The 57,671-nt window shown below is 44.5% G+C and carries 51 protein-coding genes and 1 pseudogene (1 of these 52 running past the window's edge); 14 read left to right on the forward strand and 38 right to left on the reverse strand.

The window, feature by feature from the left end; translation table 11 throughout:
• Window positions 1-22 precede the first annotated feature (22 nt).
• The 10 genes and pseudogenes from K4039_RS14845 to K4039_RS14890 form a co-directional block, all read right to left on the reverse strand.
• Window positions 23-1,132 carry a transposase gene (locus K4039_RS14845; protein ID WP_265236051.1) on the reverse strand — a complete coding sequence of 370 codons (1,110 nt, stop codon included), beginning with the start codon at window positions 1,130-1,132 and terminating at the stop codon, window positions 23-25.
• Window positions 1,133-1,239: 107 nt separating this feature from the next.
• Window positions 1,240-1,554: an ASCH domain-containing protein gene (locus K4039_RS14850; protein WP_321161614.1), complete on the reverse strand. Its 315-nt coding sequence runs from the start codon at window positions 1,552-1,554 to the stop codon at window positions 1,240-1,242.
• The gene (locus tag K4039_RS14855) at window positions 1,482-1,961 is read right to left on the reverse strand and encodes a hypothetical protein (protein ID WP_265236199.1); all 480 of its coding nucleotides are present in this window, start codon (window positions 1,959-1,961) and stop codon (window positions 1,482-1,484) included. The genes K4039_RS14850 and K4039_RS14855 overlap by 73 nt, the downstream gene beginning before the upstream one ends.
• Window positions 1,921-3,779: pseudogene (gene ltrA / locus K4039_RS14860) on the reverse strand (group II intron reverse transcriptase/maturase). The gene K4039_RS14855 and the pseudogene ltrA overlap by 41 nt, the downstream one beginning before the upstream one ends.
• A 607-nt stretch (window positions 3,780-4,386) precedes the next feature.
• Entirely contained in the window at window positions 4,387-5,649 is a 1,263-nt protein-coding gene (locus tag K4039_RS14865) for a transposase (protein ID WP_265236053.1), read from the reverse strand.
• Window positions 5,649-6,266: an IS607 family transposase gene (locus tag K4039_RS14870; protein WP_265236197.1), complete on the reverse strand. Its 618-nt coding sequence runs from the start codon at window positions 6,264-6,266 to the stop codon at window positions 5,649-5,651. Before K4039_RS14870 ends, K4039_RS14865 begins: the two co-directional genes overlap by 1 nt.
• Before the next feature lie 102 nt (window positions 6,267-6,368).
• Window positions 6,369-7,163 (reverse strand): hypothetical protein, encoded by a 795-nt coding sequence (locus K4039_RS14875; RefSeq protein WP_265236055.1) that lies wholly within the window; start codon window positions 7,161-7,163, stop codon window positions 6,369-6,371.
• 295 nt (window positions 7,164-7,458) lie between these two features.
• Entirely contained in the window at window positions 7,459-7,659 is a 201-nt protein-coding gene (locus K4039_RS14880) for a hypothetical protein (RefSeq protein WP_265236057.1), read from the reverse strand.
• A 175-nt stretch (window positions 7,660-7,834) separates the two neighbouring features.
• Window positions 7,835-8,479, reverse strand: coding sequence for a Uma2 family endonuclease (locus K4039_RS14885; protein WP_265236059.1), 645 nt, complete (start codon window positions 8,477-8,479; stop codon window positions 7,835-7,837).
• A 42-nt stretch (window positions 8,480-8,521) separates the two neighbouring features.
• Window positions 8,522-8,695, reverse strand: a complete 174-nt coding sequence (locus tag K4039_RS14890) for a hypothetical protein (RefSeq protein ID WP_265236061.1) — start codon at window positions 8,693-8,695, stop codon at window positions 8,522-8,524.
• 274 nt (window positions 8,696-8,969) lie between these two features.
• Between K4039_RS14890 and K4039_RS14895 the strand changes: the two genes are divergently transcribed.
• Together K4039_RS14895 and K4039_RS14900 are read left to right on the forward strand one after the other, a co-directional pair.
• A complete protein-coding gene (locus tag K4039_RS14895) occupies window positions 8,970-9,299 on the forward strand; it encodes a hypothetical protein (protein WP_265236063.1) in 330 nt (109 codons plus the stop codon).
• 174 nt (window positions 9,300-9,473) lie between these two features.
• Window positions 9,474-10,091: a hypothetical protein gene (locus tag K4039_RS14900; protein ID WP_265236065.1), complete on the forward strand. Its 618-nt coding sequence runs from the start codon at window positions 9,474-9,476 to the stop codon at window positions 10,089-10,091.
• 190 nt (window positions 10,092-10,281) lie between these two features.
• Here K4039_RS14900 and K4039_RS14905 read toward each other — a convergent pair whose 3' ends face one another.
• Window positions 10,282-10,746: a cupin domain-containing protein gene (locus tag K4039_RS14905; RefSeq protein ID WP_265236067.1), complete on the reverse strand. Its 465-nt coding sequence runs from the start codon at window positions 10,744-10,746 to the stop codon at window positions 10,282-10,284.
• A gap of 93 nt (window positions 10,747-10,839) precedes the next feature.
• Here K4039_RS14905 and K4039_RS14910 point away from each other — a divergent pair, with 93 nt between their 5' ends.
• Window positions 10,840-11,544, forward strand: a complete 705-nt coding sequence (locus tag K4039_RS14910) for a 3'-5' exonuclease (RefSeq protein WP_265236068.1) — start codon at window positions 10,840-10,842, stop codon at window positions 11,542-11,544.
• Between the two features lie 301 nt (window positions 11,545-11,845).
• Here K4039_RS14910 and K4039_RS14915 read toward each other — a convergent pair whose 3' ends face one another.
• The 6 genes from K4039_RS14915 to K4039_RS14940 all read right to left on the reverse strand — a co-directional run bounded on the left by K4039_RS14915 (window position 11,846) and on the right by K4039_RS14940 (window position 17,061).
• Entirely contained in the window at window positions 11,846-12,658 is an 813-nt protein-coding gene (locus K4039_RS14915; RefSeq protein WP_265236069.1) for a peroxiredoxin-like family protein, read from the reverse strand.
• A gap of 482 nt (window positions 12,659-13,140) precedes the next feature.
• Window positions 13,141-13,989, reverse strand: coding sequence for a hypothetical protein (locus K4039_RS14920; RefSeq protein WP_265236071.1), 849 nt, complete (start codon window positions 13,987-13,989; stop codon window positions 13,141-13,143).
• A gap of 79 nt (window positions 13,990-14,068) precedes the next feature.
• Complete coding sequence (locus tag K4039_RS14925; RefSeq protein WP_265236073.1) at window positions 14,069-14,212, reverse strand: hypothetical protein; 144 nt, start codon at window positions 14,210-14,212, stop codon at window positions 14,069-14,071.
• 276 nt (window positions 14,213-14,488) lie between these two features.
• Window positions 14,489-15,079 carry a class I SAM-dependent methyltransferase gene (locus K4039_RS14930; RefSeq protein WP_265236074.1) on the reverse strand — a complete coding sequence of 197 codons (591 nt, stop codon included), beginning with the start codon at window positions 15,077-15,079 and terminating at the stop codon, window positions 14,489-14,491.
• A gap of 1,048 nt (window positions 15,080-16,127) precedes the next feature.
• A complete protein-coding gene (locus K4039_RS14935; RefSeq protein ID WP_265236076.1) occupies window positions 16,128-16,832 on the reverse strand; it encodes a GIY-YIG nuclease family protein in 705 nt (234 codons plus the stop codon).
• A 10-nt stretch (window positions 16,833-16,842) separates the two neighbouring features.
• Entirely contained in the window at window positions 16,843-17,061 is a 219-nt protein-coding gene (locus tag K4039_RS14940) for a hypothetical protein (protein WP_265236078.1), read from the reverse strand.
• A gap of 463 nt (window positions 17,062-17,524) precedes the next feature.
• Here K4039_RS14940 and K4039_RS14945 point away from each other — a divergent pair, with 463 nt between their 5' ends.
• Window positions 17,525-24,088, forward strand: a complete 6,564-nt coding sequence (locus tag K4039_RS14945) for a S8 family serine peptidase (RefSeq protein ID WP_265236080.1) — start codon at window positions 17,525-17,527, stop codon at window positions 24,086-24,088.
• Here K4039_RS14945 and K4039_RS14950 read toward each other — a convergent pair whose 3' ends face one another.
• Complete coding sequence (locus tag K4039_RS14950) at window positions 24,089-24,307, reverse strand: hypothetical protein (protein WP_265236082.1); 219 nt, start codon at window positions 24,305-24,307, stop codon at window positions 24,089-24,091.
• Window positions 24,308-24,346: 39 nt separating this feature from the next.
• On the opposite strand from K4039_RS14950, the gene K4039_RS14955 reads away from it, so the two are divergent.
• Together K4039_RS14955 and K4039_RS14960 are read left to right on the forward strand one after the other, a co-directional pair.
• Complete coding sequence (locus K4039_RS14955) at window positions 24,347-24,604, forward strand: type II toxin-antitoxin system ParD family antitoxin (RefSeq protein ID WP_265236084.1); 258 nt, start codon at window positions 24,347-24,349, stop codon at window positions 24,602-24,604.
• A gap of 3 nt (window positions 24,605-24,607) precedes the next feature.
• Window positions 24,608-24,916, forward strand: coding sequence for a type II toxin-antitoxin system RelE/ParE family toxin (locus K4039_RS14960; RefSeq protein ID WP_265236087.1), 309 nt, complete (start codon window positions 24,608-24,610; stop codon window positions 24,914-24,916).
• 159 nt (window positions 24,917-25,075) lie between these two features.
• Here the strand turns inward: K4039_RS14960 and K4039_RS14965 are convergent, their stop codons facing one another.
• The 4 genes from K4039_RS14965 to K4039_RS14980 form a co-directional block, all read right to left on the reverse strand.
• A complete protein-coding gene (locus K4039_RS14965) occupies window positions 25,076-25,381 on the reverse strand; it encodes a type II toxin-antitoxin system RelE/ParE family toxin (RefSeq protein ID WP_265236089.1) in 306 nt (101 codons plus the stop codon).
• A gap of 3 nt (window positions 25,382-25,384) precedes the next feature.
• On the reverse strand, window positions 25,385-25,645 hold the full coding sequence (locus K4039_RS14970; RefSeq protein ID WP_265236091.1) for a type II toxin-antitoxin system ParD family antitoxin: 261 nt from the start codon (window positions 25,643-25,645) through the stop codon (window positions 25,385-25,387).
• 228 nt (window positions 25,646-25,873) lie between these two features.
• Window positions 25,874-26,092 carry a type II toxin-antitoxin system HicB family antitoxin gene (locus tag K4039_RS14975; protein WP_265236093.1) on the reverse strand — a complete coding sequence of 73 codons (219 nt, stop codon included), beginning with the start codon at window positions 26,090-26,092 and terminating at the stop codon, window positions 25,874-25,876.
• Window positions 26,089-26,310, reverse strand: coding sequence for a type II toxin-antitoxin system HicA family toxin (locus K4039_RS14980; RefSeq protein ID WP_265236095.1), 222 nt, complete (start codon window positions 26,308-26,310; stop codon window positions 26,089-26,091). Before K4039_RS14980 ends, K4039_RS14975 begins: the two co-directional genes overlap by 4 nt.
• Before the next feature lie 99 nt (window positions 26,311-26,409).
• Between K4039_RS14980 and K4039_RS14985 the strand changes: the two genes are divergently transcribed.
• Window positions 26,410-26,601, forward strand: coding sequence for a hypothetical protein (locus tag K4039_RS14985; protein ID WP_265236096.1), 192 nt, complete (start codon window positions 26,410-26,412; stop codon window positions 26,599-26,601).
• Here K4039_RS14985 and K4039_RS14990 read toward each other — a convergent pair.
• The 4 genes from K4039_RS14990 to K4039_RS15005 form a co-directional block, all read right to left on the reverse strand.
• Window positions 26,594-26,905, reverse strand: a complete 312-nt coding sequence (locus K4039_RS14990) for a DUF5615 family PIN-like protein (protein WP_265236097.1) — start codon at window positions 26,903-26,905, stop codon at window positions 26,594-26,596. The two genes, K4039_RS14985 and K4039_RS14990, sit on opposite strands and share 8 nt — an antisense overlap.
• Window positions 26,898-27,233 carry a DUF433 domain-containing protein gene (locus K4039_RS14995; protein ID WP_265236099.1) on the reverse strand — a complete coding sequence of 112 codons (336 nt, stop codon included), beginning with the start codon at window positions 27,231-27,233 and terminating at the stop codon, window positions 26,898-26,900. The genes K4039_RS14990 and K4039_RS14995 overlap by 8 nt, the downstream gene beginning before the upstream one ends.
• Before the next feature lie 208 nt (window positions 27,234-27,441).
• Window positions 27,442-27,792 carry a type II toxin-antitoxin system PemK/MazF family toxin gene (locus K4039_RS15000; protein ID WP_265236100.1) on the reverse strand — a complete coding sequence of 117 codons (351 nt, stop codon included), beginning with the start codon at window positions 27,790-27,792 and terminating at the stop codon, window positions 27,442-27,444.
• A complete protein-coding gene (locus K4039_RS15005; RefSeq protein ID WP_265236102.1) occupies window positions 27,792-28,085 on the reverse strand; it encodes a hypothetical protein in 294 nt (97 codons plus the stop codon). Before K4039_RS15005 ends, K4039_RS15000 begins: the two co-directional genes overlap by 1 nt.
• A 46-nt stretch (window positions 28,086-28,131) precedes the next feature.
• Between K4039_RS15005 and K4039_RS15010 the strand changes: the two genes are divergently transcribed.
• Window positions 28,132-28,320, forward strand: a complete 189-nt coding sequence (locus K4039_RS15010; RefSeq protein WP_265236104.1) for a hypothetical protein — start codon at window positions 28,132-28,134, stop codon at window positions 28,318-28,320.
• A 122-nt stretch (window positions 28,321-28,442) separates the two neighbouring features.
• Here the strand turns inward: K4039_RS15010 and K4039_RS15015 are convergent, their stop codons facing one another.
• Together K4039_RS15015 and K4039_RS15020 are read right to left on the reverse strand one after the other, a co-directional pair.
• Window positions 28,443-28,739: a DUF2442 domain-containing protein gene (locus K4039_RS15015; protein WP_265236107.1), complete on the reverse strand. Its 297-nt coding sequence runs from the start codon at window positions 28,737-28,739 to the stop codon at window positions 28,443-28,445.
• Between the two features lie 13 nt (window positions 28,740-28,752).
• Complete coding sequence (locus tag K4039_RS15020; RefSeq protein WP_265236109.1) at window positions 28,753-29,001, reverse strand: DUF4160 domain-containing protein; 249 nt, start codon at window positions 28,999-29,001, stop codon at window positions 28,753-28,755.
• A 478-nt stretch (window positions 29,002-29,479) separates the two neighbouring features.
• Between K4039_RS15020 and K4039_RS15025 the strand changes: the two genes are divergently transcribed.
• The 5 genes from K4039_RS15025 (at window position 29,480) to K4039_RS15045 (ending at window position 45,686) form a co-directional block, all read left to right on the forward strand.
• The gene (locus K4039_RS15025; protein ID WP_265236111.1) at window positions 29,480-29,815 is read left to right on the forward strand and encodes a hypothetical protein; all 336 of its coding nucleotides are present in this window, start codon (window positions 29,480-29,482) and stop codon (window positions 29,813-29,815) included.
• A gap of 426 nt (window positions 29,816-30,241) precedes the next feature.
• Entirely contained in the window at window positions 30,242-37,543 is a 7,302-nt protein-coding gene (locus K4039_RS15030; RefSeq protein ID WP_265236113.1) for a S8 family serine peptidase, read from the forward strand.
• Between the two features lie 259 nt (window positions 37,544-37,802).
• A complete protein-coding gene (locus K4039_RS15035) occupies window positions 37,803-40,766 on the forward strand; it encodes a filamentous hemagglutinin N-terminal domain-containing protein (RefSeq protein ID WP_265236115.1) in 2,964 nt (987 codons plus the stop codon).
• Window positions 40,756-42,723, forward strand: coding sequence for a ShlB/FhaC/HecB family hemolysin secretion/activation protein (locus K4039_RS15040; protein ID WP_265236117.1), 1,968 nt, complete (start codon window positions 40,756-40,758; stop codon window positions 42,721-42,723). Before K4039_RS15035 ends, K4039_RS15040 begins: the two co-directional genes overlap by 11 nt.
• A gap of 14 nt (window positions 42,724-42,737) precedes the next feature.
• Complete coding sequence (locus K4039_RS15045) at window positions 42,738-45,686, forward strand: CHAT domain-containing protein (protein ID WP_265236120.1); 2,949 nt, start codon at window positions 42,738-42,740, stop codon at window positions 45,684-45,686.
• Between the two features lie 90 nt (window positions 45,687-45,776).
• Here K4039_RS15045 and K4039_RS15050 read toward each other — a convergent pair whose 3' ends face one another.
• From K4039_RS15050 to K4039_RS15070, 5 genes are all read right to left on the reverse strand, one after another.
• A complete protein-coding gene (locus K4039_RS15050) occupies window positions 45,777-46,523 on the reverse strand; it encodes a DUF928 domain-containing protein (protein WP_265236122.1) in 747 nt (248 codons plus the stop codon).
• Window positions 46,524-46,557: 34 nt separating this feature from the next.
• Entirely contained in the window at window positions 46,558-48,921 is a 2,364-nt protein-coding gene (locus K4039_RS15055) for a CHASE2 domain-containing protein (RefSeq protein WP_265236124.1), read from the reverse strand.
• 31 nt (window positions 48,922-48,952) lie between these two features.
• The gene (locus tag K4039_RS15060; protein WP_265236126.1) at window positions 48,953-50,398 is read right to left on the reverse strand and encodes a DUF1822 family protein; all 1,446 of its coding nucleotides are present in this window, start codon (window positions 50,396-50,398) and stop codon (window positions 48,953-48,955) included.
• 4 nt (window positions 50,399-50,402) lie between these two features.
• Window positions 50,403-52,055 (reverse strand): sigma-70 family RNA polymerase sigma factor, encoded by a 1,653-nt coding sequence (locus K4039_RS15065; RefSeq protein WP_265236128.1) that lies wholly within the window; start codon window positions 52,053-52,055, stop codon window positions 50,403-50,405.
• A gap of 315 nt (window positions 52,056-52,370) precedes the next feature.
• Complete coding sequence (locus K4039_RS15070) at window positions 52,371-52,562, reverse strand: hypothetical protein (protein ID WP_265236130.1); 192 nt, start codon at window positions 52,560-52,562, stop codon at window positions 52,371-52,373.
• A 25-nt stretch (window positions 52,563-52,587) separates the two neighbouring features.
• Here K4039_RS15070 and K4039_RS29955 point away from each other — a divergent pair, with 25 nt between their 5' ends.
• A complete protein-coding gene (locus K4039_RS29955; RefSeq protein WP_375339808.1) occupies window positions 52,588-52,743 on the forward strand; it encodes a tetratricopeptide repeat protein in 156 nt (51 codons plus the stop codon).
• 1,242 nt (window positions 52,744-53,985) lie between these two features.
• Here the strand turns inward: K4039_RS29955 and K4039_RS15075 are convergent.
• The 5 genes from K4039_RS15075 to K4039_RS15100 all read right to left on the reverse strand — a co-directional run.
• Window positions 53,986-54,114 (reverse strand): Hsp20/alpha crystallin family protein, encoded by a 129-nt coding sequence (locus tag K4039_RS15075; protein ID WP_265236132.1) that lies wholly within the window; start codon window positions 54,112-54,114, stop codon window positions 53,986-53,988.
• A 702-nt stretch (window positions 54,115-54,816) separates the two neighbouring features.
• Window positions 54,817-55,245: a GIY-YIG nuclease family protein gene (locus tag K4039_RS15080; RefSeq protein WP_265236134.1), complete on the reverse strand. Its 429-nt coding sequence runs from the start codon at window positions 55,243-55,245 to the stop codon at window positions 54,817-54,819.
• Window positions 55,199-55,732: a hypothetical protein gene (locus K4039_RS15085; protein ID WP_265236135.1), complete on the reverse strand. Its 534-nt coding sequence runs from the start codon at window positions 55,730-55,732 to the stop codon at window positions 55,199-55,201. Before K4039_RS15085 ends, K4039_RS15080 begins: the two co-directional genes overlap by 47 nt.
• Window positions 55,733-55,879: 147 nt before the next feature.
• Window positions 55,880-56,146, reverse strand: coding sequence for a hypothetical protein (locus K4039_RS15090; protein WP_265236137.1), 267 nt, complete (start codon window positions 56,144-56,146; stop codon window positions 55,880-55,882).
• 558 nt (window positions 56,147-56,704) lie between these two features.
• Window positions 56,705-57,671, reverse strand: partial view of a transposase gene (locus tag K4039_RS15100; protein WP_265236139.1) — the 3' portion only. It continues 416 nt past the right edge of the window; only the last 967 of its 1,383 coding nucleotides appear in the window; its start codon lies beyond the right edge, outside the window — the gene reads right to left on this strand; its stop codon occupies window positions 56,705-56,707.

Consider the following 57,671-nt stretch of genomic DNA (forward strand, 5'->3'; position numbering starts at 1 on the left):
TGGATTACCCTGTAGAAGCCAGTCATCCCCCGATTTCTCGGTTTCGACTGAACGAATCGCACTTGATTGCCGCATTTTTATCTCGGTCGTGAACAGCTCCGCAAAATAAGCAAGTCCATTCGCGAACCGAGAGTTCTTTTTTACCGCCAATTTGTCCGCAGCAAGAACATCGTTGGCTGGTTGGTTCCCAGCGACTGATTACTATGAAATCTCTTCTATATATGGACGATTTAGCTTCCAGCATTGTCCGAAAACTTCGCCAACCCAAATCAGAAATAGCACGAGATAATTTGCGGTTTTTCATCATACCGGAGACGTTAAGGTCTTCCAAAACTATCGTTTGGTTTTCACGAATAATTCTGGTACTCAACTTGTGTAGGAAATCTTTTCGGGTGTCGGAGATTTTGGCATGAATCTTTGCCACTCTCCGGCGTGCTAATTCCCTCCGCTTGCTTCCCTTCTTTTTTCTAGATAGCTTGCGCTGTGATGAGCGAAGCTTCCTCAGATGCTTCTTGAGTGGCTTGGGAGATTTTACTTTTTCGCCTGTACTCAAAGTAGCGAAGTCGGTAATACCTAAATCTATACCAACAGATTGTCCGTTGTCGGGCAAGACTGCCGGATTAACTTCAACCACAAAGCTAGCAAAGTATCGATTCGCAGCGTCTTTGATTATTGTGACTGAGCTTGGCGCAGACGGTAGATACCTTGACCAGACAACCTTGATTCGCTCAATCCTAGCAAGGTAGACTTTCCCGTGTTTGATAGAAAAACCCCCTATCCTGAACCGTGCAGACTGTTTGCCGTTACGCTTCTTGAATTTGGGGCGCTGTACTTTCAGACCTTTTCTTTTGCCTTTAAGTGAATCAAAGTAGTTTTTCCAAGCTACTCCTAAATCAGCAATCGATTGTTGTAGTGGAATGTTTGACACTTCCGCTAGCCATTCTCGCTGTTCTAGTTTTTTAGCTTGGGTAATGAAGGTTTTTTGTAAATCCCCATTACTGGGTAGCTTGTCTGATGAGTTACAGAATGCTAGTGAATCGTTCCATACAACCCGACAGCAACCAAACAATTTAGCAAGGCTACGAACTTGCCCAGAAGTTGGATATATGCGGTATTGATATCGTTGTTTCATGTAACTATTTTAGCAGTAAAACAACCATTGAAAAATGTACATATGTTAAAATTCCGGCTAACTCAAAAATGAAGGCGGTTGAAACCGCTGCCGACTTTTCCCCGTGTCTAAAGCCAGGGGCTTGCGTCTCGTTTTCCGGTCATCTGGATGCAATCAACCACATCGGCATAGGCGACGATCGCGCCCAGAGGTAAGTCTGTGGGATTGAGATTGAAAACCTCGCAGACTTCCTTATGCAGCTTCATACCAGCATGAATCGCGATCGGGCCCCGGTGCTTTGTCGGCCACGTCCGAGTCTCAAACCGCTTGACTTTGAGCGCGATTAAGCTGGCATACGGCTGATGCAGAGTTACGGCTTTTTTGGTAGTTCCTCCGAGGCTGGCCGTGCGATCGGCTCTGGCATTAATTGAGAGGCGGGGAATTCACTAAAAGCGTTGCCTCGCACTCGCTTATCGAGTTTCACCCGGCATATTTGCTCACCATGCTCGTCATCGAAAGTAACTACAATCCCACCAACCGCACCCCTGTATGCTTTGTTATCGGGGGCCTCAACGATAACCCGCCCGCCTACCTTAAATTCCCTTCTTTTTTTTACGGCGGAGACTGTCGGCGGGGCGATCGATTCCGGCGTAGCTTCAACTGTCGGCGCGATCGACTCTGGCACGGGCTGCTGTTCAGGTGGCGCGATCGACTCTGGCGACGCGATCGGTTTCAACAACGCTTTAAAAGTAGATCGCTCATCCCCCGAAAGTATGGCCCAGATTTTGTCTCTACTCGCCACGCCGCTATCACATATCCGTTCTATTAAACTCAACGAGGTTGTCACCAACCCCGTTGGTCTTCAAAACCGTGCGTGAGACTTTCACCTCACACGGCTCCTCAATGCTTTGACCCTTATCATGGGTACTTCTTACCACGTGAATGTGCCGTCCGTTTCAAGTCCTGTGAAGGTACTTGATTTGAGACTTCCATCCTTTGTAGTCTTTACATCGTGGCAGTGTCTGTGTAACAGTTGTAGATTCTTGTATTCATCCTTTCCGCCTAATGACTTGGGAATGATGTGATCTACTTCTAGGACATCAGATTCTCTAAAATATAGTTCGCAATGAGTGCATTTACCTTTTTGTGCTTTTAGGAGTGTTAAGACTCTTTTTGGCATTTGGGGGTTCCTACCCATTCTTGAACTCCAATAAACCAGGTTTTCGTCGTAGGGAGACGATTCGCCTTTAACTTTTACATGACGCACTATAGGAGTGTCAGCATGGATTAGTAACCGAGAGGCGATTTTGCCCGACTCTTTGGTTGCGAATACCCAGTTTCTATCGTCATCGGTCTGCCAGTATTTACTGGTGATTTCATGACCATTTTTTCCGGTTGGATGGCGATGTTTTGCCCAAGCTCTTAGTTTTGAGTACAAGAGAGCATCTTGTTCAGAGAATGTCTCTTTACTTACAACCGTTGAGAAGTAGTTTGACCATCCCCGTATTATGGGATTGAGTCGGCTGATTAGCGCCTCTTGAGGAGCAGCCTTGTGTCTATCTACTATCTCTGAGATTCTATCGTAGTGTACTTTTTGACTCTTTTTACTTGGGGTGATGAGTGTTTTAAAGCCTTGTTTTGATTGGTATTTCCCTACTTCATATTGTCGAACGTTGAACCCAAGAAAGTCGAATCCGGGTTTTTCGCCTTCATATTTGTGTAGTGTGTGCGCCAATCTGGTCTTACTTGGCTTTAATTCCAAACCCATGTCATTCAACCATTCAGAGATTATTTCTCTGCATCTTTGAACTACGGTAATGTCTTTGTGGAGAATCACAAAATCGTCAGCGTATCGAATCAAGGACAGGCTATGCCTGTTTGCTCTCTTATGACCTTTCCAGGTTTCAGCGTATTGCATGATTCTCTCTTCCATACCGTGGAGGGCAATGTTGGCTAGTAGAGGAGAGATGACCCCTCCCTGTGGCGTACCCTCAGATGTTGCAAACAACTCTTCACCATCCATCACTCCCGATTTTAACCAGGCTTTTATTTGTCGCCTCATGGTTGGGAATGTGTTTATTTTTTTGAGCAGTTGTTCATGGTTGATTTTATCGAAGCATTTGGCGATATCTGTGTCCAATACAAACTTGGGCATCTGATTAATCGCTATATATATTGCCCCGATAGCATCATGACATGAGCGTCCTGGTCTGAACCCGTATGAGTTAGGTTCAAATCGAGCTTCCCATTCAGGTTCTAGTGCCTGTTTGGCAAGCGCTTGCAAGGCTCGGTCGTTCATTGTAGGTATTCCAAGAGGTCGTTTCTCATTGCTTCCAGGTTTTGGTATCCATACTCGCCGGGTTGCTTGACTCTTACCACTCAGTTTTAATTGTGATGCTAGTTTAATACGTGCTACTGGGGTTAGCGATTTAACGCCATCCACTCCAGCCGTATTTTTACCAGTGTTATCTTGAGTAACCTTTCTGACCGATAATGCTCTTGCTGACCAAGACTTCATCAGTGTTTTTTGGAGTTTACGAACTACTTTCAAATCACCACGAAGTGAAGCTCTGTATATTCTCTTTTGAAGCTTTAGAACCGCTTTCTCTAGCTTGCGCCAGTTTATTTGATTCCATTCCACCGTCAGATTGTTCTGCGTTTTAGACATTTTACTTCTACAGGAAACTACACAATTCAAGACATCGTGAATCTGTCAGCATATACGGGTCGTTACAACTCGTCATTCGCTTCTGATTCAATCTCACCGCCTTGTAGCATCTGGTTAGCACCTACTCAGATATTCGACCATCTGAGAGCATTACAAGAGGTTACTTCGTTCCGATTAATGATTCTGCGTGTCTTTAGAGTGGTACTATTCACCGGGTTTGTTGGAAGTGCAATTGGTCAATTTTACTCTTGCCAATTCCTTATCCTTTGCCTTTTGGCTCCAGTGTTCTCAGTTACCTGAGATAGCCTTATTCCACTGGTTGGGTATTACGATGACTCAGACGTACCTTCACGCTTTTGCATTACTCATGGACACTTTGCTCGATAGATTACCAGCTTAGGCTGCCAGTATTCCTATCTTTCATTCCCGCTTCACCGATTGATGGCTAATCGCTACAGTGGGGAAAGTGCTTTCAACCCTGCACCTGGGTGGTAAGATTCTCACCTACATCATCAATCAGTTGTCATAGGTCTCTTTTGACCTAAGCGGCTAATCCTTTGTAACCCTCACGGGTTATGATTTCTAGCCAACGAATCGCACATTAAACTTACCCATAGCTACCCAAGTCTAGACTTAACTGGACATGGGTGATTTTGGTATTAACTTCCTGTTTCACAGTAGCGACAGCATGACTGCTATCGGGTTTATCTACTCCGCAGGCTGGCGCGGTGGAACTCACCGCCAATTCCGAACGCTCTGGTACAAAAATACCTTCAAACCAACGTTCTATGTTTTTAGCTGCATTCAAGTCTCTGTCCTCAGCGTGTCCGCACTCAGGACAATGATAGACTCGGTTCTTAAGTGGCATTTTGTGTCGATGATTGCAGCAACTTGAGCAGATTTGACTGCTAGGGAAAAATCTGTCTACAAGCGTCAATTTAGAGTTAAATTTTTGAGTTTTGTATTCAAGCTGACGCTTAAATTCATACATTCCGCAGTCGGCAATCGCACCCGCTAGTTTGTGATTTTTCAAGAATGCCTTGATATGTAAGTCTTCAATCTTGACCTCGCTGTGGTTTTTGGCGAGATAGGTTGTCAACTTGTGAATGGCGTCTGAGCGGATGTTCGACACTTTCAAGTGCAATTTAGCTAGCTTTGAGACTGCCTTCTTTCGGTTACTAGACCCCTTGACTCGCGCACAGACACGCCGTTGTAGGCGTTTCATTTTGCGACTCATCCGACGATAGGCTTTGGGGTTAGTAAAAACTTGACCGTTAGAACAAACGGCTAATTCTTTGATACCAATATCAACTCCGACGACAGGACGGTCAGATGGAGTTACGAGCTTTTCTGTTTCGTACTTAAAAGCAATGAACCATCTGTCGGCTTTGCGACTGATTACACAGTTGTGAAATGCTGTGATCGGCAATGACTCATGCAACCTGATCCAACCAATCTTGGGTAACTTAACACGCTTACCATCATTGTTAATCCCTGGTTTTACCTTGGTTCCTTGTTCTAGGTAGAAAGAGTCACCTGATACACCTTTCTTCTTGAATCTAGGTTGTTTGGAAACCTTTTTAAAACATCTGTCCCAAGCTGTCCTTAGTTCGGTTAAAGCCTGCTGTGGTGCTGTTTTAGCCGATTCATAATACCAGGGGTATAGGGGCTTAACTTCTGCGACTAATCGCTTATGAAGATCGATCGCAGAAGGAATTTTAACGGTTTTGTCGGTTTCCCTGATTGTCAAGATTTCAAGAATAATCGCGTTAGCCCAGTTGTAAGCGTGTCTCGCTACTCCGCAATGTTGACGAAACTTAGACACCTGTTTATTATTTGGTTTTAGTTCCGTCTTAAAGCTTAATAGCATTATTTTGAAGCCTCTACAGCAAGTGAGATATTTTCAATTAATTTCTTGTTTTTGTGACTTCTAGCGCCATACATTCGGGCGCTCATCACGGTTACAAGTTCAATCATATCCGTAACCAATTCTTGCTCAAAAGTCAGTTCTTCGGATGATTTATTGACTATTACAACCTCGGTATCGAATTCTTCACACATTGCGAAAACTAACTCAGCACCAAACCTCAAAAGCCGATCCTTGTGAGTTATTACAAGCCTTCCAACCTCGCCAGAAAGTATTCGTTTTAAAAGTTTTTTCAATCCTTTTTTTTGGTAATTTAGCCCCGATCCTAAATCTTGAATCGTTTCAAATTGCCAACCTTTAGATGCTGAAAATGCTTCTAGGACTTGAGCCTGTCTAATCAAATCGGCTTTTTGATCGTGGCTTGATACTCTGGCGTAATTTATCGTAATTCGAGCATCTACCTGATCTATGTCTCTAGGAATTATTCGCTTAATATCCGAAAGGTAGAAGCGACGCTGGTTAGTAGGCGATCTCTCAAACTTGATTTTTCCGTCATCTGCCCACCGCCTTAAGGTTTTGGTGGAAACTCCTAACTCTTTTGATGCTTCGCTAATTGAAATAGTTGTTTTTGATTTAACCTCCAAAGCTGCTTACCTCTATAACTACAGCTCAATTGTTACCCATGCCGGAAAGGTTGTCAAGAGGTGTCCAACAAATTTATTTCAGTTCAATGCCCTTGATACTTTCGCGAGACAAGCCTCTAAAGGGATGCTAGCGGGGACGGGCAAAGTGATGTCCTCATAAGTCTCTGGGATGTCCTCATAAGTCTCTGGGAGGTCGCTTGCTGATGTCTCGTTTTGACTTTGGGGCTTGGCCTGAAAAAGTGTCGGTTCCAGTTTCACTGGTACAGGGACGATCGCCCGCAAATCTTCATAGCTGTATCGCTTGCCGGAGTTGCTGATAATTAGGGATTGCTTACCGCTTGAGTGCCATGCACCGGCAAGTCGCATTACTCGGCTGGGATTCTTTAAAGCTTGATCGCCATCCGCAAACTCTAGCAAGTCGGTTTGGAGCGATCGCCATTTTTCAACCTCAACAAACTCATCAAATACCCAGTACGAGTGGATTGACTTGCCCCCGGTGTCAATTTGCAGTGTCGGTTCTGGCAATCCCAAGCCTTTCCACAGTTCGAGCTGAGTTGCTTGATCTAAATTATCGTGTTCGTAGAATATGGCTCTCGTTTGCTGGACATCTTTATCTGTGTGTCCGCCGCCCTTGACTACGAAGTAGGTTCCCCGCCCTTCGGTTTGAAACTGACCGGCAATCTCGACCAATTCGTGAATGTTGGTAGCTTCTGCTTTCCTGCCCTTATCCTTGGACTTGCGGGGGTCGGAACTGGGGAAAAATGCCCGAAGGTAAACCTTGAAGCCCTCTTGATACCCCAATGCTGCTAGTTGTTGCTGTACTTGCGATGGGTCAATGGGTTTGGCTGTATTTGAAAATTGCTGTAAGTTCATAGATGCCTCTCGCTACTCATAGCGCTGCGTGCTGGTTTTCTTTACAAAAACCCGCTATATGTAGAAGAGACGGCTCTGCCCGGTAACTACCGTTGAATTACAAAGGTGTAAATTTTGCGGTAATGGCAAATATGAACTATGATGAATTTAAACTTTTTGAAATTTGTTTGTCTGCCGTCTCTTCTAAAGACTGCGGACTCTTTTTTTTGTGTGTCTGGTCTGGTCTCGGGCTGCGAGGCTCTTCGGTAGTTTTGAAGAGCTGCTTCAACTTCATGGTTCGATAGATCCTCCAATTCTAAACCTGAACGTATTGCTTAGATTGCTCGCTGGCAAGGAATTTCTGATAAGCTTCCCGATCGCCGCCGCATGAATCAACGGAAACCTTGCTGACAATCTCGTAAGTCATTGCCTCAGCTTGCTCTGCTGTCAGAGGCTGGCGATCGCAGTAAGCAATTTGCACGTCCCGAAATTCTGGTAAGTCATCAACTTCTGACAAATCAGCCTCGTAGCGAAATACCTTAACTACTACCCAATCGGAGGGCGTGACAAGGTAAGTCTGCCACGGGCTCTCTTTTTTGACGTGGTAGGCGAGTCGCTCGCCAAGTTTTACCTTGCGCTTGAGGAGAGGGCGAGAATCCTGAGACAGTTCGAGCAGCCGGGATTGAAAGCCTTTATCTCAGAGCGCTTGGAGGCAACCCAGCTCGAAAAATTACCTCAGCAGTCAAGATCAACTCTGGAAACGCCAGCGACTCTACCTGGTCATCGCCCCGAAACTGCTTAACCTGGTACTCCCCATCTATTAACTGGCAAACCGAAAGGGTCGGTTGTTTGGGATTGCCGATAAATTTGCGACCGCCCAAACCGAGATAGTCCACAATCCAGTATTCGGGGATGCCCATCTCTTCATAGTCGGAAGCTTTGAAAAAATAATCATCCCGCCAGTTGGTGCTGACGACTTCTACAGCCAGCCGCACCGAGGAGCCCATCGTGATGATAGATTCCCTATCCCAGCGCGGTTCGCCCGCTATAGCCGCTTGGTCTAAGACAATCACATCGGGCTGATAACCAGCCTCATCACGAGTGGGTTTAAGCAGGCAGTCACCGGGGATAAAGCAAGGCAATTTCAGTCGCCTGATTTCTGCGCTAATTTCGTCGCGGGTAAAACCCGTAACAACGGAATGGCGACCTGTTCCTAAAGGCATTTCGACAATTACTCCGTTGTGTAGTTCGTAGCGTTTGACCGAGTTCTCTGGATACCAGACTGCGAACTCGTCAAACGTGACTGGTTTGGTTCTGGTTTCGGTTTGGGTTTGCATGATTTCTCCTGTGTTTGGTTGCCTTGTCCCGGCTTGAGCAACTTACCGCGCCCCTGGAAGTCCCCACTGGTCGCGTTCCATCCTAATCTCATCCTTCACCGAAAACGCCTCGCTAATATCGCGTTGGCTGAGCAGTTGGTTGCGATCAAGTTCGGTGCGTGATGCCAAAAGCTTCATCAAACCGCCGCTCCAAGGTTTCAGAGCGGGAGATGGCAAGAGTCTCAGCTAGGAGTGTCGATCGCCTTTATCGCGGTAGGAGTCACAAAAATGGTGTAGCGCTATGAGTTTTCGCCCCAAACACTGCTCCATTTTACTAATTGCTGCTTTGGACTTCCCACTATCGGCGATCGTGGTGCATCGGGAGTGTTAAAAGTGCTGTGTTAGCGGACAACACAGAGTTTTGACGGTAGATTCAATGATATCATCGTGTAAATCCAAACGATTATATCTCCCTAGTTTACCATAATATATAAGGTAAGCGAGGGAGTTTATGTTTGCAGCTAAAAGATGTTATATCGAGAAATTGGTAAAGCCTGTGAAAGCCCGTGAATTCTGTAGACTTTGGTTCGATGCCGATGCCCAGATGGAGTCTGCGAGGGGCTATAGGGCAGAATGCGTTCGTTTGTTGAGTCGCATTTTGTCGGTTCAAACGGAAACTATCTCTAGCAAATGGGGAAGCGGCATTGATTTCGAGAAAATGCCAGAACACTACGAGCGGACTCTCGCTTATGCTAATTCGCTCCGTTCCATCCTCGATGCCGCCGGTAACAATGAAGAGCTTGCCAGCATCGTGACAGAACGCCTCAAACAATCGCGTTAAATTAATACCATATACTTTACGGTATAATCCTTGACCTGCAACAGTGCAGGTTTTATTGTGGCAATTAAGCCTAGCTGTAATCGCTGGCTGTAAAACCAAAACCAAACCCCGCCCCCTATGACTCGCAATCTCAAAGGGCGGGGTCTGGCACATCAACAAGGATGTTCCCCAATCATGACACAGCCACAGATACCGATACCCATAGAAGCGGCTGCAACTTTCTCGATCGCACCTGCACCCGCACCTGCATCAGAACCGGGTACACCAACAACTACCACTTTGTACCGTCAGTTGTTGACATCCGTTAACGCGATGCCCAACTCGGAACTAAGCGCCTTGATGGAAGCCGCCGTTTATTCATTCCGTCAAAGCGACACCCTCACCCGCGCTATCAAAGAATGCGGAACTATCGAATTGTTCGGTGATAAGTGGCCCCTGACTTTCGACTTCTTGCCAAGCACCGCTGAAGCCTTGGGTTTGGTGCGAGCGATCGCCGACCAGTTCTCATGCCGTCAACTCCATCCCTGTTGGCAACAACTCCTAAGCAGCAGCACCGACACTCAGAAGAAAGCGCTCGTTGAAATTATCGCCTACTCGCAGCGTTACTCCTGCACTGTGTTGGAGGCTTTGGGAGAGTGCGAAGTTTTAGATTTGTTCCCAACATCTGAACATTTAAATGTTTGGATAACTGAGACTGAAGCGCTGCACATGATTCACTCGCTCTCCGGTTCTCTGTTAGCCCAAAGTTCAGAAACGTTGCCCAATGCCGGTGATGGGAGGGACGACAGATGAGAACACACTCGTAACCATCAAATTGAATAGAGCGTCAGCGTAACCCGCAAATACAGCACGAACGGCTGCAATGAGGTACGCAAACAGTATCGAAAGTTAGGACAGGAAAGGGATGAATAAAACTGTGCTTCATCAGAGCCGTTCGTGCTGTATTGGGTCACTTTTACTCTTCACAATTGCAGAGATGGGATTAGGCGATCGATGGAGTTTCTTCAAATTGCACGATGACCAAAACGGCGGGTTCATTGCCAACCGTTCCTGAAAGATGCCCTTTATGTCCCTGTGCGTCTTCCTTCGTATTCTGATCGGCGCCAAACGAAATTTCACCCGCACCCATTTCTACCCGTTGCCCATCCATCGTTTCTACAAACCAGCGTCCCGACAAAGGAATAATCCACTGGGGCTTTGGGTTTTCATGCCAAGTTCCAATCCAGCCGACAGGCATCACGGTAAAGCTGAAAGTGCCACCTTCCTGCTTTACCTGCCCTAACCACTGAGGAGATGCTGGCGGTGCAATACTTTTGAGTTGAAAATCCTGAATTTGACGACGGGATTGATGGCTGACTCCATCTTGATCCGTCCAAACGTGCCAATAGTCAATAGTAGGCGATGACTCATCTTGAGAAGAGTGTTGTTTTGATGTCAGATCGTTCATGATTTAGTTGGCCTTTACGAAGATATTACGGATAATAAAACTTGAAATTCCTGCTATACAAGAAGCTTTGAGCTAATTTATTGAGCAAAAAACATGGTAACAAAGTACAGTTGGTGGGGCAACCCCAACGAGCCACCCGAACACCTGAAAACTAAAAAGCAGTTGGGTGAATTGGGTTTATCGCCTCTGAAACCGATCAGCATTATCGAAACGCGAAAATATGACGTACTGCTTTACGACCCCAACAATCCTGAATGCTGCCGACCCAAAAGAAAAAGCACTCCCAAACAATTGGAAACCCTAGCCGCCAACCGTCTCAAAGCTAAGATTAAGCGGGATTACCGAGAATGGTATCGCGAAGTTGGATTTATCGAACGAGATAGAATAGATGCGGTTTTGTGGGCTAGAGAACAATTAAGCCTGGATGATTGGGTGCTTCTTGATACCGAAACAACGGGGCTGTACGATGCGGAGATTGTAGAAATTGCGATCGTCAATAACAAGGGTGAACCGCTCTTAGATACGCTCATCAAACCCTCAATTCCGATTCCTGCCGAAGTAACCGAAATACACGGCATCACCGATGAAATGGTGGCTGATGCTCCCCCGTTTCCCGAAGTCTATCCCCGCATCGCCCAAGTGCTTCAGGATAAACGAATATTGATTTACAATGCCCAATTTGATATCAAAATATTGAACTATTGCTGCGAACTCCACAAGCTGCCAATTTTAATGCTGAAAAAGCGCTCTGATTGTTTGATGGAATGGGCGGCACAGTGGGGTGGTCAATGGAGCTAAGCTGTTCCACATTTAAACTGCATTATTTTTGGTCTATACCCCATACTGTAAGGGGTTCAGGCAAGAAATTTAAATGACTAACAGCTTACTATGGAAATCCAAGCAAGTGTCGGCTGTCGGGCCCGTGGGATGGACGGCACAGATTAAGTGAGGGTTGTGGGCGTAGAGTTGACAGCGATGGCTCCGCCCCGGCTTACGCCTACGCATTCGGGGATTTTCGGCATGGCGTGGCGGTTGGGGATTTGGTTTGGTTTTAGTTTTCCCTAGAACTGAAGTGAGCGTATCCTTTTGAATGTGGTAGTCACTGCATATCGCCATGCTTTAGCGAGTCTCCATCAGCCATCATTTCTGATGATAGAAATGTCAGAGGATTGCTCATATCATCCGCGAAACCAAGGATGGCCCGATCTCGATGCTCGTAGACTAAATCTTTCTGAGCATTAAACAAGAAGGTTGCGCCTCGTTGAGTGAGATAAGCAGCATTTGGAACATACGTTTTCCAATTACTCAGCACTTCTGTCATATTCCGCAGCCGCAAAGTTGCCAATTCAAATGGACGTTGGAAACCCTTGCCACCAGCCCACTGGAATGTGGAGCCTTTGAGGGGTGGAAGAGGAAAAGCCTGGATAATTTCATCATCACCAATTAATTGAGGTGCTCTTGCGTCGCCTCGATACCCTCTCCATACTTCTGCCAAAGTGCCAGGGCTACCAATTCCCGCGCACATGAACAATAGATTCAGATAAGCATTGGTAGCAGCCGATAAACCGGGTAGTTTTAAGGATAAACCTGGATATAGGTCAAGTTTTTGGTGCAGTTGACCAATGGGATCTACAAACAAACAGTCACTAGGAAATCCAGTATAACCACAGAATCGCTGACCGGATGAGCGTGAGCCAATTCCCACAGCGCGGATTGTTATCCCTTGTGCTTCAAGCCGTTGAGCATCCCGTCGGAGCCACCAAACATATTCAAGGCTGTCGAAATCTCCCAATTGTGGCAAGAGCAGCACCAATTGTTTCGTAGAGGATTCGCAACCGTTCAAGATGGGTAAAACGGCTCCATCACTCACCCGTTGGCGTTCGGTTTGGCTCAAGAGGGTACGAATATTCATGGGCTAATTATCTATTGAGGAATTGGGAAAGTAGAAAATTATCAGTTGTTGGACAGATGCTTTACTCACATCAATTCGGACGGCTACTTTCCGAATTGACATATCACCTAGTTGGGAGGCTTTAACTATTTTTTCACAAAATTCGAGCGAATCAGGGCAGCACCAGGTTGAATTTGCCGCATCGGAATCAAGACACCTCCATTGTCTAACCACCCGGTGTCACCTGCTTGACAATGCCTAGTAAAATGTTATGCAGAAACAGAAAGTAATAGATACCGAAAGCAGCCAAGCCCCCTAAAAACATTCCTGGATCTCGCAGAAGCTTGGCTATACCCATGAAAGCACCAAGGAAAATTGACACAATGATAGCGGTTTGAGGGTCGAACATGAGGAAAAAGACTCCTTTCTCTGAATGTGTTGCAATCCAGCATAGGTTGTCTGCCAAAACGTCAGAGGCAATGCGATCCAGATTTGAAGTTTTGTTAAGCTCTGCGGTAAATGCCGCCTGCCTTATCCGTGCAAAGCAATTCCCCATTCTGCCATGCCCAACCGGGCAATTTGCGGCTAGCTGTCACTCCTAAACTCAGTGCTTCCTGTAGTGAGTCGTTGTAAGCGAGTAATTTCTTCCTGAGCAATGGGTCATTTTTTGCCTCAATTTGGCACGTCCACAGAACCATTCCAATCCAAGAAAAACCAACTTTGTCCCAAACCAAGTTGGTTTTTAATTTCTGCTCTTCTGCCTTCTTAAGTTGTGGGTAAGTACCATTCTCGGCTTGCTCCAGAAGTTCAGTGTACTGCTTACCTACTTTCCTCCACTTTTTCATCGGAACTGCATAGTAGGGTTCCAGACAAACAGAGAAAGAACCGTCCGCATCTTCTTTTAAAGTCTCTGCAAATAAATCATAGGCTGATTGAAATGGATATTGTCTCAGGCTAGCTTGGTGAACAAATTTGTACGAAGAATGGGCGGATGCCCCGGCAAAATGCTCCACAGGAATCGTGTTTTGAAGTTCGGTGTGGAGTCTTTTGACATATTTTTCGGCAACTTGGCAAAGCTCCCACCGGACTTTGTACTCATTAACGCAGCAGTACATTAACTCAGCTTTTCGTTGAGAAATCTCTTGCCGTTTTACAGCTTCCTCAACTGGGTAATAGTCCTTAACAAGCCACTTTGATTTCCAGCACTCAGCCAAAAGAATCTGGGTTTGTCTTGCTTTGTGCCCTTCCTCTATCTGAGCTGATGTTTTAGCTTGCTGTAGGAGGCGATCGCTGGGCAAATTAGCTATAAATTGGGCAATTTGCTCATCTATGCTAAGCGTTTTTTGGTTCATTGGTAACTCGGGTTGAAGTAGAGGAATTCGGACGGCGCAGATTAAGTGGGGTTGCGGGCGTAGAGCAGGCAGCGATCGCTCATATCAGGATAAAGCCTACGCATTCGGAGAGTTTGGGCATGGCAGGCGGGTTGGGTTGGGGTTGGGTTTGAGTCTCTGCTAGAATTGAGGTGTTAGTGGCGATCGCACTCGCGTCAATCCACCGCTGTTTTACCGCTGTCAAGGATACCTCGCCAAAATTGGGCTAGCTCGGCAAAGTGTTCTGGGTAATTAGATTTCAAACTGCGAATCTAGCAGTCACACTTCGCTCTCCCAGCATTGGTCGTACCTGCAATTCTCGTGAAGTTCCAATTAGAATCTCCAACGATTAGCCTTTATTGGATTACAACCGATATCTTATTTCGCATACATACATAGCGATCTAACGTTCGTGGTCAGCGGTTGCCGAGAACTTTGCATCCAACCCAAGTGGCTTCAGTCAATCCGCTGCACCAGAAAGTTATATTTCTTTTGATGCGATCGCCTGAACTACGGCACCAATACCAGTGTGATAAATACCTTCTACTACATCACGCTCAAGCTCAATTAGATGCTTAAACTTTAAGCCAGCCAACTCAAGGCTTAAAGATTCTTTAGATTGCATCACATCTACTGAATTTCCGCCGCCAGTACCATACTTCAACTGAGTGGGTGTATAAGCCTCAAGCAGAAAAACACCGTTTCGCTTTAACGCTGCTTCAACTTTTTTATGAAGTTTTTTTCTGATTGAAGAGGGCAATGGACAAAATATAGATACAATTCCATCCCATTGATTTTCGCCTAAATCATACTCTGCTAAATCAGTATGAATAAACTCAACAATCACCCCATTCTCTTCGGCTAACTTTCTGGCCTTATTCAAACCAACTAAAGATGAATCTACAGCGGTTACAGAATAACCCTGTTTCGCAAGGAAAACGGCATTCCGCCCTTCTCCTTCGGCCAAGCTCAGAACTTTACCTTTTGGAATACTGCTGACGTTTGCTTCCAAAAAAATGTTTGGGTTTGTACCATATACGTACTCTTCGGCACTGTATCTTTCATCCCACATCTATTTTCACCAATTGTTGCTGTTGGCACATTTGATGCCAAAAAAATATAACTATGTATTTAACCGCAGATGTGCTGGATAACAGAATACCACCCCCTACATCAGTCTTATCCAGTATTAACCTAATATCGTAACCTACCGTTCCTATGCAGCGAGAGTTGTTCGCGGGCGATCTAAGTGATCAGGACATAACGAGGGGTTTAACCCCACAATCTGCCCTGATCACTAAACTTCTCACGCATTTTTTACGGTTTGAGTCTAGCAATAAAACAATCTGCCGATCATGGTGATCAGGGCATAACGAGGGGTTTAACCCCACAATCTGCTGATCATGGTGATCGGGGCATAACGAGGGGTCATACCCCACAATCTGCCCTGATCACTAAATTTTTAACGAAAAATCAAGGGTTTGAGTATGTCGTTTCAACGATCAGGGTGATCAGGGCATAACGAGGGGTCTGACCATACATTATGCCCTGATCACTTCAAACACAACGAAAAATCAAGGGTTTGAGGGGGGTGATCAGGGCGATCAGGGCGATCAGGGTACTACTCCCCCAAAAAATGAAGGGGGGGGTGGTTCCTTGGCAATAAACCACCCCCCCTAAAAAAGAGAGGAGTAGTTAAATCTACCCTGATCGCCCTGATCGCTTTTCTCAAACCTATATAGCGCAAGGAATACAAAAGGTGATCAGGGCATAGTATGGGGTCTAACCCCTCGTTTTGCCCTGATCACTTAGATCGCTTCTCTCAAACCCATATAGGACAAGGAAAAGAAAAGGTGATCAGGGCATAGTATGGGGTCTAACCCCTCGTTTTGCCCTGATCACCTTATAGATTCGGAAAGATTGCATGGATTTGGTGGGACAAGCAGCTCGAAAAATGGCTTAACTCAATCGGATAGGTTTGCGTAGCGAAGCGGGGCGAAGCCATCGCCCGTGCGTAGCAAAGCGGAACAAAGCGTAGCAAAGCGGAACAAAGCGTAGCGAAGCGGGGCGTTCGCCTCGATTTAAAGCTATCCCCTGGGTTGATTAATTAATTTGCAGCTTCATGTTTGGCGCTCGTAATTGAGTACATCAAGCTCAACATCACCGAGCAGTTTTGATTCCATCTCATACAAATCATTCAGAATGAGTTTGACATTGGGAAAGCAAAAATACTCGGTCAGCTTGCCAATCCGGTAATTAAAAGGTTGGTATCGGTGTTTAAAATACAGTTCCACATTCCCCCGGTGTTCCCACAATCCCAACAAATTAACAACCACATCCGAGAAATGCGCCCTCACATCCCGCTGCACCTCGCCGATGCGCTGCTCAATCGAGCGAGTAGTAATTCCAATTTTGTAGAAAATGTTGCCCGAAGCTTTTACCTCAAGAAAGTACAGCGAATTAATCAGAATCCGCCGAAGCTGCGATCGATAAATTTGCAAGTCAGCCAATCTCTCGCCCGCACAGGAAAGTCCGGCAGCGACCGCCACCGCCGCAGAGTTCTCCAACCTACTCAACTCCGACCGCAGCAAAGGTTCCTGCACCCGATTGAACAACGCCAACGAAAGCGCACCCACCAGGATTTTTCCGAGATGAGTGAACTGATAAGTGCGTAGGAACGGGGCGTAGCCATCGCCCTCTGATTCCAACAATCCTTTCAACTGCCACCGAAAACTTACCAAGTCTTTGGGAATCGATCGCTTTTGGGCTCCGTACTCTTTCCACAGCACCTTCAACTGTTCCAATTCCTCACCCTTGAGTTGCACATGAAAGTTGTCATAGAGCGGCAGTGTCGGGAAATACTTTGGTTTTAATCCGCTGCGAAACAGGTTTGCAAGTTTCCTGTGTGTGAGAAAAGTGGTGTTCTTTCACCGAACCTTTTTTCGCTGTAAGTCCACCGCCGCAGTAAAGACACGCGAGGTTAGTTTTTCCGCGCGCAACATCATCGATGCCCGCCAGTTCTCCGCCGGGAGCCACACCAAATTTTAGCCACATCGCTCTTATTTTCCTTTTAGCAGGTTTTTGTAGGTGCACCCGCGTTGAAGAATTGTAACAACTTGCAGAAGTTGATGTCTCTGCCTTGGGGGGAAACTAAGCTTAAAAGCCAAAAACGAGCGAACCAGAGTCTTTTTTCGCAGTCAACCGCCTATATCCGGGTACTTTTTGACTACAATGACTCGTCAGATGCTTACTTTTCACGGTATCTCTTGCTCCCGTGAAAACTACTGACAGCCTATATTCCACAAGCCTGATTTCACCGTTGGTTTATCAGCATCAAGTAGAAATTATTGACAAAAACCTTGAAGATGAAACCCTTGCCTGATAAGGCTTTCAGAGATACCGTGAAAAGTAAGGGCGATCTACCCCACAGTTCTTTGATGCACGACCGCATAAAAACCTCACGGTGTTCCCAATAGATAGTTGAGGGCGTATTCAACCAACTATTTCCCGGGGTAACATGACTGAACTTAACATCGGGGCATTGACTGACAGCACAAACTACACAGGTAGTGTTGATACTACAAATATCTTTGACCTTTACAAATTTAACATCAACAGTCCGGGCAGTTTCAAATTCGCGATCGACAGTTTGAACGGAAATGCGGACGTATTTCAGTTAAACTCTAGCGGCGCAACACTTTACAGTTCAACCAACGCGGGAACCAGTGCAGAAATAATTAGCGCTGACAGCTTAGTAGCCGGAGACTCTACACTCAAATTGCAAATCAGCGGCGACATCAAACACACGCTGAATTTAGCACCAACGAGCACTCAAAAATCATCCGACGCAGACACCCTCATCGGTGCAAAATCAGATTCTCCACTTCCCTCAAACAGCGCCGCAACTTCGGAAAAACCGACTGTAAATAAAGATGTAATTACAGGAACTCCAGTTGATGACAAGACTGTGGCCGCAGAAACAACATCACTAACTACCGATAAACCAGTCACTACAGACTCAACTCTCATATCTGAACCGGAAAAACCTGTAGCAACGACTGAATCTGCGGTTGAAACAACATCAACAACTACCGACAAATCAGTCGCTACAGACTCAACTCTCACATCTGAACTGGAAAAACCTATAGCAGCGACTGAATCTGCGATTGAAAAAACATCAGCAACTACCGACAAATCAGACAAACCAGTTGCTACAGCCTCCGAAACCACTCTCACATCTGAACCGGAAAAACCTGTAGCAACGACTGAATCTGCGATTGAAAAAACATCAGCAACTACCGACAAATCAGACAAACCAGTTGCTACAGCCTCCGAAACCACTCTCACGTCTGAACCCAAAAAACCTGTAGCAACGACTGAATCTGCGCTTGAAATAACATCAGCAACTACTGAAGAATCAGATAAACCAGTTGTTACAGCCTCCGAAACCACTCTCACATCTGAACTGGAAAAACCTATAGCAGCGAGTGAATCTGCGGTTGAAACAACATCAGTAACTACCGAGAAATCAGATAAACCAGTTGCTACAGCCTCCGAAACCACTCTCACATCTGAACTGGAAAAACCTGTAGCAGCGACTGAATTTGCGGTTGAAACAACATCAGCAACTACCGACGAATCAGACAAACCAGTTGCTACAGCCTCCGAAAAAACTCTCACATCTGAACCCGAAAAACCTGTCGCAGCGAGTGAATCGGCAAATGAAAAACTGCCGAGTGAAGAGACTATATCAGCCGGGGAAATCGCACCCGAAAAACCAACTGATTCGGCAACTTCAACCGCAGAAAAATCCAGCGAAACTGTTGCCACAAACAATCCAAATAGCACAGCCGCCGCCAAAACAGATGCAGTTGGAGGCGAAACAGTTGCCACTCAAGAACCAAAAATAGGTGAGACTTTAGTTACTACTTCCCCAGATGCCAGCAAGCCAAGGGACGAAACAAATACTGATACCAGCAACGGGGAAGAAACAAAAAAAGATAATTCAACTACTACCGTAGCAACAACTGAAACCAAAAAAGAACCAGAACCGACTACAGACAAAAAGTTAATTTCTCCCTTTACATCCGGGGTTTTTACTACGAATGAAACTGGTCGCATTAGTGTAGACTACACATTTGATGGTGGAATGTTCCAAGGCGAGTTAGCAATTTTTAGTTTAGAGGATTTAGATAAATTTGAACCCGGTTCGGAAGCATTCATTAAAGAAGTAGCTGCGCGTTCTTTAAGTAACTCTGTGAAAGGTCATGTAGTCATTAATGATGCTACAGAAGGTGCGCGGTTTTCCGGTGTGTTAGGAGAGAGTAATGCCAACGAAGGAGTCTACTTAGGAGTCAAGAGTTTTGCTGTAACTGCAGGGGGTAAATATGGGGTGATGTTGGTACCCAACGGTAGTGTAAAGTCTGTGTTTGATAATCCGACTGTTGGGGGCTATCAACGTCCTTTATTTTCTATGGCAATGGCGAATCCTGTTGAGGGATTTCACTTTGGTCAAATTGCCGATGTCACGGGGGAAGGCAATACCTTTGTGATGGAGGATATGCGGTTAGATGCAGGGAGTGACAGGGATTACAACGATATCATTTTCCAAGTGCGCGGTGCGACGGCAACAACTGCTTTGCTCGATACTGTGATTAACCCGGATAAAGAGTGGCGGAAAACTGATTTGGGTCAGGCACTTATTGCTTATGCAAAACCTTACATTACCCCTGAACCAAAACAAAATGTAGATGCTGAATTATCGAATTTATTTGATGATTTAGAAACGGAAATTCTGAACCCATCAACTTCAGATCAAGAGACTCCAAAAACTCCAGCGTCTGCCACTAATACTGACAAAGATACTACTGATGTAACCCAAGTTGAAACAACCGACAATGTAGATACAAAACCTACTAATCCAGCGGTGACGACTGAGGATGAAGTTAAAAATATTGCGAATAATTCTGGTGATTCGACTCAGGTTGAAACAACTGACAATGTAGATACAAAGCCTACTAATCCAGCGGTGACGACTGAGGAAGAAGTCAAAAATATTGCGAATAATTCTGGTGATTCGACTCAGGTTGGAACAACTGACAATGTAGATACAAACCCGACCAAAGGTGCGACAACTACACCAACTGCTGACAAGGATGCTGTGGCGGATTCGACTGAAAAATTACCAGTTGAAAAAACGCCTGTTGCCGCACCGACAACTGAGGTAAAAGACGAAATTACCGAAGCACCAGGAACGGCAACTGTGCCCGCCCAATCTACTACTGAGACGGAAGTTGCTGCGACGACACCAACGGAGAACGTAGAGACTAAACCGGAAGTTTTGCCAGCGGAAACTCAGACGAAGGTAGAGACTAAACCGGAAGTTTTGCCAGCGGAAACTCAGACGAAGGTAGAGACTAAACCGGAAGTTTTGCCAGCGGAAAGTAAGGCTAAAGAGGAATCGAAGCCGGCTTTAGTAACTGAGGTAGAAAAAACTGAATCTACTCAAGTTGTTGTAGTCGTAAATCCTGTAGAGTCGGTGAAGGAAAGTCAGCCAACGACGGCGGTTGAGGGTAAAGAAACTCCAGCGGTTGTGCCACCGCTAGCAGCGCAGACTATGCCAGTTGTAGGTACGAATATTGCTGTAGATTCGCAGAAAAAGGAGATAGTTACTCAGACTGAGACTGGGGATGTTAATGATGCTGCACCAAAAGAGTCATTGCCAATTTATCCAACAGTTGAAAAACCAACTGAGGATAATTCGACGGTGACGGTGACAAAATCGGCTAAGGAGGAGTTAGCACAAAAATATCAGGATGTCAATGCTGATTGGATAGCCCGATTGGAAAGCATTAAACAACGTTTGAGTAATTTGGGTAGTGCTGATGTTGTTGCTGAAACTGCGATCGATCGCACTTTGATTGCTCGTTTGGAAACCATGACTGAGAAGTTGAGGGAGCAAACTCGATCGACTCCTATCTCGGATAACACAGGGGCGTTGATTGCGCGGCTGGAAGATATGGTGGTGAAAGTCACACCTAAACCAGTGGAACCCCTTCAACCAGTACAGTTTGAGTTTCCTGTAGCAAATCAGCCGTTAGTGGGTGTAATTGATACGGGTTTCAGCGGCAATAATCCTGATATTGACTATTCACGGATTATTTTAGGGCGCGATCGCGTTTCTAATGATGCTAACCCTTTACTGGCGACAGGTGAAGGCAGCGAACACGGTACGCACATTTTAGGGATTATTGGCGCAACTCAAAACAATGGTGTGGGCATTGATGGGGTGAACGATCGAGCGCCTTTGTGGGTGGGGCGGGCGATCGGTTCTGGACAGTGGGCGGAATCTTTGGTTGAATTTGTCAATGCTGCGATCGAGTCGAATCAACCGAATGCTGTTGTCAACCTGAGTTTAGATTTAACTCAAGTCAATCCTGACGGTAGCGTTACTACTCGCTACGAATTTACGCCGGAGGAAAGAAGTGCGATCGAATATGCGCGTCAGCATAACGTATTGCTGGTAGTTGCGGCTGGTAATGATGGCGGTGTGATGTCAGTTTTGGGTCAAGCTTCGCAGGAATTTGACAACATTATTACTGTGGGTGCGGCCCAACGAGTTAATGATGAAATTGCGCTTTCTAAGGCTTACGATCGATCGGACTATTCCAGCTACGGTGCGGGTTTGGATATTCTCGCCGACGGGGGGACAGTGAAAAATCCAGTGTTGTCCACTACTGGCGATGGCGTTGGTGAGATGGCGGGGACTTCGGTAGCGACTGCGAAAGTCACGGGTGCAGTATCTCAAGTTTGGGCGGCGAATCCTAGTTTGAGTTATCGCCAAGTAATTCAGATTATCAAGGATACTGCGACTGATTTGAAGACTCCCAATTGGGATGATGAAACGGGTGGTGGATTGCTGAATTTGGAATCTGCTGTGGCTTTGGCTCTAGCTACGGTACCGCAAGAGTATGATGTGGCAGCTACCATGATTCCTGATACTTGGAGTGGCGAAGGGAAGGTAACGCCCACAGAGCGTGCCAGCCAGACAAGTGAAAGCTTCCAGTTGCGTGTTTGGCCGGATGATGGCGTGAATCTGCGGAACAGTCCAAACTTTGATGATCGCGGCCCAGTTTCTCTTCCCAAAAACACTTGGCTTAACTTTGACGCTTGGACGTGGGGTAATGTAAATATCGATCCAGTCACTGGAGGACAGGATGCACTGTATTACCGGACTTGGTACAACGGTCAAGCTTACTGGGTTCCTAGTATTTGGATTGATGGTTATCCGCCTAGTCGTCCATCTTTACTTCCACCTACACCAACTCCTACACCCACACCCACGCCCACGCCCACTCCTACACCAACTCCTACACCTACACCCATCCCTCAAGTTCCGATTAACTCCAACTCACCGAATTATCGGAGTGGCCCAGTCAATCCCTTTGCTTACCAATGGCAGGGGCAATGCACCTGGTATGCTTACGGACGGATGCTGGAAACTGGCTTGCTACCTGCCGCTATCAAGAATAATGCTTTGTTTCGGGGTCATGCTGGGACGTGGAAGAATGATGCTTTGAAGGTAGGTTTGCCGGTTACTTCTACACCAACTGCTGGGGCGCGGGGACTCGTAGTTTGGCCGCCTAATACTAAAGGGGCTGGAAGTGTGGGTCACGTTGCCTTTTTGGAAGAAGTTTATCCTGATGGTCGCGTCCGCATTACTGAGTCGAACTGGCCGACTGGTAACGGGATTAAGGAACGAATTTTGACTCCAGCGCAATATGCTGGATTGTCCTTTGTCCAACTGGAAAATGCTCAGACGAATTCCTATAATGCGCCTCCGGCAACACCAGGACAGCAGCGGCAGTACATTGTGCGTTCTGGTGATACTTTGTCAGGCATTGCACAACGCGAACTGGGTAATGCTAATCGTTGGCGTGAAATCCAGAAACCAGGCGGCGGGACTTTTACGGATGCGGAAGCCCGTAATTTGCAGGTAGGACAGTCAGTTTATTTGCCTGTGAGTTATCAGAGTGGTTCTGGTGTTCCCGTTACTCAGCAACCATCCTCTACGCCGGGAGTGAATGGCAATATTCAGTGGGTCAATTTCAGCGGTACGGTAGGGCCGTCGATTGGGGTAAATTTGCGGAATAGCACTCGGTTTAGCGATCGCAGTTCTCGCAATGAACCAAATGGCAAACGTTTGGAGTTTGATGCTTGGACTTACGGCGAAGTTGGTACCGATATGTGGAATGGAAACCAGGATGCTCGCTGGTTTAAGGTTAAGGGGACAAATTTGTGGGTTCCTAGTGCTTACATTAATGGTAATCCGCCAAATTCGACACCGATGCCGAGTGGTTCCAAGTTAACTCTAATTCGGACTGGTGGTGGTACTCCTTTAGATCAGATCAAACAGAAAATTCAGGATCTTCAGAAGGAAATCAACGAGATTCAGAATAAAATTACAGCTAAAGAAACAGAAGCAAAGAAAAAAGAAGATGACGCAAAGAGCAAAGAATGGTGGACTTTTCTTCCTTGGATTAAAGCTGAATACGATACCTTAACAAAGGACGCTACTAAAATACGAGGCGAAATATCTACACTTGAAACGGATAAAAAAAGTAAGCAAAAAGAGCTTGACCAAGCCCGTTCTGATCTACAACAGATTGAAAAACAAACTGAACAAGATGTTGATGCTCTAGCACGAACGATGTGGGGAGAAGCGCGGAGCGAAAGTTATTCAGGTAAGACGGCTGTAGCATGGGTCATACAAAATCGAGCTTCTCGTTCACCAAGCTATAACTGGCCTTCTAAAATTAGCGATGTGTGCAAACAACCGTTGCAATTTAGCTGCTGGAATCAAAACGATCCAAATTATCAAAAGCTTCTAACAATCAATGATCAAGATGCAGCATTTCGTGAATGTCTTGAAATTTCAAGGAAAGTTCTTAATGGAGAATTACAAGACCCTAGCAATGGAGCAGACCACTATTACGCAAACTACATCACTGCACCCAATTGGGCCGTAGGGAAAATTCCTGTAGCAACGATTGGCACACACCGGTTCTATAGATTAGTCTAGTTAGACATCTCTGAAATGGCGATCGCTCTTTCCCTGACAAAAAGAGCGATCGCCCTCTCCCCAAACAAAAGAAACCGGGTTTTTCAGATAACTTTTGCCTCTTAACCGAATATCTTGTACAAAAACCCGGTTTCTAAACTTCAGGCGATCGCTTTTTCTGCCACAGATGCGATCGCCTTTCTTTTTTTCACCAAAGGGCGATGGGTTTTTGTGGCACAAATGTCATACTTGAGTAAAAACCTATTGTGAGGTGTACCCATGCAGATTGTCTTAAAGCCAGAAGAAGCAACCTTTGTGCAAGCCCAACTAGCAAATGGCAAATATCAAACCGCTGAGGAGGTAATGAGTCAAGCCTTAGCATTGCTTCAACGGCAACAAGATTACGAACAGTGGCTCATTGAGACACGCCAAAAAGTGGAAGCCGGAGTTGCTGCTTTAGAACGCGGGGAAGCGGTTGATGGTGATGTCGCGATCGCCCAATTGCGCGATCGTCTCCACAACAGAGCCTCGCACTAGCTTATGAGACGTTACATTATTTCAGCACCAGCCCTTCAAGACCTGCAAGATATCATTGATTATTTTGCGGTGACAAATGTTGAAACAGGAGATCGGTTTCTATCTAAATTTAATGCCAGGTGTCAAAAATTACGTTCATTTCCCGCGATCGGTAAACGCTATGATGGTTTATCCCTTGGCTTAAGGGGTGTATTGATTGACGAATACATTATGTTTTACAAAGCAACTGACGATCTAGTTGAAATTGTCAGAATCGTGCATGGCAAACGCGATTTATTCGCTTTATTTCAGCCAAATAATTTAGAATCGTAGCAATGGTGTTCTCCTGGTCAAGCAGCGATCGCCCTCTCCCCAAACCAAAGAAACCGGGTTTTTCAGATAACCTTTGCCTATACACCGATATATGAGCGCAAAAACCCGGTTTCTGAACCCCCAAGAGATCGCCTTTGTAGGATACAAAGAGCAATCGCTTTAACTTTCCCCATTTTCTGAAAAAATATCCTCAAAGTCCCTATAACCACTCAACACTCGTTCAATTTGGATACCATTTTTAATCAGGCGGTAAAAAATTACATACTTATCCACAGGTAAACTGCGTAGCAACGGTGCCAATTCCTCACGACTTCGCCCTATTTCTGGAAAATCTGCTAATAAACGGCTTTTTTCCTCAAAAATATCCAGAAAATTGTTAGCTGCACTGACACTCAACTTTAACAAATAGTTAGTTAAATCCTTTAAATCTTTCTTAGCGAGGGCACTCAAAACGTATCGACTCATTCTTTACTCCCCCTCTGCTTGCTGAATTTCCTCACGCAGTTCTCTTAACACTTCTTCACCATCAAAAACCTCTCCGCGATCGGAAGCTTCAATTCCCATCATTATTTCCTTGCGGAGTTCCTCTAAACGCACCAAGCGTTCCATTTCCCGTTCTTCTAGCAATCGTAACGCAGCCCTGACAACTTCAGAAGCAGAGGAGTATCTACCGCTTTTGACTGTTGAGTGAACAAACTGCTCTAATTCAGATGTCAATGATATGTTCATTACGTTGAGTCACTTGTTTGAACCAACACTATTACTATACTCCCCAATAACAAAGATTGTCAATTTTTGTTATCCAACTTCCTTGGTGATGGGTAACGGGGCGATCGCTTTTTCGGGGATGGGCGACGATCTCACTTCTTTCCCTTCCCGAAATAACGTGCGATCGCCTTCGAGTATAGTTCTCAAGAGCGATCGCTTTTTGGGGTGAGAAGGGCGATCGCCTTTTATTTAAGCTGCAACGGTCATCAGACTTGGAGGCACTAAACCTTCTTCTTCGCAATAGTCAAGGTAGCTGGCGATCGCTTCTTGAGCATTGGCGATCGCTTCTTCATAAGTTTTCCCATAAGTGCAAGGCTGCATCGCCAGTTTAGCAAACTCTGGTAGTGTTACCAAATACAGTTGATCCTCTTGTGACCATTGAATTAATAAACTATAGCGGTAGTTCATTCTTCTGATTCCTCTGCTGCAATTGTTTTTAACTCTTGAATCGCTTGTTTTAACAATTTCTCCAAATATAACGGTGTATCTTCACCGTCTTTGAAGGCAATAGTAATTAACAGTTGTAGTTGCGAATGCTTCCAGTTCTGATGACTCCCCTTCCCACGCCGCTGCACAAACCCTAATCTAATCAATGCAGCCTTATAGTCCCGAATTTTCCTTGGCATATAGGCCCTTACTTCATTTACATAACTCTCAATTGAGTTCCCCGACTTCCTAGTTTAGCATTAATATCGCTTTTCTGGGATGGGAGGGCGATCGCTTTTTTGGGATGGGAGGGCGATCGCCCTTTACTGCTTTTTCATCGGCGACGGGCGATCGCTCTTTTTGGCATCGAAAGGGCGATCGCCCTTTACTGCTTTTTCACTCTTAGACGGGCGATCGCTCTTTTGGGTATCGAAATGTCGATCGCTTGTTATTTATGTTTCTCAAAAAAGAGCGATCTTTTGTTCAAATAAACTCTATATGATTCTGCATATCCGACGGTTCCAGTACCTCCCAAATCAAAATCAATCCTCGCACAATTTCACCGATTGACCGACTGTTTTGGTGACAGTAAACAAGACCATAGTGTTCTACACCACGCTGATGAAATGCTAAAAAATCGTCATCACGAGTAAATATTACTCGCTGTTGAGAAATTGCGAAAGCTAATTGTTCTTCATCAACTGCACCTAAAAGTCCTGCTTCTGGTGTAGTAGTGAGATTAATACCACGCCTTCTCAAAGCTTCCGCGATCGCCCGATCGACTTGCTCATCCATGTGAAATCAGATTTCTTCCAAGATTCTGTCCTCTTAATTTTTGTTGCACCTTGGAAGGAATTTTTGCTTGCAATTCTTGTACAAAAGCGTCACTTTCGCGCATTTGTTGACGAATTTCTTCAAGATGGTCGTGGTAATAAGTCAAAGCTGCGTACACATCCGCTAAAGTTATCGTAGGATACCGCGACACAATTTCATCAGGAGACATTCCCATTTGTTCGTGCCAAACGACCACATCTTGAACTCGGATGCGATGTCCGGCTATGCGCGGTTTCCCCCCGCACACTCCGGGAGTAATTTCAATATGTTCGGAAATAACTGCGGTCATAAAACTTCCTGAAAATTCAAATTAACACCTATATTTAGTTTATCCCAAATTATCTCTATTCGACAATTACCGCAAGTGCTTTAGTAAATGTAGGGAAGTGCGATCACACTTTTTGGTATCGTGCCGGTCGATCGCCCTTTACGACTTTTTCACGGGCGAATGGCGATCGCTCTTTTTGTATTGAAAGGTCGCTCGCTAGCAACTCAATCTATTCTTCTCCAGGCTCATCCATGTGTAATGTGTACTGCAATGCCACCTTTAATTTTGATAAATAATCTGCTGAAATATTGCCCAATTTTTTGATTAATCGCTGCCTATCCAGGGCTACCACTTGATAGCAAAGCACCACAGAATCTTGTGTTAAACCGCCTTCACCCGCAGGTAAAATCATTGTCCCCGGTATCTTGGCACGCCGCAGATTACTGGTTACGGGAACTACCACTACTGTTGTAGTAAAGCGGTCTAACGTATCTCGCTGTACGGTAATGACTGGTCTAATTCCTGCTTGTTCCGAACCTCTAGTTGGATTAAGATCTGCTAAATAAACTTCTCCCAACATCAAATTTTATCCTGTTGCTGAAGTTGAGGAAGATAATCTGTTAAAGCTGTTTCCGCAAAAGCTAAATCTTCAGCGGTAAACTCAGCTTTCAATGCCGCTGCTTCTTCATCAGAAATGGCATCCCACTGTCTAAATAATTGTTGCTGATTAGGATTTTTGGGGAATTTACCCTGTTGACTGATTAGCTGTTTGTCAGCAAGATATTTTTGGATAGCGCGATCGAGTTCTTGTAATTCTAAACAATCTAGCATTTCAAGCCGATCGAAAATTTGGTTGAGGATTGCCTGTGACATAGGTTTTTACTTTCTGTTAAGGCTGGTTTGTCTATTATACAATCAAATGTCAGGATTTTCGAGGGTTTATACGATCGCCCTTTTAGCATCTTGCAATAGTCGATCGCCCTTAACTACTTTTTCACTCTTAGGCGGGCGATCCTCTTCTGCAAGCTTCGCTAACGCACTTTTTGGTATCGTGCCGATCGATCACCCTTTACGACTTTTTCTCAGGTTCGGGCGATCGCTCTTTTAGTATCCAAAGGTCGATCGCCCTTTACGACTTTTTCTCAGGTTCGGGCGATCCTCTTCGAGGGCTTCGCTAACGCTCTTTTAGTATCCAAAGGTCGATCGCCCAGCAGTATCAGGCATTGTTTCTCAGTGAGCAACATGATGTATAGATCCAATGTATCGCTCAATTTCCTCATCCGTCAAACTGATTCCATTCTGCCAAAGTTCATACTCACTAATATCGATATCCTCATTCCAAACCAGTCCATAACCACCCGGTTCAACTTTAAAACTCCTGAAAACCCCAGGATTGCGTAAGGCCGCAAACATCGGATTGTCTAATAATTTTGAAATGTCGTATTTTTTAATTTCAAGATTGGTAAACTTAACCATCAAGGTTTTATCATCAATAGCGTTAGCTGAAACAATGCGCTCAGGTTTCATAAAAAAATCACATTTATTTTAACGGTGGAAGTTTACTAAATTCTTGGCTATTCCACATATCCAGCAGTTCTTTCTGGTACAACGCAGCCCATTCTAATACCAGCTTTTGGGCCCGATTCGGTAAATCTCCTTCGATAATCTCTAAAGATTCAATCCCGATCAAAGCATTGTACTCACCGTAAACTGCGTGAAAATGAGGAGGTGGGTGATCCCCAAAGAAAATTTTGATGATAATTCCGTAAAATCGTGTAACTTCTGGCATAAAGCTTCTCTAGACGACGATATGAGGATTATTGTAGCCGAGCTAAAGGCACAATGACATTTTAGAGCGGATTTCCAGCGATCGCTCTTTTTGCATCGTGCCGGTGGATCGCCCTTTACTGCTTTTTCACTCTTAGACGGGCGATCACGCTCTTTCGATCGCTCCCTCCCAAGACTACCTACATCATTTTGTAAAGTTTTATTAAGATCAAGCCGCGTTTTGCATAAAACTAGCGCTTCCCTCCAGATAGATAAGTGACGGTTAGTTTCAGAAGTGCGATCGGCTGCGAAGGTAACGCTTACGGGCGATCGACATTTAAAACTCGCCAACTGTAGTCCTGGGCGCATAAATACCAAAGAAACCGGGTTTTTTCCCCAGTTCAATTGCTGTAACCCAGTATTTTCGCAAAAAAACCCGGTTTCTGACCACCCGTGCGTCCAGGAATGTCAACTTTTAATCCTTCACAAAAATTATTCTCATGTCTGCATCTACCTTTGCCAACAAATTCTACCCGTTCAGCTTGGGTTTAAGTCTGTTAAGTGCGATCGTCCTTTCTCTACCCCAATCCGTTCAGGCCAGCCCTCAAGACGGAATTTATCTCGATCGCCGCACAATCCCAACATCTGAATTGCCAGCAGAAGTTGCCAACAGCGTTTTGGAAAATGCCTCAACAACTTCTGGTTTACCAGTTTCCAGCAAATTGCCAGCGTTCGCCAAGTCACATGGACAGATGGTTGCATGGGACGGAGAGAACCAAAGAGAATGTGTATCCCCTTTGCCCAACGTTAGTTATATTCCAATACGGTTTACTTAAGATAGTACAGTGGGAAAAATTATGTAAACCGTATTGAGTTATAATCAGTAGGATTTACCCAAAAAAACAACACAAACTAGAGCGGTTTATCAAATCTTTATAAAGTCTTTATCGAGTCTTTATAAAGTCTTTATCAAAATATTGATTTACATTAGCGATGAAATGCGTAATAATGGGATGTATCAAAAATAATCACTATTTATTTCCTACTAAACAGTCAAATCGCTGCTAAATACTCAATATTAATGGGGATTTGTAAAGTTTTCTTGGAAAACAGACTATTGGCGTAAAAAGTAAGGCTTCGCTTAGGCAGACAGATTGTAGGTCAAAATCGCAGATGATCGATAGACCAGGTAGCTAAGCGATACCTACGCCCATTCCTGCTACTTGCTTTTTGTAAATCTAAGTTTATTTATCGGGGTGCAAATGTCTAATATTCAAATCGGTAGCCTCAAAGATAACTATTTCTATATTGGTTCCACGGGTCAAAGCGATCCCACAGATACCTATTTTTTTAGTCTTCCCGCTATGGGTAGTACCCGAATCTCTGCGGTCGGTTTTAGCGGTGATATCAATATGGAACTGCGGGACAAAGAAGGGAAGGTAATCAAAAGTATTTCAACTAGCGGCACAAATGCTGGAACTATCAGCATCGATAATTTAGGGGCGGCGGACTATATTTTAAATGTTTCTCCGGTTTCCGGAAACACAAATTATCAAGTCAGTCTAACTCCAGATGGTAAAGTCGATCCGTTAACCGGCCTGGGAGTTGATGCGGGATTTTTCACCACAGATCAAAAAGGTGAAGTCGGCTTTGATTTCCTCAACGATGGGGGCAAATATCAAGGTGAAGTAGCTATTTTCAGCTTAGATGGTATGGAGGAACTCACTTCAGGTTCTACGGAGTTTATTAAGGAAGCTGCCAAGCGATCGTTGAGTAATTCTGTATTGGGTCATATCGTAATTTCTGAATCCATAGAAGGTGCAAATCCCTTATTTAGGGGCAGTTTGGGAGAAGAAAATTATAATAATGAGCCATATAAGGGCGTGAAAACATTTGCCACAACTCCCGGAAAGGCTTATGCTGTAATGTTGGTGCCCAACGGTCAAGTCCAAGAGGTTTTTGACAATCCCGATATTGGTGGAGATAAGCGTCCGCTGTTTTCATTATCTAGCCTCAACCCAGATGATGCTTGGCTGTACGGTCAAATAGCCGATGTTAATGGTGCTGGCATGGTATTTTCCATAGAGGATCAGCGGGTTGATACGGGTTCGGATGGGGACTATCAGGATGTCATTTTCAAGTTGACGGGTGCAACCGGTAAAGCGGTATTGTTGAAAGAAGTAATTAATCCAGCTAAGGATTGGACTACTTCAGAAGGCGGGAAAAAATTCATCGATTTTATTAAATCAACCCCACCAACAAATACAGCACCAAAAGACTTACAATTTGATGTTTTACCGGCTTATACAGTAGGAGAAGAAATCAGCTTTACAGGCGGTAAAGTTTACGATGCAGACGGTGTTAATAACCTCACAAAAGTTGAATTTTCCAAAAAAACTGAAGGCGGAGAATGGGTGAAGGTTAGTAATGCCGAAACTTTCACGGCTGATAGTCAAGAGTGGGCAAGTTTTAGCTACTCTCTGTCAGAGTTGAGCGCAGGGAATTATGAGGTAAAGGCGATCGCCTACGACAAAGACGGCGCTACCAGCAATACGGTACTCAAAAGCTTTACTGTCAAAGAAGCTACGGTTACACCGACTCCAACGCCAACTCCAACACCAACACCAACACCAACTCCAACACCGACTCCAACTCCACCGCCAGTAGTAAATACAGCACCAAAAGAATTGCAGTTTGATGTTTTACCGGCTTATACAGCGGGAGAAAAAATCAGCTTTACGGGTGGTAAAGTTTACGATGCAGACGGTGTTAATAACCTCACAAAAGTTGAATTTTCCAAAAAAACTGAAGGCGGAGAATGGGTGAAGGTTAGTAATGCCGAAACTTTCACGGCTGATAGTCAAGAGTGGGCAAGTTTTAGCTACTCTCTGTCAGAGTTGAGCGCAGGGAATTATGAGGTAAAGGCGATCGCCTACGACAAAGACGGCGCTACCAGCAATACGGTACTCAAAAGCTTTACTGTCAACAAAGAAGCTACGGTTACACCAACACCGACTCCAACTCCACCGCTGACACCAACGCCAACACCGACACCAACGCTGACACCAACACCAACACCAACTCCACCGCTGACACCAACGCCAACACCGACACCAACACCGACACCAACGCTGACACCAACACCAACACCGACTCCGACACCAACGCTGACACCAACGCCAACGCCAACACCGACACCAACGCTGACACCAACGCCAACACCGACTCCGACACCAACGCTGACACCAACGCCAACACCGACTCCGATTAACCAATCGCCAGAAAATTTGCGATTTAGCCTACAGACTACTTATAAACCCAACGAAGCAATTGAGTTAACAAATACCAAAATTTTTGATGCAAATGGAGCTAATAATTTAGCTAAAGTAGATTTCAGGTTGCAGAAAGAGGGGGGAGAATGGACAGATATTAGTGATGCTACCACTTTTACTCCCGACAATTTAGACAATCGTTGGGCAACATTCAATTATACTGTGAATGGGTTGGCTGCGGGTAAATACAATTTGAAGGCGATCGCCTACGACAAATCGGATGCAGCAAGCAATGAAGTCATGTTGAACTTCTCGATTAACACTGCACCCAGCGACTTACAATTTAGAACTTTGCCCATCTACACAACCGGTGAAAAAGTCAGTTTTAATGGTGCAAAAGTTTTTGATGCTGAAGGAGTTAGCGACATTGCTAAAGTCGATTTCTGGTTGCAAAAAGCAGGTAGCAATAACAAGATTGAGATCGCAAATGATGTCACCCAGTTTACCAGCGACAGCGATGGAGTCGGTCGATTTAACTTTAACTATGATTTGAGTAGCTTAGCACCTGGTCGTTACCAATTGTCAGCGATCGCCTATGACAAAGCAAACAGTGCTAGCCCGGTAACGACGGAAAACTTTGCCCTCATTACCAATCCGGGAGAAAACGGTTTGTCTGATGATGTTAGGTTGGCGATCGCCGGTGCAGCCAACCTAGACAGCTACCCGCCAGAAGCTTTAGCAGAAACAAAGGAGTGGGTTGTGTGGGTGACACCCGGACAATCTTCGCAGCAGTTAGCAGCTAGTCTTGGCGCTACGGATCAGGGCGAGACTGGCCAGATTCCCAACACCTTTATCTGGAATTTTCCAGAGGGAATGGCCGCAACAGAGGTGGCGGCTCAGTTAGCTCAAGTATCAGGTATAGAGTTTGCGTACCCGCAGGTTCCTGTCAAGTTACATTTGTTGTACGAACCGAAGGAAATTTTATACAAAGATCAGTGGAATTTGCAAAATGCAAATGTCCCCGCAGCTTGGGATGTTATTAGTCCTGCAACTTCTCAAACAGTGCGGGGAAGGGGTGTAACTATTGGTATTGTCGATGACGGTTTGGAATACAAGCACCCAGATTTACAGAGTCGGTATAACCCGAATTCAAGTTGGGATTTTACCGATAAAGATAGCGATCCGTCGCCAACATCCACAACTAGCTTTGTCGCGAATCTTTCACAACCAAAAGTCAATGGCTGGAGTAGTATATCCTTTTCTATGCCGGTGAATTTGACAGGAATGGTGAAGGCTGTTCAGGCTGACTTTGATTTCAGTCAATCTCTGCCAGCTAATTTACCCAAAGTTGAAGAGTTGCAACAAGTATCTCTGTACAGTCCTGACGCATCTGCGTTCAGCGTTGTCTATCGGCGTGCTTCTTCTGGCGCAGGAGTATGGTGGCCAGGTAGGGATGATTTGAAATTCACGCAAAAAGTAGACCTGAATTTTACTGGAAATAGCTCCCAAAGTTTCATTCTGAATCAATTCAATGGAAGTTATGCAGGTGGGAATTGGCAATTAGAAATTAAGAATCCCAATCCCGATGAGTATGATGAGCAGGAAATGCGCCAGCTTAGTGAAGAACTTCTGAAACGCTGGACATTACAAATTAACACTGCTAACCCTCACGGAACCGCAGTTGCAGGAATTGCAGCAGCCAGTGAAAACGGTAAAGGGATTATGGGTGTGGCCCCTGAAGCAAAATTAGCAGGGCTACGGCTATTTGGTAATACCGATCCACTCGATTACAAGGTTGACCCTTTGGGTAAGCAGGTTGCTGATGCTTTGTTTGACCCTCAGATCAAGGTAGGACAAGCAAACCGAAATCAGTCGATCGATATTTTTAATAACAGTTGGGGCCCGGAATATATGAGGCGGCAACCCTTGGCTTTGCAAGCTTTGGATAGTGGAGTTACCAAGGGGCGAAATGGGCTGGGGAATACTTATATATTTGCTGGTGGTAATGAGGGGAATGTGTACGGGAATGTCAATTACAACAGCTTTGCCAATTCTCGTAATACGATCGCCGTTGGTGCCATTGATCGATCGGGCAATTACGCCACTTACAGCACGCCCGGAGCCGCAATTTTAGTGTCAGCATCCTCCGACAATGGCGATCCCCATAACCCACAAGGGATTACAACGACAGCTCTGGTTCAAAATGCGTTGTATGCTAACGATTTTGGTGGCACTTCTGCCGCAGCCCCTGTGGTTTCCGGTGCAATTGCTTTGATGTTGGAGGCTAATCCTAAACTCACCATGCGCGACGAGCAGCAGATTTTGGTGAAAACGGCTCAAAAAAATGACCCCAATGGTACAGATTCCACAGGGAAATCAAGGTGGACTCAGAATGGAGCAGGGCTGTCGGTAAGTTATGAATATGGCTTTGGGGCGATCGATGTTGGTGCTGCGGTGAAAGCTGCTACTAATTGGACACCAGTAGGGAAAGAAATTAAGGTTAGCTCGGATCTGGAAAACGTAATGAAGGCCATACCTGACGGTAGTGCGACGGGATTGGAAGCAAAAACCACTATCTCTAACGACATTACTATTGAAAAAGTGGAAATTATCTTCGATGCTAAGCATCCAGACTGGGGTGATTTCACCTTGAAACTAATTTCCCCCAGTGGTACGGAATCGGTATTAGCAAATACCATCCCAGATATCCCTAATTCCAATAATATTGACAAGATACTTCCAGATTCTAACCAGTGGACTTTTACCTCTGTTCGACATTTGGGTGAGTCCTCTAAGGGCGAGTGGAAGTTGCAGGTATTTGATAAAAACAACAACCTGTTAAAAGGGGATTGGGATACTTGGAAGCTGAATATTTACGGATTTGAACCCACATTAAATGTGGTCACAAATACTAAAGATAGTGGGCCGGGGAGTTTACGCAATGTGATCACTTTTGCGAATCAAAATATCGGCAAGGATAGGATTTTATTCAATATTCCCCTGAGCGATTCTGGCTACAATGCCAGCACAAATTCCTTGACAATTCGACCGCTATCACCACTGCCACAGATTACCGATTCAGTGATTATTGACGGGGCAAGTCAGCCTGGATATTCAGATAGACCAATGATTGAATTAGATGGCAGCAATGTATCAGTGGATGGTTTATATATCTCTGCTGGTAACAGTACAGTAAGGGGATTAACCATCAACCGTTTTGGTGTTGACGGTATCCGATTGAGTGATAATGGTGGCAACATCATTGAAGGAAATTTCCTTGGTACAGATGTAACTGGTACTCAGGATTTAGGCAACCGCTATAGTGGCATATCAGTTGAGTCACCTAATAATACTATTGGCGGTAAAACCGTTAAAGCACGAAATATCATATCTGGCAATGATAATGTTGGCATTTACATTACCGAGTCAAATGCTAATAACAACCTGATTGAAGGCAACTATATCGGTAGCGATGTTACTGGCACGAAAGATTTGGGCAATACAAATAATGGTGTTGCTATTTTGAACGCAAGTAATAATACGGTAGGTGGGACAAGTATTGAGGCGGGTAACTGGATATTCGGCAATGGTAAAAATGGTGTCTTCGTTAACGGTGATAGTTCAACTGGTAATGCTATTTTATCTAATTCTATCTCCGGCAACGATCTTTTGGGAATCGGCTTGGGCAATAATGGATTGACAGTAAATGATATGGGAGATAGCGACACGGGCCCTAACAATTTCCAGAATTTCCCAGAGTTAACTGCCGCGATTTCTAGCGGTGGAAATACAACGCTCAAAGGCAATATCAACAGCACTCCAAATTCTACATTGAGAGTGGAGTTTTTCTCTAACACCGTTGTAGATGACTCTAGCTATGGCAGTGGCGGTTTTGGCAGTGGCGGTTTTGGCAGTGATGGCGGTTATGGAGAAGGTGAGAAATTCCTTGGTTTCCAGAATGTGACGACTGATAGCAGCGGTAATGCTAATTTCACGGTTAATTTACCCCAGGCTGTTCCCCTTGGTCGATTTATTAGTGCAACTGCCACAGATCAGAATAATAACACTTCGGAGTTTTCCCAGAACCTTGAAGTCAAAGCAAATTCCGATCCGAAACTTCAGTGGGTACGTGAATCAGGTACTTCACTTCAGGATATCGGTAGGGATATTGCTACCGATAGTGCAGGAAATGTTTATATTGTAGGTGCTACAGGGGATGGCGATCCGACGACAGGTAACTGGGATAGTTTTATGACTAAGTATGACAGTAATGGCAACAAACTTTGGCAGAAATCTTTAGGTGACAGTTCAACTGATGGCAGTTACGGAGTAAAGATTGACGCAGCCAATAATATTTATGTGGTTGGATATAATGGCTACGATGCTTATATAACTAAGTCTGACAGCAATGGCAACGAAATCTGGAAGCAAGTATTCAGCAGTATAAATACAGACTTCCAATTGGGAGATTACGCTACGGGAGTAGGGATTGACAGTACAGGCAACATTTATGTTGCTGGCAATACCTGGGGTTCCTTCGATCCGGCAAAAGCATGGTCAAAATCAATAATCCCAAATCAGAATGCTTTCATCACCAAGTATGACAGCAATGGCAATCAAGTGTGGATTAAGGATTTTGGTACATCGCAAGATGAAAATGTTCGGGCAGTCAGTGTTGATAATGCTGGCAATAGCTATATTGTGGGAAATACTGCCGGAAGTTTGGGAGTCAGTGCGGGTGGAATAGATGCTTTCATCGCTAAATATGACTTAAATGGCAATCAAGTTTGGCTGCGTCAGTTTGGTACAGTAGCCTCCGATGCCGCCTATGGAGTAGCTCTTGACAGTGCTGGTGATGTTTATGTGACTGGAAGTACAAGGGGCTCTCTAAATGCTAGTAATAATAGTGGTGGCGCAGATACTTTTGTGGTCAAGTATGATAGCAATGGCAATCAGATTTGGCAGAACCAATTTGGTACTGCTGCCAATGAAAATGCGACCGGAATAGGCGTAGATAAAAATGGTGATGTATATGTTGCAGGTCTAACTCAAGGTTCTTTAGATGGCAGCACTAATGCAGGAAGTTATGATATGTTTCTGACCCGATTAAATAGCAGTGGAGTGCGTTCTTGGAGCGAACAATTAGGCACAGTTACTGACGATCTCATATACAAGCTCTTGATTGATAGTGCTGACAATATTTATCTGACTGGCAGTGCTAACGATTCTTTACAAGGTCAACCCTATGCAGGTTCTAGTGATGCTGTTCTAGTTAAATACAAAATTAGTTAGGTTCTATTTACCCCACGATACACACCCTACTAATTGCTACAAACTCGTGACCTGAGAAAGTCGGTTTATTGCAGTGGACGTGGGGCTGAGAAACCCGGTTTCTTGCTAAATTTATCGTTACCAAACGCAAAACTCGTAGAAACCGGGTTTCTTGCAGTGGGCGTGGGGCCATGAAACTGTCAGAATTATTGAAGACCATTCTCGTGTAATATGACCTCAGCAGTTTTTCTGACCAAATTGTTTAACCTCCTCCTTTATCGTGACCGTTAAAACCAAAGTCAAAATATTCTGTATCCTATTTTACATTCTGGGATTTCCGGCTGTGGCCACAGCCCAAATTGTCCCCGATCGCACTTTACCGCTCAATTCCACGGTCATTCGTGACGGCAACACCTTAACCATTGAAGGTGGCACAGAAGCCGATCGCAATTTATTCCATAGTTTTCGCGAATTTTCCGTCCCCACAGGCGGCACAGCATTTTTTAACAACGCCAATACAATTCAAAATATCTTCACTCGCGTCACAGGCGGGTCAATTTCTAACATTGATGGCTTAATCAAAGCCAACAACGGCACCGTTAACTTATTTTTAATCAACCCCAACGGGATTATTTTTGGCCCCAACGCTAGCCTGAATATCGGCGGCTCATTTTTAGGGACAACAGCCAATAGCATCAACTTCGCTGATGGCACTTCCTTCAGTGCTGCGGCTCCCCAAGCCTCACCCCTACTCACCATCAGCATTCCCACTAGCTTACAATTTGGCCCAAATCCCGGTCAAATTGTCAATCAATCTGTCGCCACTTCTGCTGCCACTTCTGCTGTTGAAGACAGTGGCCAAGGAAATCAAAACCCCGTGGGTTTAGAAGTGCCAGCCGGTCAAACTTTAGCCCTAGTGGGCGGCGATGTATCGATTCCAGGCGGCATTTTGACAGCAACCGGAGGAAGGATTGAACTCGGCAGTGTCGGCGGCAATAGTTCAGTCAGCCTCACTGTACTTGACCAAGGTTTCACCCTCGGATATGCAGGCGTCCAGAACTTCCAAGACATTCAACTGTCAGAAGCCGCTACTGTCGATGCTGGTGGCGAAGGTGGCGGCACGATCCAAGTACAGGGAGGACGGGTGGTGCTGACGGAGGATTCAGGAATTATCTCCCAGACTTTTGGCAGCCAAGACGGAGGTACAGTCTCCATCCAAGCGGTACAGTTCGTCGCTGAAGGTGGCGGTTATGTGGATACAACGACCTACGGTGCTGGTCGGGGGGGCAATTTATCCGTCACAGCTAGAGAGTCCATAGAACTAAGCGGGACTAATCCCGATGGCGCTTTGCCCAGCGGTTTCTTTGCTCAGGTTGACGTACAAGAAGGGCAAACCGCACCAACCACAGGAAATGCAGGAAATTTGACGATCGCCACTGGTCGATTAATTTTACGGGATGGCGCACAGATAGCATCAAATACTTTTTCTGAAGGTTCAGGAGGAACATTAACTGTCACCGCTACCGAGAGTGTAGAAGTGACTGGGCGATCGACTGACGGTGAAAATCCTAGTGGCTTGTTAACTCAAGCTGAAACTAATTCTTCGGGAAATGCTCAAAATTTAACCATTTCCACCAGGCAGTTGACCATCCGAGATGGAGGTGAAATTTCATCTTCAACTAATGGCACGGGAAATGCGGGCAATGTACTCATTCAAGCATCAGAATCAGTGCAATTAGCGGGAGGGGGATTGCTGCAATCCACAGGGGAAAGTCAACCTCAAAACAGTGAGGCTCAAACGGATAATTTTAGACCTAGTAGAATTATTGCTAGAACAACTACTCAGGGAGCCGCAGGCAACTTAACTATAGAAACCCCACAGTTGACTATTCAGGAGGGGGCAGAAGTATCGGCTCTGACGGCGGGTAATGGGCGCGGTGGCAATATCAGTATTGAAACAGGACGCTTAATTGCTCAAAATGGCGGTCAGGTATTAGCAACAACTCAAGGCACCGGGCAAGCAGGAACTTTAACTGTAAATGCTAGAGAATCTGTCGAACTCACTGGAACGGGTATGGATGGGTTTCCCAGCGGCTTGTTCACGCAGTCCACAGGGTTAGCAACGGACTCTAATGCTGGCAATGCAGATAACTTGACAGTGACAACTAGGCAGTTAATTGTTCGGGATGGAGCCGCGATATCAGCAGATACTTTTGCAGGTGGGAGGGGAGGTTCTCTTACAGTCAATGCTTCAGAGTCGATCGAACTTACAGGCATTTCCAGCATAGTCCCAAAAAATAATCCTCCCCTAGTTAGACCCGATGGGCGCTTGCCAAGCCGCTTGACAGCAGTAACCACAGACAGCGGAGCCGCAGGGAATGTAGCGATTAACACGGGACTGCTGACGGTGCGGGATGGGGCAACTGTTGCGGTAGATGGCAGTAAAGGTACGGGATCTGCCGGCAACCTGGAGGTAACAGCCAGTGACATCCGACTAGACAGAGGAACCATTACCGCAGAAACTAGATCCGGTGACTTCGGCAACATCAACCTCCAAGCCTCAAACTTTTTACAAATGCGCGACAACAGTAAGATTACCGTCAATGCAACGGACGATGCCAGGGGCGGCAATATCAAGATTGATACCAGAGCCTTAATTGCTGGTATCAATAGCGACATCACCGCCAATGCAGTCAACCGCGAAGCTGGCCGCGTTGAAATTACAGCCCCGGAAGGGATTTTTGGAGCCCGATCGCGCCGTGCAACAGATCCCACATCTAACCTCACCAGCGACATCACCGCCACCTCCCTGCAAGGCCCGCAACTCGACGGCGAAGTGCTCCTCAATACTCCAGACGTTGATCCTACCCAGGGCGTAGTTCAGTTACCAGAGACGATCGCCAATCCCGACGCGATCGCCCAAATTTGTCCCAATCAGCGACAGCCGGCGGTTGACAACACCTTCACTAGAACAGGACGCGGTTTACCAGCAAATCCTGGAGAAACCCTCAGCAATGGCTCAGCCGCCGTCGGTTTAGCCGACGCTGTAGCCCCCGTCGAGCAAAGAGCGAGAACTGCGGCACCCTCCCAGGCGGTTCGCCCCGCGCCTCGCCCCATCCTATCGGCTCAAGGTTGGGCGTTTAACAGCAAAGGAGAGGTCATTTTTACCGCCTATCCTGCTTATCCTGCTGGTGTGACGCTTCAGGGCCCCTTAACTCCTATCCCCGGCTGCTATGCGCGATAAAGGAAATCAGCCAGGAAATCAGCATAGTGGCGATCGCTGGCTACTTTTGACTGTAGGAGTTTTCGCCTGTAGTTTAACGCCTTGGCCACTGAAAGCAGAAACGGTTTCGCTGTCGGTACCAGCAGAATTTAATGGGGGATCGCAACCGGAATTAACAGCAGAGACACTTCCCACAACTCCAACTCCTAACATCTCAGAACCTTTAGCACCGCAAACATTCCCTTCCCCCCAGAACCAGCAAAATCTGCCACAGCCGAACCCATCTCCTAGCTTAAAAGAAAGAACGGATGCGCCTTCATCTGATACCGCTGAAGTTTATGAATGTCCGCTGGGAGTGCGATCGAGCGAACAGGATTCTCCGGCGACTCAAACTGCCGAAGATATCAAAGGCGATGAAGTAATTGAGGCGATCGAAGTAACTGGTTTTCGGTTCGTTGGCAATACAGTTTTCAACCAAAAAACTCTCGAATCAAAAATTACGAATCGCTTTTTAACATCAGAAAATAATAACCAATCTCCATCACATAAAATAACTTTTGCCCAATTGCAGCAAATTATTTCCGAAGTCACCAAATTCTACAATCAACAGGGATATATTAATTCTTTTGCCTACATTCCCACTACCAGCGAAGAACCCAATCAAAAGTTACAAAACAAAGGCGCTGGTGGGGAAGTTATTATCAAAATTGTTGAAGGTGGATTAGAGTCAATTCGAGTCAGAAGGCGGACGGGGCGACAGCGGCTCAACCTTAATTATGTATGCAGCCGTTTGGCGATCGTAGCACAACCTTTGCAAGTTGAGCGTCTGTTGGATGTTTTGCGATCGCTCGAACTCGATCCATTAATGAAAAATATTTCCGCTGAATTGATTCCCGGTTCGCAGTTGCACAGAAGCGGGCTAGAAGTTAAATTTGAGGAGGAAAAAACCTTGAGCGCTGCACTGCTATTAGATAATCGTCGCGCTCCCAGTGTTGGCAGTTTCCGCCGCCAAGTCCAACTAACCGAAGCAAATTTATCAGGAAACGGTGATAATTTAAGCCTTGCTTATACTAATACAGACGGCAGTAATGCCTTTGATTTTAGCTATACACTGCCCTTAAATCCTCAAAATGGTACAATCTATGTAGCAGCGGGAACTACTGCCAATCGCGTAGTAGAGCCACCTTTTCAAGATGTTGATCTCAGGGCGACGGCGCGATATTTGGATCTAACTTTACGCCAACCTTTGTTAAGGAATCCCAGAGAAGAAATTGCTCTCGGTTTGACAGCAACTCATCGGGAAAGTGGCACTTCAATTTTAGGCGAAGATTTCCCTCTTTCGGCGGGAGCAGATGAAAAAGGGCGATCGCGCATATCGGCACTGCGGTTTTTTCAAGATTATACTGTGCGTAGCAACGATCAATTATTTGCTTTTCGCTCTCAATTTAGTTTGGGATTGGGAGCCTTTAATGCTACTGTCAATAGAGAAGCTCCTGACAGCAGATTTTTGGCATGGCGGGGGCAAGCACAGTGGGTTCGCCGCTTAAAAAAAGATACTTTGCTGTTAGCCAACACTGACGTACAATTGGCAAATAGGGCGCTTTTACCTTTAGAACAATTTGGGATTGGGGGTTTGAATAGCGTTAGAGGTTATCGGCAGGATATTCGTTTGGGCGACAATGGGATTTCTGCATCGGCTGAACTCCGATTTCCGATTATTGGCCGCTCGGATCGAGGCTTAGGAGTTTTACAAATTACTCCTTTTGTTGATGTGGGAACCGTTTGGAATAGTTCTGGTACTGAAAACTTTGACTCTCAAATGTTGATGTCTTTGGGTACTGGTTTGCGGTGGGAATTGAATGATAGTCTTTCAGCCAGTTTTTACTGGGGTATTCCGTTAGTTGATGTAAAATCTAGGGAGAGAACATGGCAAGAAAAAGGTTTACATTTTTCCGTGCTTTCCAGGTTCTCTTTCTGAAACCAGCACGCGGGATGAAAAGACGCAGTTTGCGGCTGTCGGTTCTCATATTTTTGGCAGTATTGCTATCATTTTTTGCCGTCAATGTCCAGGCTCAATCTTCATCAATTTTGGCAAAGATTGGGGGAGAAAATTCTCTAGTTGGCATTGAAAAAGTCGAAAAAGTTGCCGTGAGTGGCGGAAATTTAGCGATTAGCAATCAGCCGCGAGATGGGAAGGCATTGGAGGTGCTAGCTAGACAACGTTATGCCGCCGGAGAGTTTGCAGAAGCTGCGAAGTATTGGCAGCAAGCTGTTTCGGCTTTTGAGGTTAAGGGAGATTGGTTGAATCAGGCGATCGCCCTCAGCAATCTTTCCTTGACTTATCAGCAGTTTGGGCGCTGGGAAGAGGCTAATAGTGCGATCGCCCTTAGTCGCAGTTTGTTACCGGAGGAGTCGAAGGTAAAGTCATTAGTGGAATTAAAGGCGATCGGGCAAATTCTCGATATTCAATCCAATGGGCAATGGGAACAGGGCCAAGTCAATCTTGCATTAAAAACAGCGCAGCAAGCAACGAAAATTTATGTTAAACTCAAGGATAATTTAGGCTGGAAACGCAGTCTAATTGCTCAAGTCAAAACCCTGCAAGCATTAGGTTTATATCAGCAAGCTTGCCAAGCAATTATCCCAGTTATAGAATCAAACAATCCCGAAAAATTCGCCATTCCCAGTCAGGATTGTCAGCAATTCATGACTAAGAAATTAGCAGAAATCAAAGGAAGTGTCAAAACGCCATCAAATCCGACTTTAAAAAATATTAAAATTACCGGGGCGCGTCTCCTTGGGGATGTGTGGAGACAGCTTGGTTATTTGAATGAGTCTCAACAATTGCTGGAAGAAGTAGATCGAGTTGTTACTCAACCAGAATATCCTCAAGAGAAGGCTTTGGTGTTACTAAGTTTAGGTGATACTTATCAAGCCTTGGGAAATAGAAACAAATTTTTGTCTGAATCGAACTATAAAGAATACTACCAAAATGCTATAAATTCCTATAAAAAATCTATAAATGTGGCTACGAATAATTCTTTTGTCAAGGTTCAAGCACAACTAAATTTATTAAGCCTTTTAGTTGACGATCGAATCGGATCGGCTGTAGATTTAAAAGTAAGTCAAAAATTACGGACAGATATTTTATCACAATTGAATAAGTTGCCACAAAACCACGGCAAGATTTATGCAGAAGTTAGTTTGATGAATAGTTTGGTTCGCCTCAAGCAGGAAGAAATAAAAATTGCTAGTAATGTTTCAAATTCGTCTAGTGTAAACTCAGAACAATTATCAAATTATTGTTTGCAAAATTCTTCGATTGTGGCTGAAAGTTTATCTGGCAATAAGTCATCTGTATCTGAGAGAGAAATTGTCGAATTGGGAGCAAAGGCGATCGAGTTGGCTAGGGATTTGGGTGATTTGAGGGCAACAGCCTATGCTTTGGGCAATTTGGGTACCGTGTATGAAAAGCATCAGCATTGGCTGGAGGCTCAAAAGTGTACGGAACAAGCTTTGTTGTTGTCGCAGAATGTTAGTCTAAATGCGCCGGATCTGGCTTATTTGTGGCAGTGGCAATTGGGACGGATTCGTTGGCGTGGGGAGGCGAAGGATGTTCAAGGTGCGATCGCTGCTTATACGGCCGCCTTTAATACGTTACAATCGGTACGGAATGATTTAGTGCCGATTAGTCGAGAGGGCCAGTTTGATTTTCGCGATAAAATAGAACCTGTTTATCGGGAGTTGGTGGACTTGTTGTTGAAGGGAGAGAACCCTAGTCAAGAGAATTTGAAACAAGCTCGAAATGTAATTGAAGCCCTTCAGGTTGCTGAATTGGATAACTTTTTTCGCGATGCTTGCGTCGTAGTGAATAAGTCAGAAGAGATAGATAAAATTGCTGACAAATACGATCCAACGGCGGCAGTTATCCATGCAATTATTTTAGAAGATCGTTTAGCAATTATCCTGAAGTTACCAGGCAAAATATCCTTAGAATATCGGCAAACCTACCAGCCGAACACACTCGTTAAAGAGACAATCAAAAATCTACAAAACAATTTAATTGAAAAAGGTAACACTTCGGAAGCCTTACCAGAATCAGAAAAACTGTACCAATGGTTGATAGAACCAGTAGAATCATTGGTTGAAAGTGCCAAAAATGTAGAAACATTAGTATTTATCTTAGACAGGCCCCTGCAGGTGATCCCAATGGGAGCTCTTCACGATAAGCGCTCAAATAAGTATCTAATGCAAAAAGATTATGCTCTTGCTCTAGTTCCAGGTTTACAGCTTCTCGAACCTAAACCTTGGAATCAAGTAAAATCAAGCAAGTTAAAAGTGCTGCTAGGAGGTGTAGATAAACCCCAGACACTAGAAGGTCAAGATTTTACAAAAATCGAAAAATTAGTAGAAGAATTGGATGGAATCGGAAAATTTGTAGAAACCACCAAAAGATTTTTGAATGAAGACTTTACTCTAACCAACCTTCAACAAGAGTTGGCTTTGGCTAATATCCCCATTCTGCATATCAAAACACACGGTCAGTTTAGCTCTGACCCCGAAAAAACTTTTATTGTTGCTTTTGGAAGCTTGCTCAAAAGTCAAGATTTGGATAAATTGATTAAGAAGGGTAATAAAAAGGATGTTCGAGCGATCGAGTTACTGGTACTCAGTGCTTGCAAAACAGCAAAGGGGGATGATAGAGCAGTCTTAGGACTATCAGGGGTAGCTATACGGGCAGGGGCTCGCAGTACCGTTTCAAGTTTGTGGGTAGCAGAAGATGCAGCCAACACAGAAATTATAGTGCGATTTTATAAAGAGTTGCGTCAACCGGGAATGACAAGGGCAAAAGCGCTTCATATTGCTCAACAAGCATACTTTAAAACAGGGTCAGAACCCTATTTTTGGGCACCTTATATTATCGTTGGCAATTGGCTTTAATCCAAGACGCTTGGGATCGGAAAAACCCTGTGATATCGTGTTCGGTCGATTAACCATACTAAAAAAATAAAACAGCCCTGTCCTATTGAGTTATTTTTCCGAGAGTTGCACACCACCAACTAAAGGTTCTTCAGCCAGATCTCTATATCCAGAAGATTCTAATAGCTTAATCCATTGAATTTTCAATTTTTCATCTTTAGGATTTGCAAGCAAACGCTGAGCTAAACTGGCGACGGAATCATACCAAATATCAGGTGTTGCTGTATTGATTTGCTGTTGGCGTTCAGAGGTAAGTGGTACTCGCGCGACAAACCCATTCACAGACAAGTCAGTTGTAGAGCGCGTATAAGGTTCACAATTTAATTTTAAGTACCAAAGGTAATACTTATTGAGTTCAAGAGCGTAGTTTGGAGATTTTGGCAGGCTAACACTAATAATTCCTGGTGTTTTTGCCAAAGTGACCGCAGCTTTATAAATTCTCTTTTTCCCATCTTCAGTTTGCAGAGAAAACTCGACTGAGTTTATATCTTCAGGATTGTAGGGAATATAAAACAAAAAAGTTGGATATTCAGAAGTCGTGTATACCGGGTTCTTAATAGGTACAATAGCGGTAATTGACTTACTTGTTTTTTTGCAGTTTGGATTAGTAGGGTCAAGTCCGGTTCCGGTTCTTATTATATTATCCCGTGGCGGTGGCGGTGGCGGTGTTTGAGGAGGTTTTGGGGGGGATTTGCTCAAAAAAATTGCACTGTAGGTTTGTACAGAGATAGGAGAAATCGTGATAATCGCCAGCGCAATAATGATAGCAAAAGCTAGTTGGAAATATAGCCGAGGCATTGGGATTTAGTTGTTGTGTTTTTGTCTAGGATGCTTATTCCGGCTGTCGATTTTGAGATATTTTATGGAGGACTAATCCACTGCCGGTCGCTACTAAAGCTAAGGCTGAGGGAACTAAAGGCATCCATCTGCCCTGGTTAAGCATCTCAAGACAAATGTGATATAAGAGCACGCTAGCAACACAAGCGGCAATTGTCAAGTGCAGTCGGGGACGAACATATATCACCAATACTCCGCCAGTAAACGCCCATAGCCAAACAAATACTGCATCGCCCCATTGCAAATTACCCCACTGTGGTAGGAACGATAACAAAGGTCGTTTTGGGTTATCCATCACGGCGCTAAGAATTTGACTTGTCATGTGGGTATGAATCCATACTCCTGGCATTTGGCCATAGGGAGTATCAAAATCATCTCTAGCTATTTCGGCAGTATAGCCGACGATGACTACCCGATCTTTGATTGCATTTTCGCTGACTTTTCCCTCTAAAATATCTGTCAGTGAAACTATTTTTGCTGGTCTAGGATTGGCGCGGTAGTTGAGGAGAATTTGGCTACTCTTGCCATCGAGGCTTTGATAACCTCCTGTGTGTGAGGCTAAGCGATTAAAAATTACTCCGCCCAATTCCCAATTTTTTGTGGTTTGATTAACTTGTAATGGTTCAATTTTCTGGGCTGATAAGAATGAAAATGCTAATAAAAAACTGAAGCTGTAGGGTGTAATACATTTAGAAGATTTAGGCAAATAATTGGGTTCATAGGATAATAATTGGCGACGGACTGTCTGATGTTTATTGTCTTGAATGTTATTATCAAAAATATCTACAAATCCTACTTGTTCGGTTAATTGTTTTGGGGAAAATTCAGGAAGCGGAGCATAATCTGCCGCCGACGATTGATAGGAACAAACGGTATAAAAGTTTTTATTTCTTTTAAAGATTTCGATCCAATCTTTACGGGCTGTGATATCCAGATTATCCTTGATTCTAGGTTGATTGCGAGATATATCGAGGCCAAAGGCGGCTGGTTTATATTTTTCTACTTTCTTGACGATTTCTGCTAAAGCGGATTCTTTGATCGGATAGCCACCATACTTATCAACTTCTTGTTGATTGATTTCAACTACTGTGATGCGGGGATCGATCGCCTCAGCTTGGCGCTGTCGCATTAAATAATCGTAAGCAGGTAATTCCAGAGGTTCGAGGAATTGTAGCGATCGCACTCCCATGACTGCACCGGTGGCGATCGCACTTGCCATCAACACAGTTTGAAAATTACGCCAAATAGAAAAGCGTTTACGCTCTTCCTCATTTCCCCTCAACAACTCAATCCAAGTGAGAGCCTCAACACCCGGAGACTCATAAATCATCGGCAACCAGCTAGCACCAGGATAGTTAAGCTCAAATCCATGCAGCCTTTCCCGCGCTTTCCCAACTGATTTATCCAAAGACTTATTTTCTATAGCAAATGCGTCCAACAAATACTCCAAAAACTTTTGAGCTACTTCATCAGGGACTCGCTCTCGCATGGCGATAACTGCTGGAATTTGTAGAGAAGCGAGTTCCTGCACTAATCCCATGCCGTCACAAGAATTGAAAATCGCTAATTTTAAACCATGCTGAATAGCATTTTCTAAACCATACTTTAAGTCGTCAATTGCTATGCTTTCTGTTTCACTGAGGGCGAGTTTACCCTGGCTGTAATCATCATTGCTCGAACTATGACCAGCAAAGAATAAAATATCCCAATGCTGTCGCCATAACTCATCATTTAGCTTGCTGTTGGAAGTAGCTATCAGAGGTTCAATGTAGGCAGATTTTCGGGAAAGCTTTTCGGTCAAAAGCTTCAAATCTGCCTGAATATTGATACCTGTATCTTCTCCCATAACAACCAGAATTCTGACCTGGGTTTGATTTTTTTTGCCTTGGTATTTATGGGGATTTTTCTGGTTAACTTTGCTAATAATTGGCTCGATTTTAGCATGATGTAAAACATCCCACAAATGCCAAGGCAATGCCCAAAGAGCGATATCATCTGTTTGAACAATAAATCTGACATTTTCTCCTTCAGAACTCAAGACTTGTAAGAGCTTATCCCGGACAGGCTGAAAGCTTTTATCTCCTGAATTCAACCAAGTATTCATACTTGTTTCCACAGACTTAGCTGAATCTTTAACGGAAATTTTGGTAATTTGCGCCTTTTTGGTGTGCTCTAATTTGCGGTAAGAACCACAACCTGCTTTTTCGCGAGCTAAGCGTAAATTTTCAGAGGCTTTCAGCACTTCTGTAGCTGGCGGCAACCACCCAGAAATAGAATAGGATATACTATCAACTTTAAGACTGACAGAATAAGGCTGTTTGATTTCCGTTTTGATATCTAAGATGATTAACTTGCTCATAGGTTTTGGTCTGCTGGTAATGATGGTTAATTTAAACAGTAAAAGGTTCTTTGATGCTCACTCCGTTAACTGCTATTTTAACCTGAAAATAATCGCCGATCGCCGCCGTAAATGTCCATTCAATTAGATTGTCAGCAGCATCCGTTTGTTCTTCAAAGAAAACTTTGTCATCTTCATCTAGGATACTAAGTTGCAGATTTGGTGGCAGAATTGGCGATCGCTCAGAACGTAATAGCAGATGAACGTTGATTTTATCAGTTTCTTCAGGGGTAAGAGTCAGCACAAGTTGGAGTCGATCGCTATCAAAGCGCATCCCTAAATTAATAGTCTTACCAATGCCTACACCCGCACTCTCATTAGTCGGATCAATTTTCCCCAAACTCACGGATGCTTCGCGGCGCAAGGCCTCATTTTCATTTGTTTCCAGCAGATGAGTCAGGATGGCGATCGCTTCCAAATTTCCTAATTCAAGACCACCTAATACTTTAATCCCCTGCAATTGATTCTGGGGATTGCGGTTATTATTGACAATTTCAGTCAGTGTGGGAATGGTATTGTGACTCTTAGAGTTACCGTCTCGATAGGACAAAGCTCCATTAACTAAACTCTGGTCTAAATTACCAAAATTTTCTTTCATTTGCTCAAGCATCTTCCAGCCAGCTTGCGAATAATTATTCATCCGCTGAAGTAAAGTTGCTAGAGTTGGAGTCGCGACAACTGGCACAAAATTTGCTACACGATTGTGATACAATTGTTGCCGATATTTGTCATTTGCCAAGAAAGCTGCCCACTGTTCAAAGGATACTTTCAGTCGGGGAGAATATAGCGAGGAATCGCCCAAAATCTGTAATAATTTTGCCGCATCCATCTCGGACAAATTAAGGACTGGAGCAACTTCTGCTTGCAAGTTTAATCCTAGAGTAATTTGCATGACAGTCAGAGATGCCGTCAACTCATCTATGGCTAAGGAATAAGTGCGATCGCCCGCGTTGTATCTGCCTTGATGCTTCAGTTGCTGATGAGTCGCAAACCCGCAGACTTCCAGCCAACAGCGATCGTCATCATCCCCATCCAAATTCACCTGCACAGCCACATAATAATCACCAGCCCAACTAGGAATATCAACCCATTCCTGCGGCACACAAATTTCTTCTAAATCTGACTCGTCATTGGGAATAAACACCAGTCTGCTATCACCAATCTGAATAGCTGTGCCGTTGACTACTTCCCAAATACTAGCAAGATCCTGACCGTGCCAGACTAAAGGTTGAGGGTTCTCTGGTTCCAGCCAATCAGAAAGCCAGTTAAATAAAGCATTTAAACAAGCGCCATTGAGATAACCATTGTAGCGAGCAATAGGATGAGAGTGGTGTTGACTTTGTTGCCAAGTAGTTTCTAGGTCTACTTGGTCAATTGTCAAGCGCAGCCGTTCAGAAATCTGAGACTCTAAGGGTGAATATTTTGTGAATTCAAACATTTTTTTATTCTCCTTTGTTAACACTAATTAGAATTTGCAAGCATTCGTCAACGATAACATCAACTGTTTGGAAGGCATCTTCAGCCTGAAGAGAGAGATTCCGACTACGACAGACAGCCAGAACTTGAGATTGATAAAAGTCCAGTAACCACTTTTCTACATACTTATTCACCCAAGTATTCAATACCTTAAAAAAAGTGGATTGTAAGTTCTGCTGAGCTTGAAAAAGTATGGCATTCACCTCTAAGATATTCATGTTCAGCATAGTCCCAATCCTTTCTACGTTTAACTGCTGACCATAGTGAAGATGGAAAACAGTTTCCTCTTGAGATTCAAGTTTTTTCACAGCTTCAACTAAAGCTGCGTGAATTAAATCTGAATGCAGGGGAGCGCGGAAGTTTTTATGCAGCCATTGCAATACATATTTTTCGGGCCATGCTTCCGGCTGTGACATTTCAGCCATAGTTTTGATGAGTTTTGTTTTAATAGTATTCAGGCGACGAGAAATAGCAGATTGACTGATTCCTAATTTAATTTGTAGTTGTGCTTGCTTGATGCCACAACCATAATAAAGCAGGAGAGCTTTGTGTTGATCTGGTTTAAATTCTTCTATCTGTTTGCGAAAAACAGAGTGAATTTGCTGGCTTTTTCTGCCATTTTCCTCAGTATTTTCATCTGCTTCTATATCAAAAAATTCTTCGGTATCTGACTGAGATAAGTTTTCATCGCCTTTTTCCTGATGTGATTCCCAGGAGATTTTATTGTTAATGGGATTTTGGTAATTTTGTAATGCTTTAATACAAAATTCCATCCAAGCTTGCATTTGCTCTTGATTGATATTTGAGCCAGCGGAGACTTCGTGAGGTGCATTCGAGAGGGCTTTTTCTGAATTGTAATATTCAGTGGCTTGCCAAAAGTCTTCAGTATCAGCATTGTGCCATTTCTCCCCTCTTTGCCTGACCGCAGGATTATAAACTTTGTTCAAGCGATAAACTTTTTTAAAATATTTGCTTGCAAAGATATATTTTGTAATTGTCGATTCTTGAATCGCAGAATTTTCCAGCGCGTTCCGAAGCTCTTTCTCAGATTTTTCAACTAGCAGTCGCCACGGCGAAAACTTACCTACAGACATTTGATCTCGGATATATTGGCTCAAGGCAGCTTGAATGTAGGTATTTAGAGAAGCCTGACGATCGCAATCATAGGATTGTAACAAGCGGCACAGATTTTCAGGATTGTAGATAAAAATGCGAGCAGAGGAGAGATACTCGTCCCAAGGCTGCTCCTGGAAGTTTTTTGAGACTTCTTTAGCTGCATAATAGCAGTTTCTTTCAAGGTAACAAAGCAAGTGTTCTAAAGCTAGCTTTTGGCGTTTTTTTGGCTCCCATTGTTGAGGGATTGATGTCGCATTAATTGCTATTTTTCTCCAATATATTGCTAAATCTTTGCTGTGATTTTTCTGGGAACATAACTGTGCAAATTCCGGGTTTCGTTGTTGATACAAATTAAAATTGGTTCTGAGATGATTCTGGTTTTGCCACTCAAAAATCTGGGCATTTTTGCTGGTATTCAGCCTGAGATAGGTGCAAAATTCGTCGGTGTAATTTTGACGTTCTGGCAGTCGGGGAATGTTTCCCTGATAAGAAGGGTTGGTCATCTTAGTTTGTTATCCAAGAACAATAAAGGAGGAATTGAGCCAGAAGTTTTGAGTTTACAGCAGCCTCGCTGGGGAGGAAGCTGTTGGCCAGTACAGAGGCTCAGAGGTTTTTGAGTTGCAGTCATGGGGGAAATTGGGCGACTGAAGCATAGCGGCTGGGAGAGCGTCCTATAAAGTGTGCTACTAACTTATTGGTGTCGTCAGCCGACATTTATGCGGGTGGCTCTGAGTTGGGGATGCAGCATTGTCTCTGAGAGGCAGTAGCAGTGCATCTGTTGCTTGCCCCTGGGCTAAGGCTGAAAGTGCAGTTGGTATCTAACTCTTGAGACATAACTGCTTGAGTTGAGTTACAGCAAGCTTCTGGGCACATTCCTCTAAAAGTGGGGTGCTAGGTCTCACAGGCAATCCCAGAATATCTGGCTGGTTGACTCTGCTATTGCATTGTCCCACAATCGACTGCGATCGCTCTTCGGTTCTGGAGGGCGATCGCCTCTTACTAAACCGCACTCCAATATCACCGAGACAACTTTGAATACACCTTGAGCTAGCCAAGGCTTTAGTAGAAAAAGAGCCGAAATGGGATGAGGCGATAACCTCTTACCAACGTGCGATCAAACTAAATCCAGATTATTCGCGATCACACCAACACTTAGGGGATGCTTTGGCGGAAGTGGGTAAAATCGACTAAGCAAGTACCTGTTAGCGTCGCGCCTTACAACATCAACCGAGAATTGTATGAATCAACAAGGATTAAGAAGGAAGGTTACCTAATGGTACTAGAAAATCAAACAAAAAATGGTGGTACTAAATATGTAATGATTTCTTGCAGCATACTCCAGGTTCATGAAGTACATTACCAACTATTCGTAAACCAGCTAAAGTAGAGCCGTATGATTATCTGTACCACATATACATGGAATATGCTGTTGTAAGAGCTTCTTCATTAAATGTTTAATTGTTAATTAAAATTTAATGAATTTAGAGATTTATTTTTTATGGTTATTATCAACAAACTGTCGAGTAGAATTTTTACATTGATGATTTTGTTTTCCATTATGAATATGACAATTTTTGCGGATGTTATGATATCCACATCTGGGACAGGCTGGCTGACAGTCTTCAATATCAATATATTCCTTAGTTTTTGAGGATAAATCAATTCTTTTATTTCCGAATTTATATAAATTTTGTGAGAATAGTTTAACATTTTAGCTCCGATTAAGTTAGTATTTTTTTTAATAAGTCTGATGATAAGTAGGGCTGATGAAGCCTGGGCTATTTTCAGTAGATATTTGTAGAAAACTGCTGAATTTTTATCATTAAATTCTAAGCATCATTACATATTTAGGACGACAGAAAAATAATCCTTATTTGATTTATTGGCTTCGAGCCGTCGAACAGCTTCGCTGGCAACAGGTTGTTCTCGCTCCCTATCTTCTTGATTAAGTACGAATGCTATGGCATCTGAATGCAGCAGGTAATTTTCATATATCCGCCTTTTGATGAATTCAATCGGATGTGGCTTTCTTCTCTTTAGATGTTCAATATCCGACTGCGACAAACACTCTTTATCGAATACAAAACCTACAGCACGATGGTACAAAGTAAGTTCGCAGACTCAATCAAACTTGTGCCAACAATCGTGATTTTTCTTGCAGAATAACTGAAATTAGTGCGGGTTCACGGCACTTGTAGGTAGCTTTTATAAGGCTTTTATAAATAGAGAATACTGAGAGCAATTGTAGATCCCGGTATCAGCTTTTTCAATCCCGTTGCCCGGCCAGTAAATCCAATCAAGCTCAATTTGTAAAAATTTGCCTCACTCAATTAAGCACAGCCTTTCTGCGTACTGAGTTCACCACTAAACACGCTTACCTCATCGTTATTTGTTAGCCTGTAAAGGAGCGGGAGTCGCTGGAGTTCCAGCAATTTAGGCTAAATTAATCTTGACGACTTTATTGCGGGCTTCAGTCACTTTGGGTAGCGTTAGCGTTAGAATGCCATCTTTGTATTCAGCTTGCACAGAGTCGTTTTGAATGTGTGCGAACAAGGGAAGCACCCGGTGGAATTTGCCATAGCGGAATTCTGATATGAGTTATCTCTCGTTGCTGCCCGTTGGTCAAAAACTTTATCGAGTTGCTGGCGGATCGTTTCAATTTCCGTGAAGGGTTGCCAATAGCGCATCAACATAATCTGTCACCTCAAAGATGGTAAAGCTTTATAAGAAAAATTTGGGTTTAAGCTCGTTGCTTACAGTTATTATAATGCCGATTTTTAAGTGGTAATAATAATCAGAAAAACCCTACTGGGTTGGTCGTATTTGCCAAAAATAGTGCGAAACAATCGGGATACTTCGCATTGAAAAAAACCTTACAAAGCTATTCCTAGAAACCGAAAAGGCTGTGGTAACGCCATGATGACCTTGCCTCAGAACTCTGCACGGCGCGAGCGTCGAGGGAAGTATCGTCGGGGTTGCAAACCGTACCAAAAATGCGGTGCGGATGATGTGTAGCACCGTAAGGACGTGATTTGTCGGCTATCGCTGCTTTTTCATAGCCATCGCTCTATGAGGGCGATCGCATAATCCCACTCTTAAGAACCCGATCGCCTAAGAGGTTATGTGTCGCTAGTTCAATAATGTAGTAAGAGCTCAAAGCGCTTCTCTAAACGGTGTAAGAGTCAATGGTTGTACTTGGGAGCGGTGGCGGCGCCTCCTGGGCACTTATCTAATCCGTTGACATCTCCTCGATTTTGACTCACATCATCTTCTATCCCGATCACCGATCGCATCCACCTCAACAGCCGACAGCACCTTAGCTTCCATCCCGTACAAATCCCGCAGCACAACCTTGACATTGGGAAACACAAAATACTCGGTCAGTTTCCCAATCCGGTAATTAAAAGGTTGATATCGGTGCTTAAAATACAGTTCCACATTCCCCCGGTGTTCCCACAATCCCAGCAAATTAACAACCGCATCCGAGTAATGCACCCTCATATCCCGCTGCACCTCGGCTATGCGTTGGTCGATCGATCGAGTAGTAACACCGATTTTGTAGAAAATGTTGCCCGAAGCTTTGACCTCAAGGAAATAGAGCGAATTAATCAGAATCCGCCGAAGCTGCGATCGATAAATCTGTAAGTCAGCCCGTCGCTCGTCCGCACAGGAAAGTCCGGCAGCGACCGCCACCGCCGCAGAGTTCTCCAACGAGAGCCAACTCCGACCGCAGTAAAGGTTCCTGAACGCGATTGAACAACGCCAGGGGAAGCGCACCAACCGGGATTTTACCGAGATGAGTGAACCGGTACGATCGATCGCCCTCCGACTCCACCAACCCTTTGAGTTCCCAGCGAAAGTTGATTAAGTCTTTTGGAATAGCGTAATCCTGTGCACCATATTCTTTCCACAACACCTTCAACTGTTCGAGTTCCTCACCCTTGAGTTGGATGGTGAAATTGTCATAGAGCGGCAGTGCGGGAAATGCTTTGGTTTTAATCCGCTGCGAAACAGGTTTGCAAGTTTCCTGTGTGTGAGAAAAGTGGTGTTCTTTCACCGAACCTTTTTTCGCTGTAAGTCCACCGCCGCAGTAAAGACACGCGAGGTTAGTTTTTCCGCGCCCAACATCATCTATGCCCGCCAGTTCTCCGTCGGGAGCCACACCAAATTTTAGCCACATCGCTCTTATTTTCCTTTTAGCAGGTTTTTGTAGGTGCACCCGCGTTGAAGGATTGTAACAACTTGCAGAAGTAGATAGTCTCTGCCTTGGGAAGAAACTGAGCTTAACCCAAAAACGAGCGAACCATAGTGTTGTTCTCGCAATCAATCAGCTATTATCCGGGTACTTTGACTGCATTGATTCGTCAGATGGGGTGTGTGACAGTTGCGATGGGACTAGCGGCACGAACGGCACGGCAGGCAATTCATCCCGTGCAGGGAAATTGAACTTTCCCGGTGTAAGAAAGCATGGAAAGCGAAGCGATCGCCCCGCACTTGCTCCGGCTCTATCAGCCAAGCTGTGGGTGGAGGCTCCCTCGATGGTGACGCGATCGAACGCTTCTCTCAAAATCCGATCCGCCGAGTCTGATTGCAAAGGCCTCCAATGCCTCCAATGGTGGCGGCTTCGGTCGTAGTCCGGGCGATCGCTACAGATTAGTTGAATCGCTAAGCGTAAAAATGCGTCTGTGATGAGCTTGAACGCTCGCTATGAATGGCTAGCAGCCATCGTAACGTTAGCGGTAAAGCGTGTCAGCCATAATAACTGTTAGCTCAATCAACAAAAAGGTAGAGGGAATGTTGGGCTTATTGGCATACAGTAAAAAGCGTTAGCCAAGTATTTAAAGTAATGACAAGTACAGCATTCGATCGAATATTCCGGGATAGCAACGGCGAAATTGTGAGAGCTGCGACCACCAAACCTACCGTTGATTGTCACGATTGCAGCGAGTTTGCTGAAACTTGTTTTAACAACAGGTGAAATCTATACAGCGTTAGACTTGCTAGCTTTTGGCTCTTTGTTTACTTGTGGGAGGAATTATTTCAAGGTGTTAATTATTTTCGGAGAGCGCTAGGTTTCTGTGTACTGATTGGTGCGATCGCATTCAAAGTCCTCAAGTTATAGTGACATACTCCTACATCAAGCTGAGTACAGCTATGATGTAGGCTTCTTTGCAGCCCGATGAAGGGTATGCAAAATTTCCTTCGCGGTACTTTTATCCAGAGTTCCTACTATAGAAAGCTTCCCACTACGGCGTTTTATACTGGGGAAAATGTCCAACCCCAGTCTTTTTAGGTTAATCGCGGCATTAATGTCACGGTCAACCATCAAAGATTCTTGCTCATCCCAATAGTCTCTGATACTACAATCGGTGAAAATTATTTCATCCCGATAACACAGAACCATTGAGGTATAAGCAGGATTTTTAGCGATGACAACTGCTCCAGCTTTTGAGGCTATGTAGTCCAGTGTCGTAAAAAAGTTGCCAAATGCAGCGTCAGACCAAGACTTGTTTAATCCGGATTTGGCTGATTGACCATTCGGAAGAAAAGTTCCATTTTCAGCCTGTTTAGACTTATTGCGTTTCGTCAAACCTTTCAGGTTCAAGTCCTCATGAAAGAAGACTTTTTTTCCAGTTCTCACTAGCTTATGAGCGGTTTTGTAATGAAAATCTTTTCTTGACCTAGCAATGCGTTGATGTTGCCTAGCTTCACGTTTTGCTAGTTTGCGACGAGACTTAGAGCCACGTTTCCGTTTATTCCGCTTAGTTGAAATCCGGTCTAGAGAGGCTTGATTCTTACGAAGCGGCTTGAAGGATGACAGTTTCTCGCCATCTGATGTTGCGAGATAAACATCTTTATGTAAAACAGCATCTAATCCCAACGAATTGTCCCAAGCTGGAACAATTATATCCTGACATTGGATTGGTACCTTCACATCTTCTAGGACAAATTGAATGAACCAACCATCAGCCTTTTTGGTGACACTGACTTGTTTGACAATAAATCCGTCTGGGATAGGACGGTGCATTCTGACCTTAACAACTCCCAATTTGGGAAGTCGCAAATATAGCCAGTTCTTGCGAGTTAGTTTAATCCAGCTATTATTGGCAGTAGCAAAA

The sequence above is a fragment of the Lyngbya sp. CCAP 1446/10 genome (assembly GCF_026130175.1).
Lineage (GTDB): Bacteria > Cyanobacteriota > Cyanobacteriia > Cyanobacteriales > Microcoleaceae > Microcoleus.

Bases quoted from the DNA above. Each gene is read 5' to 3' on its own strand.
- K4039_RS14845 (WP_265236051.1), bottom strand. From the start codon at position 1,132: ATGAAACAACGATATCAATACCGCATATATCCAACTTCTGGGCAAGTT.
- K4039_RS14865 (WP_265236053.1), bottom strand. From the start codon at position 5,649: ATGCTATTAAGCTTTAAGACGGAACTAAAACCAAATAATAAACAGGTG.
- K4039_RS14875 (WP_265236055.1), bottom strand. From the start codon at position 7,163: ATGAACTTACAGCAATTTTCAAATACAGCCAAACCCATTGACCCATCG.
- K4039_RS14885 (WP_265236059.1), bottom strand. From the start codon at position 8,479: ATGCAAACCCAAACCGAAACCAGAACCAAACCAGTCACGTTTGACGAG.
- K4039_RS14895 (WP_265236063.1), top strand. From the start codon at position 8,970: ATGTTTGCAGCTAAAAGATGTTATATCGAGAAATTGGTAAAGCCTGTG.
- K4039_RS14900 (WP_265236065.1), top strand. From the start codon at position 9,474: ATGACACAGCCACAGATACCGATACCCATAGAAGCGGCTGCAACTTTC.
- K4039_RS14905 (WP_265236067.1), bottom strand. From the start codon at position 10,746: ATGAACGATCTGACATCAAAACAACACTCTTCTCAAGATGAGTCATCG.
- K4039_RS14910 (WP_265236068.1), top strand. From the start codon at position 10,840: ATGGTAACAAAGTACAGTTGGTGGGGCAACCCCAACGAGCCACCCGAA.
- K4039_RS14915 (WP_265236069.1), bottom strand. From the start codon at position 12,658: ATGAATATTCGTACCCTCTTGAGCCAAACCGAACGCCAACGGGTGAGT.
- K4039_RS14920 (WP_265236071.1), bottom strand. From the start codon at position 13,989: ATGAACCAAAAAACGCTTAGCATAGATGAGCAAATTGCCCAATTTATA.
- K4039_RS14930 (WP_265236074.1), bottom strand. From the start codon at position 15,079: ATGTGGGATGAAAGATACAGTGCCGAAGAGTACGTATATGGTACAAAC.
- K4039_RS14940 (WP_265236078.1), bottom strand. From the start codon at position 17,061: ATGTGGCTAAAATTTGGTGTGGCTCCCGGCGGAGAACTGGCGGGCATC.
- K4039_RS14945 (WP_265236080.1), top strand. From the start codon at position 17,525: ATGACTGAACTTAACATCGGGGCATTGACTGACAGCACAAACTACACA.
- K4039_RS14955 (WP_265236084.1), top strand. From the start codon at position 24,347: ATGCAGATTGTCTTAAAGCCAGAAGAAGCAACCTTTGTGCAAGCCCAA.
- K4039_RS14960 (WP_265236087.1), top strand. From the start codon at position 24,608: ATGAGACGTTACATTATTTCAGCACCAGCCCTTCAAGACCTGCAAGAT.
- K4039_RS14965 (WP_265236089.1), bottom strand. From the start codon at position 25,381: ATGAGTCGATACGTTTTGAGTGCCCTCGCTAAGAAAGATTTAAAGGAT.
- K4039_RS14970 (WP_265236091.1), bottom strand. From the start codon at position 25,645: ATGAACATATCATTGACATCTGAATTAGAGCAGTTTGTTCACTCAACA.
- K4039_RS14975 (WP_265236093.1), bottom strand. From the start codon at position 26,092: ATGAACTACCGCTATAGTTTATTAATTCAATGGTCACAAGAGGATCAA.
- K4039_RS14980 (WP_265236095.1), bottom strand. From the start codon at position 26,310: ATGCCAAGGAAAATTCGGGACTATAAGGCTGCATTGATTAGATTAGGG.
- K4039_RS14990 (WP_265236097.1), bottom strand. From the start codon at position 26,905: ATGGATGAGCAAGTCGATCGGGCGATCGCGGAAGCTTTGAGAAGGCGT.
- K4039_RS14995 (WP_265236099.1), bottom strand. From the start codon at position 27,233: ATGACCGCAGTTATTTCCGAACATATTGAAATTACTCCCGGAGTGTGC.
- K4039_RS15000 (WP_265236100.1), bottom strand. From the start codon at position 27,792: ATGTTGGGAGAAGTTTATTTAGCAGATCTTAATCCAACTAGAGGTTCG.
- K4039_RS15005 (WP_265236102.1), bottom strand. From the start codon at position 28,085: ATGTCACAGGCAATCCTCAACCAAATTTTCGATCGGCTTGAAATGCTA.
- K4039_RS15010 (WP_265236104.1), top strand. From the start codon at position 28,132: ATGTCAGGATTTTCGAGGGTTTATACGATCGCCCTTTTAGCATCTTGC.
- K4039_RS15015 (WP_265236107.1), bottom strand. From the start codon at position 28,739: ATGAAACCTGAGCGCATTGTTTCAGCTAACGCTATTGATGATAAAACC.
- K4039_RS15020 (WP_265236109.1), bottom strand. From the start codon at position 29,001: ATGCCAGAAGTTACACGATTTTACGGAATTATCATCAAAATTTTCTTT.
- K4039_RS15025 (WP_265236111.1), top strand. From the start codon at position 29,480: ATGTCTGCATCTACCTTTGCCAACAAATTCTACCCGTTCAGCTTGGGT.
- K4039_RS15030 (WP_265236113.1), top strand. From the start codon at position 30,242: ATGTCTAATATTCAAATCGGTAGCCTCAAAGATAACTATTTCTATATT.
- K4039_RS15040 (WP_265236117.1), top strand. From the start codon at position 40,756: ATGCGCGATAAAGGAAATCAGCCAGGAAATCAGCATAGTGGCGATCGC.
- K4039_RS15045 (WP_265236120.1), top strand. From the start codon at position 42,738: ATGAAAAGACGCAGTTTGCGGCTGTCGGTTCTCATATTTTTGGCAGTA.
- K4039_RS15050 (WP_265236122.1), bottom strand. From the start codon at position 46,523: ATGCCTCGGCTATATTTCCAACTAGCTTTTGCTATCATTATTGCGCTG.
- K4039_RS15055 (WP_265236124.1), bottom strand. From the start codon at position 48,921: ATGAGCAAGTTAATCATCTTAGATATCAAAACGGAAATCAAACAGCCT.
- K4039_RS15060 (WP_265236126.1), bottom strand. From the start codon at position 50,398: ATGTTTGAATTCACAAAATATTCACCCTTAGAGTCTCAGATTTCTGAA.
- K4039_RS15065 (WP_265236128.1), bottom strand. From the start codon at position 52,055: ATGACCAACCCTTCTTATCAGGGAAACATTCCCCGACTGCCAGAACGT.
- K4039_RS15085 (WP_265236135.1), bottom strand. From the start codon at position 55,732: ATGTGGCTAAAATTTGGTGTGGCTCCCGACGGAGAACTGGCGGGCATA.